The sequence below is a fragment of the Bacillus sp. 166amftsu genome (genome assembly GCF_900107445.1).
Classification (GTDB): domain Bacteria; phylum Bacillota; class Bacilli; order Bacillales; family Bacillaceae_G; genus Bacillus_A; species Bacillus_A arachidis.
The window spans coordinates 230687-288357 of the sequence record NZ_FNQA01000003.1; the positions used below are offsets into that span (position 1 = coordinate 230687).

The 57671-nt window shown below is 34.5% G+C and carries 56 protein-coding genes, 5 pseudogenes, 1 riboswitch and 2 other annotated features (1 of these 64 cut by a window edge); of the genes and pseudogenes, 14 read left to right on the forward strand and 47 right to left on the reverse strand.

Features of this window, described 5'->3' with window-relative positions; genetic code table 11:
- From BLV40_RS12590 to rraA, 3 genes are all read right to left on the reverse strand, one after another.
- Positions 1-419 carry the 5' portion of a DUF4430 domain-containing protein gene (locus BLV40_RS12590; protein ID WP_090690531.1) on the reverse strand. 379 nt of this gene lie to the left of the window's left edge, so only the first 419 of its 798 coding nucleotides appear in the window; its start codon is at positions 417-419; its stop codon lies beyond the left edge, outside the window.
- Between the two features lie 56 nt (positions 420-475).
- Positions 476-2254, reverse strand: coding sequence for a DUF4430 domain-containing protein (locus tag BLV40_RS12595; protein WP_090690534.1), 1779 nt, complete (start codon positions 2252-2254; stop codon positions 476-478).
- Between the two features lie 377 nt (positions 2255-2631).
- Positions 2632-3117, reverse strand: a complete 486-nt coding sequence (gene rraA, locus BLV40_RS12600; protein ID WP_026592333.1) for a ribonuclease E activity regulator RraA — start codon at positions 3115-3117, stop codon at positions 2632-2634.
- A gap of 364 nt (positions 3118-3481) precedes the next feature.
- Between rraA and BLV40_RS29330 the strand changes: the two genes are divergently transcribed.
- Positions 3482-3691 carry a hypothetical protein gene (locus BLV40_RS29330; RefSeq protein ID WP_090690535.1) on the forward strand — a complete coding sequence of 70 codons (210 nt, stop codon included), beginning with the start codon at positions 3482-3484 and terminating at the stop codon, positions 3689-3691.
- 152 nt (positions 3692-3843) lie between these two features.
- Here BLV40_RS29330 and ybaK read toward each other — a convergent pair whose 3' ends face one another.
- Entirely contained in the window at positions 3844-4317 is a 474-nt protein-coding gene (gene ybaK, locus BLV40_RS12610) for a Cys-tRNA(Pro) deacylase (RefSeq protein ID WP_090690538.1), read from the reverse strand.
- A 431-nt stretch (positions 4318-4748) separates the two neighbouring features.
- Here ybaK and BLV40_RS12615 point away from each other — a divergent pair, with 431 nt between their 5' ends.
- Positions 4749-6041: a histidine--tRNA ligase gene (locus BLV40_RS12615; protein WP_090690540.1), complete on the forward strand. Its 1293-nt coding sequence runs from the start codon at positions 4749-4751 to the stop codon at positions 6039-6041.
- Positions 6042-6164: 123 nt separating this feature from the next.
- Here BLV40_RS12615 and BLV40_RS12620 read toward each other — a convergent pair whose 3' ends face one another.
- The 7 genes and pseudogenes from BLV40_RS12620 to BLV40_RS12650 form a co-directional block, all read right to left on the reverse strand.
- A complete protein-coding gene (locus BLV40_RS12620) occupies positions 6165-6902 on the reverse strand; it encodes an anti-sigma factor (protein ID WP_090690543.1) in 738 nt (245 codons plus the stop codon).
- A gap of 10 nt (positions 6903-6912) precedes the next feature.
- The gene (locus BLV40_RS12625; RefSeq protein WP_026592328.1) at positions 6913-7464 is read right to left on the reverse strand and encodes an RNA polymerase sigma factor; all 552 of its coding nucleotides are present in this window, start codon (positions 7462-7464) and stop codon (positions 6913-6915) included.
- A 166-nt stretch (positions 7465-7630) separates the two neighbouring features.
- On the reverse strand, positions 7631-8122 hold the full coding sequence (locus tag BLV40_RS12630; RefSeq protein WP_090690545.1) for a COG4315 family predicted lipoprotein: 492 nt from the start codon (positions 8120-8122) through the stop codon (positions 7631-7633).
- A gap of 183 nt (positions 8123-8305) precedes the next feature.
- On the reverse strand, positions 8306-9292 hold the full coding sequence (locus tag BLV40_RS12635) for an NAD(P)-dependent alcohol dehydrogenase (RefSeq protein WP_090690548.1): 987 nt from the start codon (positions 9290-9292) through the stop codon (positions 8306-8308).
- Between the two features lie 452 nt (positions 9293-9744).
- Positions 9745-9996, reverse strand: a pseudogene (locus BLV40_RS12640) (CPBP family intramembrane glutamate endopeptidase); the annotation flags it as partial.
- Between the two features lie 381 nt (positions 9997-10377).
- On the reverse strand, positions 10378-10485 hold the full coding sequence (locus tag BLV40_RS12645; RefSeq protein ID WP_000505670.1) for a YjcZ family sporulation protein: 108 nt from the start codon (positions 10483-10485) through the stop codon (positions 10378-10380).
- Positions 10486-10946: 461 nt separating this feature from the next.
- Positions 10947-11612 carry a hypothetical protein gene (locus BLV40_RS12650; RefSeq protein WP_026592324.1) on the reverse strand — a complete coding sequence of 222 codons (666 nt, stop codon included), beginning with the start codon at positions 11610-11612 and terminating at the stop codon, positions 10947-10949.
- 652 nt (positions 11613-12264) lie between these two features.
- Here BLV40_RS12650 and BLV40_RS12655 point away from each other — a divergent pair.
- Complete coding sequence (locus BLV40_RS12655; RefSeq protein WP_026592323.1) at positions 12265-12450, forward strand: hypothetical protein; 186 nt, start codon at positions 12265-12267, stop codon at positions 12448-12450.
- A 269-nt stretch (positions 12451-12719) separates the two neighbouring features.
- Here the strand turns inward: BLV40_RS12655 and BLV40_RS12665 are convergent, their stop codons facing one another.
- From BLV40_RS12665 to proB, 9 genes and pseudogenes are all read right to left on the reverse strand, one after another.
- Entirely contained in the window at positions 12720-13661 is a 942-nt protein-coding gene (locus BLV40_RS12665; protein WP_090690554.1) for a response regulator, read from the reverse strand.
- A gap of 4 nt (positions 13662-13665) precedes the next feature.
- Complete coding sequence (locus BLV40_RS12670) at positions 13666-14982, reverse strand: sensor histidine kinase (protein WP_090690556.1); 1317 nt, start codon at positions 14980-14982, stop codon at positions 13666-13668.
- A 238-nt stretch (positions 14983-15220) separates the two neighbouring features.
- A complete protein-coding gene (locus BLV40_RS12675) occupies positions 15221-16201 on the reverse strand; it encodes a glutaminase (protein WP_090690558.1) in 981 nt (326 codons plus the stop codon).
- The gene (locus tag BLV40_RS12680) at positions 16202-16426 is read right to left on the reverse strand and encodes a hypothetical protein (protein WP_244525399.1); all 225 of its coding nucleotides are present in this window, start codon (positions 16424-16426) and stop codon (positions 16202-16204) included.
- Positions 16326-17756 carry an alanine/glycine:cation symporter family protein gene (locus BLV40_RS12685; protein WP_090690563.1) on the reverse strand — a complete coding sequence of 477 codons (1431 nt, stop codon included), beginning with the start codon at positions 17754-17756 and terminating at the stop codon, positions 16326-16328. Before BLV40_RS12685 ends, BLV40_RS12680 begins: the two co-directional genes overlap by 101 nt.
- A gap of 627 nt (positions 17757-18383) precedes the next feature.
- Positions 18384-18566: a YolD-like family protein gene (locus BLV40_RS12690; RefSeq protein ID WP_090690565.1), complete on the reverse strand. Its 183-nt coding sequence runs from the start codon at positions 18564-18566 to the stop codon at positions 18384-18386.
- 670 nt (positions 18567-19236) lie between these two features.
- Positions 19237-19329, reverse strand: a pseudogene (locus BLV40_RS12695) (DUF4180 domain-containing protein); the annotation flags it as partial.
- 1 nt (position 19330) lies between these two features.
- On the reverse strand, positions 19331-20578 hold the full coding sequence (locus BLV40_RS12700) for a glutamate-5-semialdehyde dehydrogenase (RefSeq protein ID WP_090690568.1): 1248 nt from the start codon (positions 20576-20578) through the stop codon (positions 19331-19333).
- 197 nt (positions 20579-20775) lie between these two features.
- The gene (gene proB, locus BLV40_RS12705; RefSeq protein ID WP_026592316.1) at positions 20776-21879 is read right to left on the reverse strand and encodes a glutamate 5-kinase; all 1104 of its coding nucleotides are present in this window, start codon (positions 21877-21879) and stop codon (positions 20776-20778) included.
- 169 nt (positions 21880-22048) lie between these two features.
- Positions 22049-22260, reverse strand: a binding site (T-box leader).
- Positions 22261-22778: 518 nt separating this feature from the next.
- Between proB and proC the strand changes: the two genes are divergently transcribed.
- Positions 22779-23597 (forward strand): pyrroline-5-carboxylate reductase, encoded by an 819-nt coding sequence (proC, locus tag BLV40_RS12710; RefSeq protein ID WP_026592315.1) that lies wholly within the window; start codon positions 22779-22781, stop codon positions 23595-23597.
- Positions 23598-24111: 514 nt separating this feature from the next.
- Here proC and BLV40_RS12715 read toward each other — a convergent pair.
- The 12 genes and pseudogenes from BLV40_RS12715 to BLV40_RS28905 all read right to left on the reverse strand — a co-directional run.
- On the reverse strand, positions 24112-24870 hold the full coding sequence (locus tag BLV40_RS12715) for an SDR family oxidoreductase (protein ID WP_090690571.1): 759 nt from the start codon (positions 24868-24870) through the stop codon (positions 24112-24114).
- A gap of 99 nt (positions 24871-24969) precedes the next feature.
- Positions 24970-26625 carry a putative ABC transporter permease subunit gene (locus BLV40_RS12720; RefSeq protein WP_090690574.1) on the reverse strand — a complete coding sequence of 552 codons (1656 nt, stop codon included), beginning with the start codon at positions 26623-26625 and terminating at the stop codon, positions 24970-24972.
- Positions 26618-27343, reverse strand: coding sequence for an ABC transporter ATP-binding protein (locus tag BLV40_RS12725; RefSeq protein WP_090690577.1), 726 nt, complete (start codon positions 27341-27343; stop codon positions 26618-26620). The genes BLV40_RS12720 and BLV40_RS12725 overlap by 8 nt, the downstream gene beginning before the upstream one ends.
- 344 nt (positions 27344-27687) lie before the next feature.
- Positions 27688-27882, reverse strand: coding sequence for a hypothetical protein (locus tag BLV40_RS12730; RefSeq protein WP_026592311.1), 195 nt, complete (start codon positions 27880-27882; stop codon positions 27688-27690).
- Between the two features lie 384 nt (positions 27883-28266).
- Positions 28267-28926 (reverse strand): YkyA family protein, encoded by a 660-nt coding sequence (locus BLV40_RS12735; protein ID WP_090690579.1) that lies wholly within the window; start codon positions 28924-28926, stop codon positions 28267-28269.
- A 14-nt stretch (positions 28927-28940) separates the two neighbouring features.
- Positions 28941-29762 (reverse strand): peptidoglycan-N-acetylglucosamine deacetylase, encoded by an 822-nt coding sequence (locus BLV40_RS12740; RefSeq protein WP_090690581.1) that lies wholly within the window; start codon positions 29760-29762, stop codon positions 28941-28943.
- A 107-nt stretch (positions 29763-29869) separates the two neighbouring features.
- Complete coding sequence (locus BLV40_RS12745; RefSeq protein WP_090690583.1) at positions 29870-31231, reverse strand: sensor histidine kinase; 1362 nt, start codon at positions 31229-31231, stop codon at positions 29870-29872.
- Positions 31228-31917: a response regulator transcription factor gene (locus tag BLV40_RS12750; protein WP_090690586.1), complete on the reverse strand. Its 690-nt coding sequence runs from the start codon at positions 31915-31917 to the stop codon at positions 31228-31230. Before BLV40_RS12750 ends, BLV40_RS12745 begins: the two co-directional genes overlap by 4 nt.
- A 16-nt stretch (positions 31918-31933) precedes the next feature.
- Positions 31934-33184, reverse strand: coding sequence for a lipoprotein (locus tag BLV40_RS12755; protein WP_090690749.1), 1251 nt, complete (start codon positions 33182-33184; stop codon positions 31934-31936).
- A gap of 707 nt (positions 33185-33891) precedes the next feature.
- Positions 33892-35271: an aldehyde dehydrogenase gene (locus tag BLV40_RS12760; RefSeq protein WP_090690589.1), complete on the reverse strand. Its 1380-nt coding sequence runs from the start codon at positions 35269-35271 to the stop codon at positions 33892-33894.
- Positions 35272-35473: 202 nt separating this feature from the next.
- Positions 35474-35977: a DM13 domain-containing protein gene (locus tag BLV40_RS12765; RefSeq protein WP_090690592.1), complete on the reverse strand. Its 504-nt coding sequence runs from the start codon at positions 35975-35977 to the stop codon at positions 35474-35476.
- A gap of 93 nt (positions 35978-36070) precedes the next feature.
- A pseudogene (locus BLV40_RS28905) lies at positions 36071-36323 on the reverse strand (ATP-binding protein); the annotation flags it as partial.
- 268 nt (positions 36324-36591) lie between these two features.
- Between BLV40_RS28905 and BLV40_RS12775 the strand changes: the two are divergent.
- Positions 36592-37131 (forward strand): P-loop NTPase family protein, encoded by a 540-nt coding sequence (locus BLV40_RS12775; RefSeq protein ID WP_090690595.1) that lies wholly within the window; start codon positions 36592-36594, stop codon positions 37129-37131.
- A 125-nt stretch (positions 37132-37256) separates the two neighbouring features.
- Here the strand turns inward: BLV40_RS12775 and BLV40_RS12780 are convergent, their stop codons facing one another.
- Complete coding sequence (locus BLV40_RS12780; RefSeq protein ID WP_090690598.1) at positions 37257-38279, reverse strand: tyrosine-protein phosphatase; 1023 nt, start codon at positions 38277-38279, stop codon at positions 37257-37259.
- A 132-nt stretch (positions 38280-38411) separates the two neighbouring features.
- A complete protein-coding gene (locus BLV40_RS12785; RefSeq protein WP_090690600.1) occupies positions 38412-39245 on the reverse strand; it encodes a hypothetical protein in 834 nt (277 codons plus the stop codon).
- Between the two features lie 127 nt (positions 39246-39372).
- Here BLV40_RS12785 and BLV40_RS12790 point away from each other — a divergent pair, with 127 nt between their 5' ends.
- The 6 genes from BLV40_RS12790 to BLV40_RS28595 all read left to right on the forward strand — a co-directional run bounded on the left by BLV40_RS12790 (position 39373) and on the right by BLV40_RS28595 (position 43529).
- Positions 39373-40212 carry a DUF2785 domain-containing protein gene (locus BLV40_RS12790; protein ID WP_090690603.1) on the forward strand — a complete coding sequence of 280 codons (840 nt, stop codon included), beginning with the start codon at positions 39373-39375 and terminating at the stop codon, positions 40210-40212.
- Between the two features lie 19 nt (positions 40213-40231).
- A complete protein-coding gene (locus tag BLV40_RS28590) occupies positions 40232-40405 on the forward strand; it encodes a hypothetical protein (RefSeq protein ID WP_170833655.1) in 174 nt (57 codons plus the stop codon).
- 13 nt (positions 40406-40418) lie between these two features.
- Positions 40419-40886 (forward strand): NUDIX hydrolase, encoded by a 468-nt coding sequence (locus BLV40_RS12795; RefSeq protein ID WP_090690606.1) that lies wholly within the window; start codon positions 40419-40421, stop codon positions 40884-40886.
- 111 nt (positions 40887-40997) lie between these two features.
- Positions 40998-41208, reverse strand: a binding site (T-box leader).
- A 136-nt stretch (positions 41209-41344) separates the two neighbouring features.
- Positions 41345-42499 (forward strand): 1-deoxy-D-xylulose-5-phosphate reductoisomerase, encoded by a 1155-nt coding sequence (locus tag BLV40_RS12800; RefSeq protein ID WP_090690608.1) that lies wholly within the window; start codon positions 41345-41347, stop codon positions 42497-42499.
- A gap of 142 nt (positions 42500-42641) precedes the next feature.
- Positions 42642-43103, forward strand: a complete 462-nt coding sequence (locus BLV40_RS12805; RefSeq protein WP_090690612.1) for a GNAT family N-acetyltransferase — start codon at positions 42642-42644, stop codon at positions 43101-43103.
- Positions 43104-43141: 38 nt separating this feature from the next.
- Positions 43142-43283: riboswitch (cyclic di-AMP (ydaO/yuaA leader) on the forward strand.
- A 102-nt stretch (positions 43284-43385) separates the two neighbouring features.
- Entirely contained in the window at positions 43386-43529 is a 144-nt protein-coding gene (locus BLV40_RS28595) for a hypothetical protein (RefSeq protein ID WP_090690615.1), read from the forward strand.
- A gap of 110 nt (positions 43530-43639) precedes the next feature.
- Here BLV40_RS28595 and BLV40_RS29785 read toward each other — a convergent pair.
- The 3 genes and pseudogenes from BLV40_RS29785 to BLV40_RS12825 form a co-directional block, all read right to left on the reverse strand.
- Positions 43640-43896 (reverse strand): annotated as a pseudogene (locus BLV40_RS29785) (tRNA (N6-threonylcarbamoyladenosine(37)-N6)-methyltransferase TrmO); the annotation flags it as partial.
- Between the two features lie 52 nt (positions 43897-43948).
- Positions 43949-44704 (reverse strand): class I SAM-dependent methyltransferase, encoded by a 756-nt coding sequence (locus BLV40_RS12820; RefSeq protein WP_090690618.1) that lies wholly within the window; start codon positions 44702-44704, stop codon positions 43949-43951.
- Between the two features lie 108 nt (positions 44705-44812).
- Positions 44813-45367 carry a CGNR zinc finger domain-containing protein gene (locus BLV40_RS12825; RefSeq protein ID WP_090690622.1) on the reverse strand — a complete coding sequence of 185 codons (555 nt, stop codon included), beginning with the start codon at positions 45365-45367 and terminating at the stop codon, positions 44813-44815.
- Positions 45368-45474: 107 nt separating this feature from the next.
- Here BLV40_RS12825 and BLV40_RS12830 point away from each other — a divergent pair, with 107 nt between their 5' ends.
- Positions 45475-46659, forward strand: a complete 1185-nt coding sequence (locus BLV40_RS12830) for an MDR family MFS transporter (RefSeq protein WP_026592296.1) — start codon at positions 45475-45477, stop codon at positions 46657-46659.
- Between the two features lie 124 nt (positions 46660-46783).
- Here the strand turns inward: BLV40_RS12830 and BLV40_RS12835 are convergent, their stop codons facing one another.
- The 6 genes from BLV40_RS12835 to BLV40_RS12860 all read right to left on the reverse strand — a co-directional run bounded on the left by BLV40_RS12835 (position 46784) and on the right by BLV40_RS12860 (position 52988).
- The gene (locus tag BLV40_RS12835; protein ID WP_026592295.1) at positions 46784-47656 is read right to left on the reverse strand and encodes a YitT family protein; all 873 of its coding nucleotides are present in this window, start codon (positions 47654-47656) and stop codon (positions 46784-46786) included.
- A 309-nt stretch (positions 47657-47965) separates the two neighbouring features.
- Positions 47966-49468: a malate:quinone oxidoreductase gene (locus BLV40_RS12840; protein ID WP_090690625.1), complete on the reverse strand. Its 1503-nt coding sequence runs from the start codon at positions 49466-49468 to the stop codon at positions 47966-47968.
- Positions 49469-49914: 446 nt separating this feature from the next.
- Positions 49915-50460 carry a DUF2179 domain-containing protein gene (locus tag BLV40_RS12845; protein ID WP_090690628.1) on the reverse strand — a complete coding sequence of 182 codons (546 nt, stop codon included), beginning with the start codon at positions 50458-50460 and terminating at the stop codon, positions 49915-49917.
- 211 nt (positions 50461-50671) lie between these two features.
- Positions 50672-51082 (reverse strand): ATP synthase subunit I, encoded by a 411-nt coding sequence (locus BLV40_RS12850; protein WP_090690631.1) that lies wholly within the window; start codon positions 51080-51082, stop codon positions 50672-50674.
- Between the two features lie 51 nt (positions 51083-51133).
- A complete protein-coding gene (locus BLV40_RS12855; protein WP_090690633.1) occupies positions 51134-52456 on the reverse strand; it encodes a hemolysin family protein in 1323 nt (440 codons plus the stop codon).
- A 124-nt stretch (positions 52457-52580) separates the two neighbouring features.
- Positions 52581-52988: a MerR family transcriptional regulator gene (locus BLV40_RS12860; protein WP_026593214.1), complete on the reverse strand. Its 408-nt coding sequence runs from the start codon at positions 52986-52988 to the stop codon at positions 52581-52583.
- Positions 52989-53406: 418 nt separating this feature from the next.
- Between BLV40_RS12860 and BLV40_RS12870 the strand changes: the two genes are divergently transcribed.
- A complete protein-coding gene (locus BLV40_RS12870) occupies positions 53407-54294 on the forward strand; it encodes a DMT family transporter (protein ID WP_090690636.1) in 888 nt (295 codons plus the stop codon).
- Between the two features lie 145 nt (positions 54295-54439).
- On the opposite strand, the gene BLV40_RS12875 is transcribed toward BLV40_RS12870, so the two are convergent.
- Positions 54440-54880 (reverse strand): hypothetical protein, encoded by a 441-nt coding sequence (locus BLV40_RS12875; protein ID WP_090690639.1) that lies wholly within the window; start codon positions 54878-54880, stop codon positions 54440-54442.
- A gap of 98 nt (positions 54881-54978) precedes the next feature.
- Positions 54979-55848: a pentapeptide repeat-containing protein gene (locus BLV40_RS12880; protein ID WP_090690642.1), complete on the reverse strand. Its 870-nt coding sequence runs from the start codon at positions 55846-55848 to the stop codon at positions 54979-54981.
- 187 nt (positions 55849-56035) lie between these two features.
- On the opposite strand from BLV40_RS12880, the gene BLV40_RS12885 reads away from it, so the two are divergent.
- On the forward strand, positions 56036-56212 hold the full coding sequence (locus tag BLV40_RS12885; protein ID WP_026593218.1) for a DUF1272 domain-containing protein: 177 nt from the start codon (positions 56036-56038) through the stop codon (positions 56210-56212).
- 39 nt (positions 56213-56251) lie between these two features.
- On the opposite strand, the gene BLV40_RS12890 is transcribed toward BLV40_RS12885, so the two are convergent.
- Together BLV40_RS12890 and BLV40_RS12895 are read right to left on the reverse strand one after the other, a co-directional pair.
- Complete coding sequence (locus tag BLV40_RS12890; protein ID WP_090690644.1) at positions 56252-56821, reverse strand: SGNH/GDSL hydrolase family protein; 570 nt, start codon at positions 56819-56821, stop codon at positions 56252-56254.
- A 14-nt stretch (positions 56822-56835) separates the two neighbouring features.
- Positions 56836-57660 (reverse strand): annotated as a pseudogene (locus BLV40_RS12895) (MBL fold metallo-hydrolase).
- Positions 57661-57671 lie beyond the last annotated feature (11 nt).

Consider the following 57671-nt stretch of genomic DNA (forward strand, 5'->3'; position numbering starts at 1 on the left):
GACTGTTCCTGCTTTGGTGTTTCTTTCGGCTGATTAACTACTTTTGCCTCTTCTTTTACTTCTGATTTTGCTTCTGGCACTTTCTTAGGCTCAGTGTTTGCTTGCTGCGCTTTTGGTTGTTCTTGTTGCGCAACTGGTTCTTGCTCTTTTTTCTCTTGTTTCTCTTCTTTCTTAATTTCAGGTTGTTTTTGTTGCTCTTGTTCCTGATTCCCCTTTTGCTGCTCTTCTTGTTGCTTTTTCTCTACTGATTCTTGCTGCTTTTCCGGTTTACTTTCTTCCTTTTTCTCTTCTTGTTTCAGTTCCTCTTTTTGTTCTGTTTTTGAAATTGCTTTTTGTTCAGATTTTGACTCATTTTGACTACATCCAACAAGCAACCCAAATGAAAGGACAACTGAGAGTAACCATTTCATCATACTCATGTTTTTCTCACCTTTCCTAATAAAATTAGGAGCAAATCATTGCTCCTAATTTTTTGTTAAGCTGCTTTTCGTCTCCATAAAACATATGCTGAAGCAATACACAATACACCCATTCCTACTGGCATTGCAGTGTCCCAAGCAGATGCTCCTGTTTTCGGTAATTGATGGTTTTTCGCAGTTTTTTCATTATTTAATGTTTTCTCTTCTGTAACAACACGAGAGTTCTTATCGTTTGTTTGTTCTTGTGGTTTTTGAATTACTTCTTGCTTTTCAATCTCCTTGCTCTCTTCCACTACCGGTTCCTTCGGCTCTTCAACTGCGTTCTCGTCGCCCTCAGTTGATAAATTTGTCCAATCATATATAGAACCTTGACCAGTTACAAACGATTTATATTGAACAAGCGCTAGAAGTGCTTGTTCAGTCGCCATACCATTGCCCTCTTGGTCATTTGGCAACCATTTAAATTCACCATTTGCAAGTTGGTATGATATTAAATTTTGAACTGCACTTACATTATTTTTAGTAAATGCTTCACTAGTTGGATCAACCCCTGCAATAGCAAGTCCAATAATTGCTTGTGCAACACTATTTGAATTTTCTTGACCGTCAGCTTCAAATCCACCAGTGTTCAATTGTTTATTTGTTAAATATTGCACAGCTTTATCTACAGCATGCTTTACCTCTGGTTGTTTCTGATACGGTGCTAGTGCCGATAAAACCATACCTGTTACATCAATACTACTAGCCTCGTCCTTACTACTTTCCACATGGTATGTCCAGCCACCGTCTGTATGCTGTGCATTTAAAATCTCTTTTACTAAAGCAGCACGATTCCACTTTGCTTCAGCCGGTACTTCATATTTTTTTGAATCCAGTGCAAGTAAAGCGAATGTATAACCAGTAATAGAATTTAGTTTCTCAGATTGATATAGTTTTTGAACTAAATTCTTCCCTGCAACATTCGTTGGATTCCCATTTACCGCTGTTACTGCTAAAACAGTTCTTGCTATATCTGTAGCGGTAAATCGTTCCACTCGTTTTTCTACTTTTTGTGTTAAAGATTGTAAATAACTAATCTTTGTTTCTACTGGAATATTATTTCCTGAACGAGCAAGTGCAATTGCTACCCAATCACTATCAATTCCGTCTTCGATCATTTTTTTTGATGTTTTAGCAATCGCTTGATCTAATTGCTTCATTAATAATTCATTTGTGATTGGTTCTTTCGACTCATTAGGCTTTTGTTCTTCTGGCTTCTTCTGTTCTTCTGGTTTTTGTTCCTCAGGCTTTTGACCATCTGGATTTTGCTCTTCCGGTTTTTGTTCCTCAGGCTTTTGACCATCTGGATTTTGTTCTTCCGGTTTTTCCGCATCTGGATTCTTTTTGCAAGTTCCCATCTTATCAAGAACTTGTTGCAATGTTTCTGTGTTCATATTGTTCCAATCTACAACAAAACGAAATGTAACAACATCTTCAGATTCTAATTTATAACTATCCGCCCCTACCATGGCAGCTTTATCATTTACATCATATGCCCATCCACTTGTCTCACCAGCCATTAAACCGTCAATACCTTTAACATACATACCATATTGCGTATTCTCAGCTGTTACTTTAGTCCCCATTACTTTTTGTAACAAACTATAGGCTGTTTCTCCATCTTCAATAGCTACTTCTTTCGGACAAAGAATAACTCCTCTTTGCGATTCCCCAATAATCGCAAGTGTTGCTGTTTTCCCTTCAGCAAACGTAATATGTACAGTATTTGTGAATGAAACAAACACTAATGCAACTGCCATAATCGATGTAAGCAGCCATTTTTTCATCATTGCCATCCTTGCTTATTCCTCCCTTTGCTTACATATGCATAAAAAAAGACCCTTCAAGGGCGTGCAATAACACTCTACTGTGAGTGCTATACAAAATGCACAACACCTCCTATCCGCATAGATAGCGGTTGTATTTGTATAGGAAAGACAGTGTAGCTTATGAATGTATTATTGTGATAACATTCACTTTTAGCGGCGAACCCATTTCATTTCCACCTATTTCCTTTAAAAGTTATCGTATAAACGACATACCTATACATTCATTAAATTATAAATATCTGTATTATTTTACTATTGACACGAAATTTTGTCTATGCTTTCTCTGATTTATTTCCTATGAATATTAGTCTGTTACGTGAAACTATAAAGCCTATATATAGTCACTATAGCTTACTATGAAGTGGTTGTTTACATACAATAACACCATCTTCATCGATATACACATAATGATTTGGAATCCACTCAATTGCTCCAAACTGTAAAGGAATTTCTTTTTCTCCTTTTCCTTCTTTTCTACTTCTCTTCGGTATTGTACCTAACGCTAAAATACCAATGTTAATATTTCGTAATTCTTTAGAATCACGAACATATCCATATACAATAATCCCTGCTAAATTTCGTTGACTTGCTATATTTGCCAAATTATCTCCAAGTAACGCACAATTTGTAGAAGCCTCTCCATCAACTACTAACACTGTTCCCTCCGGTAAAGTTTGTAGAGCTTCCTTTACTATTACATTATCATCCTCCACTTTAACCGTTGCAATTTTTCCATGAAATTGTTCTTTCTTTCCATATGATTGAAATATAGGCTTACATACTTGTACGTCTCCTTCAAAAGCATCACACAGATCTGTTGTTCTCCACATTTTTCTCCCTCCCTTCTTTTTAGTATATGTTACATATTCTTGTCGTTTTATTTTTCACCTGTCTAATATTGCAAAATTTTGTATACTATAACTTTTTTCCAAACTGCATAATATTTCAAATCCCGTACATACTATATAAAGGCTGGTGAACAGCTTGAGTCCAATTTTGTAGTACCTACAATCTTTTCTCCCTTTCCCTGGGGCTGAGCAGTTAGTTTTTACTAGCTGCTCTTTTGTTTTTATATTTTGTTTAAAGCCCCTTTTTAATTATCATCACTAAAATCAGACAACTAGTATGTACTCATGAGTGAATAGGACAACCTTTTCTTGTAATATTCTTTTATAAAAGGATAAGGGTGTGACAATGTTGAATAGGAAAAACGATCAAATTGTTATTCACATAATAAAAGGCTCAACTATAAAAAGGTTTTTAATCTTAGATTTAGTTACTGGAACAGGAATTTTTTATATAGTTAAATTTATTTCTTCAAGTGCATTAATTGCATTTATTAGCAGTCTTATGGGAACCGAAAGTATTAAAAAGATACCGAAATTCAAAAATAATACGAATTAAATCCTAGTACCTAGCCCCACTACCTTTACTTCGTTAAGAAGAACAGACCTTCTCAATAAAATAATAAAAAAGAGCCAAATGGCTCTTTTTTATTACATTTCAATACACGGATCTATTATATCTCCAACTCGATCACCGGAATTAGTAATATACTACTTAACTACAATGTCGTGTAGTTCAAAACGAATCATTTTTTTCAATTCATCTAGTTCTATTTCAACTTGATATCCTATCTTCCCAGCACTAAAGATTATTGTATCTAGCTCCATAGCACTATTATCAATAACGGTAGGAAAATATTTTTTCATCCCAATCGGTGAACAACCCCCATGAATATAACCAGTAAGCGAGAGTAAATCTTTTGATTTCAACATGCTTATTGATTTTTCACGAATGCTTGCAGCAGCTTTTTTCAAATCCAACTCTTCACTGACAGGTACAACAAAAACATAGTGTTTTCCTGATTTCCCTATAGTAACTAGCGTTTTAAAGACTTGATTGGGAGATTGTCCTAATACCAAGGCAACATCTATTCCACTAATAGCATCAGTATCCGCATAGCTATAATGTTTATAATTAACTTTCTTCTTATCTAACAACCGCATTACATTCGTTTTGTATTCCATTGTGCTAAAACCCTCCTGTAATAAATCTATATGTACTATGTAATATATAAATTGAGATGTAGACGGTGGAAATATAATTTCCAATACATAAATATTGTAACTTACTTTACTATTCTCTAACAAGGAATGACAAACATATCACTCACACTGTTTATATAAGATTAATTCATCCGTTAATCTCATTTTTGTTTTCAAAAAGCATTGCTATCTCAAAAATCATTTGTTATAATTTTGAAAAAACTTAAGGAGAGACCCAATATGTTTAATTGTACTTCTTTCCAACTTCATCATCATATATAACGCCGTGTATCCGAAGAATTTTTTCTTCGTGGGTACAGGGCTTTTCCTGTTACCCACGAAGCGTTCATAAAGCTATGTGGGTATTTTTATACCTGCATAGCTTTTTTTATTTTATAAAAGGAGTGATTTAAATGGATGTAAGGAATGTAAAAGGAACAAAAGATTATTTACCCGCGGAACAGTTGCTTAGAAACAAAATTAAATGCGCTTGTGAAGAGACTTTTGAACGATATGGCTGTAAACCACTTGAAACACCTACATTAAATATGTATGAACTGATGGCTTATAAATATGGAGGCGGTGCTGAAATTTTAAAAGAGATGTACACACTACGTGATCAAGGAAATCGTGAACTCGCACTTCGGTATGATTTAACGATTCCATTTGCAAAAGTAGTAGCAATGAACCCAGATATCAGGCTTCCTTTTAAACGCTATGAAATTGGAAAGGTCTTTCGTGATGGACCGATAAAACAAGGAAGGTTTCGTGAATTTATTCAATGTGACGTTGATATAGTCGGCGTAGAATCTGTTATTGCTGAAGCTGAATTAATGGCCATGGCATTTGATCTTTTCAAAACTTTAAACTTAGATGTTACCATTCAATATAATAATCGTAAGTTATTAACAGGTATCCTTCAATCGATTGAAATTCCAAACGAACAAACAAACGATGTTATTTTATCATTAGATAAACTTGAGAAAATTGGGGTTGATGGCGTACGAAAGGATTTACAAAGCCGTGGGATAACAAATGACACTGTAGAGGTAGTTTGTCATACTGTTGAATCTTGTATGACATTAGAAATTGATGAATTTAACCAAACTTTCTTAAACTCACTAGTTATAGAGGGAATCAATGAACTAAAGCAATTACAGCAATATTTACTCGCACTTGGTATCCAAGACAATGCTGTGTTTAATCCATTCTTAGCAAGAGGACTTACTATGTATACAGGCACAGTTTATGAAATCTTTTTAGCAGATGGAAGCATTACTTCAAGCATTGGTAGTGGCGGACGTTATGATAATATAATTGGGGCTTTTCGTAACGATAATACATCCTATCCAACAGTAGGGATTTCCTTTGGCTTGGATGTTATTTATACAGCTCTTACGCAAAAAGAAACGGAATCTGCTTCTGTCGATATTTTCATTATTCCTATTAACACCGAAGTGGAATGTTTACGAATCACACAACTTTTGCGTTCTAAAAGTACCTTCAAAGTTGAACTGGAACTTGCCGGCCGTAAATTAAAGCGAGCTCTTAATTACGCAAATAAAGAGAATATTCCTTACGTGCTTATTATTGGTGAAACTGAAATTTCTACAGAAACCATTGTTTTACGTAATATGAAGGAAGGTACCGAAATAAACCTCCCCCTATCTTGTATTGAAGATGGAACATTAAAGGATTATTTATAAAAAAGCAGCCTATTAGAAGGTTAAGCCGTTCTCTTTCGAAATACCCGCAACTATACAAACACATATAAAAGCAGAACAATTCGCACATGAATTCGCTCTGCTTTTTATTGTCACATCAATATTTTAAGTTCCTAGTACTTTTTTACCAAGTGGTTTCGTACTATTCGAATCTGGTTCAAGTGTAATACCAATGTTATCAAAGGACTGTTTTTGTGCAATTTCATATGTCAGAAGTCCTGATCCAGTTTCATCCGGTTTAAATATTCCAGCGTTTTTTCTTTCTCCATCTTTTAATAACCAAACTTGATACACTTCTGATTTGTTTACTTGTGGCAAATGATCAGCTTGTACAACTAATTTTTTCTTATCTCCTTGTTGCATAACAAATACATACCCTTTTGTATTTTCATCGTTTTGATCGATTGATACTAATGGACGAGTAGAGATTACTTTCATTGGATCACTGCTTAATTCATCCTTAGCTAAAGATTGTATTTTTAATTGCGAATTTTCGATTGTTACTGCTACTGTAATCACTAACATTGTTCCTAGTAATACTGTTGCTAACGGTGTAAATTGTTTTTTTAGTAAAACCGTCCATTCTTTCAATTTCGCTGTTACTTTGTTATCTCTATTCGTTTGTTCGCGAACAAATATAAAATCAAACACTTCAGCTTTTAATGTTTCTGGTACTTCTTTCTCTTCAAAATCGAAATACATTGCTTCCCAAGCTGCCTGCATTGCTGGATACTCAGTTTGACATTTGGGGCATGTCTTTAAATGTTCTTGAAACGCTCTTTGTTCTCTATCATCAAATGTATTCGTAACATAGGATAATAAATGCTCACATTCTCTCTCCATACTATCCCCTCTATTCTAGATATTTTTTTAATTGCTTTAAAGATTGATGAAGACGACTTTTAGTGGTTCCCAATGGTTCATCTTCCATTTTAGCAATCTCACTAAGGGAATAACCTTTCCAATATAGCAAGTCGATTAATCTTTTTTGAGACGTAGACAAATTCTGCTTTGCCTTTTGAATTTCAACACTGTGCATCCTTTTCTCGATTTGATTTTCTGAATCTGCTATATGCATATGTTTTTCAGAATCATAAAGATTATTAAAGTTTCTATACATAAGTTCTTTATTTTCTTTTCGGACATAATCAATACATATATTCCTTGTAATAGTAAGTATCCAATTTACGAAATCACCTTTTGAAGGATTATACATACTTTTAGTTGTCCAAAGTTTCAAGAAAATTAATTGAACAACTTCTTTTGTTTTGTCCTCATTTCCTTGGAAAAATTTAAAAGTGAAGCTATATATCAACTTAATATATCGTTCATATAGTTCTTCTAATGCAGGACGATAGTTTCTTTGTACTAATTGCATTAACTCATAATCATTTTTTTCTTTCATTCTCACCTGCACTCCCTATTGTTTTTCTTTTTCTGATAATTCTAAATTAATTTAATTATATAATTCAAATAGAAAAATAGGAACCACCAACAACATTGGTCGCTCCTTTTAACAGAATATTTATCTCACTATTCGCTGGCATACGCCCTATTCGGCGTGCTTTCTATCACTGTTTAAATGTAGTTTCACCATTCAGTACAAACCATATATCTTTAACCCCTTGTCCATTTATATCTCCTTTTGATTTATCATTAGCAAAATAATAGAGGGGATAGCCTTTATACGTTACTTGTTGTTCCTTCGTATCCTCTCTTATTATCGTAGCAAAGTCTTTTCTATCAAATCCTTTTGGCACTTCAAAATCTTTCGCAACAAATGGCGGCCAAAGTTTTACGCAGTCACCACTACAATTACTTACCTTAGATGTGTCTTTTGCAAAATAATAGAGTGTTTTTCCGTTTGAATCTGCTAAGTATTTTCCAACCTTATCGTTCTCTAATAATTGTAAACTAGGAGATTCGTTTTTATTACTATTAACTTCACTCACGTTTTCTCCACTCGTTTTCTTACTTTGAACATCTTCTTTCTTATCGCTATTACACGCTGTTAATAAAAAAAAGCTCACTAATATGGACACAATACATTGCCATGCTTTCATACTGACTCCTCCTTCAATTTTTTATTTATATTTAAGGTAACGATAGAAAGGTTTGATTGGTTTGATACAAAATAAAAAAAGATGCAAGCCTCTCCCTCTGCTTACATCTTTGTTAATTCTATCAATTTATGCCTTTTTTCTTATACAAAAAATTGTTATTCAGCTCGGAGCGTTCTTCATTAATTAGGATTTGTTGTTTTGTTCCATATTTATAACTACATTTCCCTTCTTATGTCCTTTCTCAACATATCTATGAGCTTCCACAATCTCTTCAAACGCATAGTACTTGTCAATGACCGCTTTTATCCTACCTATCTCAACAAGTTCTTTCAGGAAGTCTAACGCTTCGAAAGTTTCAGGTGAATTTTGACCTAATATTAGCTTCTTGTTGCTTGTCAATTTAGTCCATAGCATTCGAACGCTTGGCAACGGTTCAACGACATTTATATAGATACCGTCCTGCTTTAACAACTTGATACAATCTGAAAACAAGCTCTTGTTTACCGCTTCAAAAATCACATCATAAGTCTCGTCTGTAGTAGAAAAATCTTTTGCAGTGTAATCAATTACCTTGTCGGCTCCAAGAGATTTTACCAATTCTAAATTTGCGTTACTGCACACTCCTGTAATTTTTGCTCCGAAATATTTGGAAAGCTGTACAGCATAACTTCCTACACTTCCCGAAGCTCCATACACAAGAACATTTTGACCACTCTGAACGTTAGCTTTTCTAAGAAAAAACAAGGCTGTACGTGCCCCAATTGGAATAGCAGCAGCTTCCTCATATGTTATATTGGAGGGCTTAATAGATACCGGTCCATCTTCAGGTAGACAAATATACTCGGCATAAGAACCAAAACCCACTTGGGTGGCCGCAAAAACCTGGTCTCCTTCCTTAAACCGCTTGACCTCTTTCCCTACTAACTCAACTTCTCCAGCTAACTCCATTCCTAATATTGGTTTTTTAGGTTGACTAAAACCGAGCGTGATTCGAGCAGGTAACCAAACAGAACGAGGAATCGTAAAACTCCGTGATCGAATATCTCCTGCTGTTACAGTTGTCGCTTTTATTTTGATCAGTATTTCATTTTTCTCAGGAACAGGTTTCTCTACCTCTTTCAGTTGAAGAACATTGGGGGGACCGTACTTTGTGTACACAATTGCTTTCATTAAACTTCCTCCAATTCGTTCTATTTATTAATATCATACGAATAATATGAATAGATAGAACAATGGTTCACTCTTCAACGAGTATAAGCTTTTTTCAATGCGGGTACCTCAAAAGAGAACAGCTTACCAAAAGGTGGGCCACTATTTATAAATAGTCTTTTACCTATAAGCGCGATTCGGTTTACATAATATATTTATGGTATGCCTTTTTGTCTACATAAAATTTCGTTCTTCACTTGTTAAAAATTAAAACCAGCTCTGCCTAAACTTAGTTTTTGCTACATCTGCATATACATGTACTCCATCTTCAAGGCATCCAAAACTAGTCTTAGATGCTGACTTTCTACTAACAATTGATCTTCTTGAAGACCTTTCAAACTATACTCGTGATAGAAATAAATAAAGAGTGCGTATCAAGTCAGTATTTTCTTGACGTTACTCTTGTTTTAAAAAAATATTAATGTCTTAAAATTAAAATGTTTAAATTGCTCTAACGATATTTTACCTAAAAAATAGTATCCTATAATTCCACATAATATGAGATTCCATAAAGCCTCAAGAATCATTCCTAATAGTTTAGGTATATTATCCCCTAAAACAACCCCTATAAATTGATACATAATCCCGGAAATAATCAATAATCCCAAAGCCAAAAGAGATTTTGAATCAATTTTTTTCTTTGACTTCATAATCTTTGTTTCCATAACAACCCCTTATTTCTTATTATTTTATTAATTATGAATATACAACAACACATCATTATCCGAAAAATGGTAATTAGGACAACCACAATAATTTTATTTTATCAGTTTTGATTTTCTCCTTGTTTTAGGATTTACTTTTTTTACATTTTTTGAATAGTATAATCACTAGATCTCTATTTACCGCTCTAAGGTGCCCCGCCTCATCGCCATCAAGCTAAGATTTTGAAATAGCTCCAAAACAAAAATTCTATATCTCTACAGTTATTTATCAGAATTCAGCTCACTTTTTTCGTTTTGGGAAACAACCAATTTCTTAAATTGATGGGTAGCGGTACTCAATAAAGAAAAGACACTCTCATGAGTGCCTTTTCTAATTGTTTTTTAGCAGAAGCAAGCAGCTCCAACAATGATTAATAATATGAAGAGTACAACGAGTAATGCAAATCCTCCAGCAAAGCCGCAACCTCCACAACTACCACCAAAGCCCATAATAGTTCCTCCTTTAAGTAAGAGGGGAAAAACATAGGGGTTCACATGTAACGGATTCGGTTTATTTTATGTTGTTACGAACTAATTGAGCAGGTCCTTTAATAAATAAAGAAAAGACACCATTAAGGTGCCCTATTAACATAGGATTTGAGGGTGAGATTTTTCTGTAAAATATTAAATTTATCTACCGTATATTTGAATGGGCCTAACCATATTCCAGTTTCTTATATAAACTCTAGTCCCTTTGCTAGTCATTTTATAATTTACCTCATTAGCTGCCCAAATAAAACCAGCTTTAATAGCATAGTTAAGAGCTTCCACTCCATTTTCAGTTGTAGTATGTAAGGAGATTATCTCATGGGTTATTTACAAATTGTGGGTGGGGAATATTTGACACTTACTAAATAAAAGAAGAAACCGATATTGTTTCTCCTTTTGCACAGAAATCACTATTTCATAATTTATGAAAGTTTATTTAAAAGCTGATTTAAATCTTGCTTTGTTTTCGTCGTTAATGATTTGATTCGTTTCACATCTATTTTCTCTTTTTCAGTCGCAACAATTAAAGGATACATACTTTGTCCAATCGTTTTATAATCAGTTGGATGTGTTGCTTCTAACTCTTTTTCAATTACATCCCATTTTTCATTTATTTGCTTCCCTAGTTGATTCACTGTATCTAACTTAGGGTTTGCAGCTAATTGTTTATCCAAGCTGTCGATAAGCTGCGCAACTGCTTTTACATTTGCTTTCACAGCTACACTTTTATTTGTATCTTTCGTTGCAGTTTTTCCACTTGTCGTTTGCTCGTTTGTTTTAGTATTTGTTTCTTTTTCTGTCGTTTTCCCATTTGAAGTTTGGTTCGTAGATTTAGCGTTATTCTCCGTTCCAGACGATTCTTTGGAATTCTTTTGATCTTTCTCTGTTTTTTCATTAGTAGATGTGTTTGTTTCTTTCTCATCGTTTTTCGTAGCAGAAGTTTCATCAGCATTCGTTGTTTTTGCTTCTTCTTGTGCGTTCGTTTGTTCCTTTTTCACTTGATCTTTTTCTGCAGAGGGACTACAAGCTGTAATGGAGAGCATTGTACCAATTGCTAGTGATGCAATGGTTATTTTTTTTATTTTCATAATAAAGCCTCCTATATTTACATTTTTATCCTCCTCTTTACGATTCTATTTATCTATAAAAATCCCTTTTTGTTCTAACTATCATCTTTCCGACAGAAATCCTTATATTTATACGACAAGCGATTATGCATTAAACTTTAAAATTCGAGCTTTTTTACTCTGTATAACGCATTTTGTATACAGTTATCCCCAGGAAAAACAGAGGAATATATTGCCCTATACGGAGTAATGGGCAAATTACTTATAGCTTTACAATAATAATTCCACTACCAAAAGTCCCCTTTTTCTGACAATCCATTTATTTTGCACAAAAAATAAATTCATAAAATATTTCACGCTTCCTATTATTTCTCAACATTTTTGTTAACATAATAAAATTATGAATTATTAATGAGATATTAGAAGAAAATAATTCTATTATCGGGTGCGTTTTTACTTCTACATTTCAATGGTGAGTTTGTATTTAAGTGGAATTTTAAAGGGGATCAAGACATTTTTCATCATTTCGCAGTAGAAACAATAAATTCAAAAAATCAAATAGCTACTACATGTATATTATTCAATGTTACAAATGAATAATAAGTACTATACTGAAAAACACTTTTGTAATTATGTTGCTTGTATATCTACATGTAATAAGGAGGAATGTAAAATGGAAAAAGCGAATGAAAATACATCTAAATCAAGCCATCGAGTAAAAGAGGACGAAATTGCTACAGAGGCAGGTGTAATTCTAAAATTACAATCACTTCAAACAGCAAGTGAAGGATCTGGATTAGCTCCAACTAATCAGCTTCCATCGAACGTTCTGGAACCTCTTGAAGATAACCATAAATAAAGATTTTTAATAAAAAAGGGGCAGTCGCAAATTTCGGCTGCCCTTTTTATATTAAGCACTCTTTAACAACTTAACACCTTTTACAATATTCCAAATGAAGTAGTAAATAATGCCTAGTATACGAACATGCGTAGGCTCACGCTTACCGCGATATTTATCTCCCACCTAAAATTGATGCACATTTTTGAGGAGAGAGATGAATGTCAGAAAACGATAAAAAACAATGATAAATCCAGCATTCGAGTTTAAGAATTAGCAAGAGTTCGTCATTACAGTTCCAAATGTATCCGTTTTGCTTCAAAATACAGAACCTGAATAAACTTTTTCGTATCGATACGAGTAGGTAATGTTTGCTCATTATTCAACTCTGTCATCTTTCTCCTTACAGTTGTAAAATCAAAAAACCTAGAAGCGTAATTTTCGAACTTCGGGTTTAAAAAATCAGCAAGTCCAAGGGATGCTAAGTGGTTTAGTGATTGGTAAATTGCCCTCCGGATCCGTTGTTTGGAGGCTTCAATCGACCTTTTTAATTCGGCCTCTTCAGCTAATTCTCCAAGTCTTTTTTGAGCTAAATTCAAAAAAACCTCTTTTAGAGAGGGAAACCCTTGTTCCAACGTTTTATCTTGTTCATATTTATATAAATAATCCAGTATATCCATTAAATCTTTACTTCCGCTTTCACTAGCTATCCCTAATTCGGATAGAAGAAAATGTATGGAGTTTCGAAAATGATTTGAAGTACTTATATGCTTTTCATTACGGTATTTTTCCTGTGTACTTTGATCACTATCCAATTTAAGTACCATATTGAGCGATTCTTGAATATTTTTTATCGATTTTTCCAATCGGATTCGTTCAATGACTTTCTGAACGACTGTTAATACTTCAATCCGGTTAATCGGTTTAATAATATAGTACTCAACACCAAGCGAATATGCTTCAGCAATCAATTCTTTTGACTCTACTTGAGAAACCATGATAATTTTCCCTTTAAACAACGGTTTTATTTGACGAATTGTTTTTATTCCATCTTGAATCGGCATTAACAAATCGATAAATAAAATGTCTATATTTTTCAAGATTAGCGTTTGTTGATCTAACAATGAGCCATCCTCAGCTTCTCCTACAACCTCCCCAAGATCCGCATCCTCGATAATTTGAGCCAACATTGAGCGAACCGCTTTCTCATCATCTACTATATAAAAATACATAGAATCACCCTTTCGCAACTATATGATCAATCCCTAATCTAATTTTAAAAATCGATCCTTTTTCTTCGGTTCTGTCCTCAAATGTAACAACACCTTCAAGTTGTTCGACCATTTCTTTGACATACGATAATCCAATACCTGTTGATGGGTTACCTGCATCATCATATTTAGAAGTAAACCCAGGTTCAAAAATTGAATCTTTATACTTTGAAGAAATACCGGGACCATTATCCCCTATTCGAAATTCAACGAAATGGTGGTCTTTATTAATGTCAATTGTGATGGTTCCCATATCTTGAATAGCTTCTACAGCGTTTGCAACGACATTGTTTATAATTGATAAAATTACGTAAACATGATAGTGAGGATGCACACCGTCAATCTTATACACAAATCGGATGTCTTTCTTTAGTAACCGGGCGTATTTCTCGTTTGCTCGTACAATGATGTTTACCAGTTCATATACGGACATATAATCTGTAAAACTTTCATCAGAAATCAGCTTTGAAAGTCCTGCAAAAATGCGTTGGTTATCCTTTTTAACGTCATGGACTTCACCAGCAATTTTCAATGCCTGCTGCCGTAAATCCTCAATCTGAAAGCCTACTCTCTCGTTATCTAAAGAATCTAAATTTTTGTACAAATCATAGGATTTCTTCGTTATATTTTCAGCATCTTGCAACGTTTTTTTTAAATGAACAGCATCTTCATATAAATTGGAGATTAGCATAAGCATGTGTTCATTTTGTTTTTTTATGTGTCTCTCCCTTGACTGCGCTTCATACAGTTTCATCATATTGAAAAAGCTTAAAACTATAAAACTGTGGGAAAATGCGATAACGATTATCTCATTTATTGCCTCTGGCGTGATAGTTGTTTTTAATACGAAATATTGAATCATTAATTCCACACAGTCTGATAATATTTCAATAATGCAGCCAATAAATCCAATCATCAATGGTTGATGATGAAAGCGTTCTACTTTCGCTAAGTAAAAGAGACAAGAATAAATAAAGTAAAAGAAAAAACTAGGATACTGGATATGAAAAGAATCTATCCACTCCATATTCCCCTTTGTGATGACGTCCATCAAGATCCGAAATGCTACAACCACTATTGCTGTTAAAAAACCCGGAAAAAATGCTGGCATTCGCCGAAATAATAACAAAAAAAAGAAAAATGTTGGTGCACCAAAGCTCATTCGAAATGTCTCATTTAGGGGAAAAGACTTTATTTCACCTACTAAGGGTACTGTAAATACCATCAAAACCAGAATATAGATGTCTTTTTTTACTAAATTACTAAGATTCAAAATAATCACTTCTCACTTTCGCCTAACAGTCAGTATACAAATCTATTACCATTAATACAACACTTACTCTATTTTTCAAAAAAAACTATTAATAAGATATAAACGAAAGTATTGCACATTGCGAGTGCTCTTGATATTCTTCTACTTTAAAACAGGAAGATGCTATGTAACACAAAAATGTTCAGACACATTATACGGTCTGAACATTTTTGTATTCGCTCTGACATCAAAACATCCATGATACTTTTTAGAATATACCTAAATCCCATTCTTGTGCAATATGTTCCAATAACATAACCCCTGGTAAACTATTCCCATAGTCATCAATAGCTGGTCCATAAATACCAATGCCACATCCATCTTGAAACGGTAGTTCCCTCCTGGCCCTTGAGGGGACGAGTGCCATAATCCCTCCGGACACCCCACTTTTAGCTGGTAGCCCGATGAAAGCAGCAAATTTGCCAGAAGCATTGTACATTCCACAAGTAAGCATTAAAGCTTTTGTTAATCTAGCAACCTCTTTAGGGATGACTTGTTCTTTACGTATAGGATGATATCCATCATGTGCAAGTATAAGCCCTATTAAAGCAATATCCTCTGTATTTATTTCTATCGAACATTGTTTCAAGTAAACCTCTAGTGCCTCCTCCACATCTGATTCTAAAAAACCATTCTCCTTTAAATAGTATGCTAAAGCTCTATTTCGATGGGCTGTTTGCCATTCTGATTGAAACACTTTTTCATTAATGGCGGGACGCTTCCCTATCATTTTTTCGATTAATGCGTATAGAGATTCTAATTTTTCTTGCGCAGATGTTCCTGACAGAAGCGAGGCTACCGTAATCGCTCCAGCATTAATCATAGGATTAAAAGGCTTTCCTGGTTTATGCATTTCTAAACGAATAATCGAATTGAAGGCATCTCCAGTTGGCTCTACATCAACCCGCTCTAATACATAAGAAATACCGCGACTTAAACAAGCAGCTATAAAGGCGATTACTTTTGATATACTTTGCAGGGTGAAAGGTACCTCCCAATCCCCTGACTTTATCATTGTTCCATCTGGCTCTACTATACAAATACCTAATTGCGATAAATTTACCTTTCCCAAAGCTGGAATATAACTGGCGCTTTGTCCTTTAGTAGCATAGGATCGATAATGAGTTACCCATTGATCTAAGTAAGCTTTTTCTTGACTCTCAACCTGAACGCTATACTCCTTTATCATTTAACCATATTCCTCCGTCTCATTAACTTTATATAGAATAATTTTTTCCTTATTATAATCAATACTATTTGCATAAGAACCAAGAAAGATATTCAGACATATTACAGTCCGAATATCTTTTTTGTTACATACTTTTCTTTTTTGAAGTTGAAGTGTCCTGATAATGCTCCCAACATTCAATGTTTTCAAGCCCTTTAATGCTATCTTTATAAAAAATAGGATCATTACCAGCTTTTTTCTGTTTCATGTAATCCTGTAACGCAGCAAAGGCCACTTTTGAAAGTAAAATAATAGCAATTAAATTTATAATAACCATAAAGCCCATAAATAAATCCGCTAAATCCCATACAAGTTGGATCTTTGCAACAGAACCGAATACAATCATCGCTAACACGCCGATTCGGTATACCATCAACCATACTTTACTATTTTTTAAGAATCGAATATTTGTTTCTCCGTAATAATAGTTACCAATTAACGCACCGAATCCAAATAGGAAAATAAAGATAGCAAGACACCCTGATGCCCAAGAGCCGACATGTTCACTTAATGCTGCTTGTGTAAGTGCAATACCATTTAACTCTGGTTGTTTGTATGCATCAGAAAGTAAAATAATAAATGCTGTGCTTGTACAAACAATCAGTGTATCCGTTAATACGCCAAGTGCTTGAATAAGTCCTTGTTTCACCGGATGACTTGTTGTTGCAGTTGCGGCAACGTTTGGCGCACTTCCCATACCAGCTTCATTCGAGAATAAACCACGTTTAACCCCATGCATGAGCGCTGCTCCGATTGAACCGCCTGCTATTTGTTTAAAGCCAAATGCGTTTTGAACAATAAGAGAAAGAACTTCCGGCATTTTTGTGATATTTGTAATGATAACAAATAATGCAATACCAATGTATAACACTGCTAGAAACATTACTTTGTATTCAGCCATTTTTGCAATACGCTGCACACCGCCAAAGATAATCCCAGCGAAAGCAATTGCCATAATAATTCCTAAAGTTAAACGATCTGTACCAAATGCGTTCTCAAAAGCAATTGTAACAGTATTTGATTGGACAGAATTAAATACAAAACCGAAAGTAATCGTAATTAAAATAGAGAATATTATTCCCATCCAACGTTTGTTTAATCCTTTTTCCATATAATAAGATGGACCGCCGCGGAAACCGGCTTTATCTTTTACTTTATATATTTGTGCTAATGTACTTTCAACAAAGCTAGATGCTGAGCTAATAATAGAAATAACCCACATCCAAAATACCGCTCCAGGACCGCCTAGTGCAATCGCAATCGCAATTCCTGTGATATTTCCTGTTCCAACGCGAGCAGCCATACCAATACAGAACGCCTGAAACGGTGAAATTTGGTCTTTAGAACCATTCTTCCCTTCCATTAACACACGGATCATTTCCTTTAGCATCCGAAACTGTACAAATTTCGATTTAAATGTGAAATAAATTCCACAAACAACAAGCATAATAATTAACAATTTAGACCATAAAAAATCATTCGTTGATCCGACTAAATCCACCAACAATTGTTCCATATCATCACCTCATATCAAAATTCCATATCCCCTAATCTATGTAAAATCACCTTTATTTTCTGACATCAATAACCTCGTTTCATATTCACATGCAGCAAAGACAAAAGTTTTCTATAAAAATGGTATTTCCTCGTTTATACGAATATTCATAATATATAACTGCATAGCTGACATCTTGAAAGACCTAATGCTTTTACATGTGGATGCTCTAGCTCCTCCCGCAAAAAATAGTTTTTATCCAGAAATGTGGCTGCACCATCATGCTTGTTTCATATGCCAGGTTTTTAAATTGGATTTATATAGATCCTTTTTGTCTCTTTTTATTATTTGCACAGAAATATAAACAAAATTATCAGAAAACTAAAACGATTATAAACACTTTCGTATTTGTTCCAGTATATAGTCTTTAATTTATAATTAACGCTTCTTTGAAAAGCACTCGACTGCCCTGGTATTCCCCTCTAAATCAGCGCATGATATCAGTAGATCTACTGCCCTTCACTTGTCTTCAAATGTTTGCTACAGAACCTTCATTTAAATACTTTGTTTACATAAAAAATATATTGCCAATTTTACAGTATCTCAGGAATCTTCATTTCTATTTTCCTCTATGGATAAAGAAAATCATTAATAGATTTCCTTAATATCATATAAACATATAGAGAAGACCTTTTGCTGTTCATTTATTAAAATAAGTGTTTGTTGGTGCAAATCAAGGTTACAAACTTGTCCCTTACATGTTTGTAAAAATCCACTCTGATAGTAATCGATAGTGATTAAGTGATTTTTTGCTAATTTTCTTAATAACATGGATTTACCCCCTTTTCCACTAATAGTCTATATAAATGGCCTGTAAGTAAAAGAATCTAGGCTAAGTAAAAATTTCAAAAACCACCATTTGAAGCGCTTTCAAATCTAAACTAACAGAAACGTATCTTTAATTTATAATCAAAAGTACAGAAACTCACTAAAAAGTACAGTTTCTTATAAAATAATTTTTTAAATATTTAAAAATTCATACAGACGCAAAAACTTTAAGATAGTTACATGTAATTTCTAAATCTTGGACATACTGATACTATGACTCTAAAAAAGGAGTGTGATCAAAATAGAAAAACAAAAAGAACTCGTAGGAATCTACAAGTTCTTTTTGAGATAATTTTAATATGGCTACAGCAAACTATCTTAACAGACATAGCAGGAAAACTATTGAGATAATGGTTTGACAAGTTCATTATATAACAAATATTAACATTCTAAGATTACATTTTTGGAAATTATGTTAATTAAGAAATTAGGATAATTTATTGTGTTATTATCCCTTGGAAAATCCACTTAAATCAATATATACATAATAAAGCATTACAAAAAATGTAAATATAAATAAATAGAGAAGACTATTATTTTTATTAAATGATTAGCCTAGAATACTACTTACTTTACTCTGCATCTACGGAGCTTAGTATAACCTTTCCATCTTCTACTTCAACGCACTTAATTTTTCAATTGCCTGTTGCTCGGTTGGTAAGAAAAAGAAATCGTTTCCCTTGTTACATTCATAGATGAAATACTTCTTACCTCCGAATCTGTCCATTCCCACGAATCACATATTTTGTGGAAGTCAATGCAGACAGACCCATCGGTCCCCTAACATGCAGCTTTTGCGTGCTGATGCCGATTTCCGCGCCGAAGCCAAATTCAAAGCCGTCAGTAAAGCGGGTCGAGGCATTATGATAGAGCGCCGCGGCATCGACGGACGTGAAAAACTTGCTGACGTTTTCCTCGTTCTCTGTAATGATCGCTTCGGAATGCATGGATCCATAAGTATTGATATGGGTAATCGCTTCTTCAACAGAGGAAACCATTTTGACTGCCAGCGTGAGAGACAAAAATTCTGTTTCCCAGTCTTCTTCTGAAGCGGGTACAAGAGAAGAATCAATTTCTAACACTTTCTTATCCCCACGTAGCTCCACTCCTCTTTCCTTCAAGAAAGCAAACAGCTCGGTACCAAATCGCTGCGCCCAATTCTCATGAAGTATAATTGTTTCAATAGCATTGCATACAGACGGACGCTGTGTTTTGGCGTTTACGATAATATCGAATGCCATCTGTTTATTCGCTGTTTCATCAATGAAAATGTGACAATTTCCCGCACCTGTTTCCAATACAGGAACAGATGCTTCTCTCACTACAGTATCTATCAACTGCTTGCCACCTCTTGGAATAAGAACATCCAAGTACTCGTTCAATGTAAATAACTGTTTTGCGCTATCTCGTGACGTGTCTTCAATGAGCTGTACACTCTCTGGAGGCAAGCTCGTTTGTTTGAGCGCCCGGTGAATGACAGCAACGATGGCTTTATTGGAATAAGTGGCGGAAGAACTACCTCTCAAGATCACTGCGTTGCCTGTTTTCAAGCAAATTGTAGCCGCATCCACCGTCACGTTCGGCCGCGCCTCGTAAATCATCCCCACAACACCGAGTGGCACGCGCATCTCCCGAATAGACAATCCATTCGGCCGTTCCCATGTAGCTACACATTCTCCGACAGGATCGCGCAAATCAATCAGCTGTCTGATTCCCGCTGTCATATCAATGATGCGCTGTTCGTTCAGCATAAGACGATCGAGGAGAGAGGCAGACATTCCTTTCGCTTTGCCTTGTTCGATATCTCGTTTGTTCTCCTCCAAAATGTAGGATGTCTCTTCTATCAATTGCTCAGCGATAGCCGCCAGTGCTTTATTTTTTTGATCAGTCGATTTGGTCACAAGCTCTCCAGCAATCTCTTTTGCTTTTTGTCCCTTTGTCAACACTTCATTCATTTTCGTTTCCTCCTTTTTAAAATTAAAAAGTATAAAATTTGAGGCGTGTTTAACTACTCCAACTTGTCACTACCATCCAAGACTCTTCTGCATAGATATTAGTTGAATCAATCGGAAGTTTAGAGCGAGTAAAGACAAACAACGCCTTTTAAGACGGAGAACCTTGTGTTCTTCACTTTAAGATCCCTCTCGGGATCTTAAAGTGAAACCCAATTATCTCTATGAATAACTTCATAGCTATGCCTTTCGCCTCGCGCTTGAATGTCATGGCTCTGCATACCTTTTAGATCCCGCAATTCCTCTGAACTATATCTACACTGTCCTTTTCCTATCACGCGTCCCTGCTCTGTGATGACCTCCACGACCTCGCCTGCTTGAAAGAACCCTGACACACTGGTAACACCGGCAGGAAGAAGACTTTTTCCATGCTGAATGATGGCAGCGGCTGCTCCGGCATCCACTTCGATTTGTCCGCTGACAAGCGAATGTAATGCGATCCATTGCTTGTTCACCTTGATTACTTTTGGAGTAGCGTTACCGATATACGTTCCATCTCCTTTCCCCTTCAAAACATCTAAAAACTTCTCCCGTCCACGTCCTGTTCCGATGAATACACTCGCTCCGAGAGATAGTGCCGTCTTTGCTGCATCGATTTTCGATTTCATGCCGCCCGTTCCAAGTTTTGAGCCAGCATCTCCAGCAAGAGTGGCGATTTCTTCCGTAACTTCAGGGAGAAAGTAATATTTTTTTGCGTCCGGATGTTTCTGGGGGTTCTGGTCATACAAACCGTTCACATCCGTAAAAATCATGAGCATATCCGCCGAAACCAGTCCACTTACTAAAGCTGACAACATGTCATTATCACCAAACGTTAGCTCCTCCAAAGAAATAGAATCGTTTTCATTGATTATAGGAAGAGCGGAGCGATTTAGTAACTCCACTAAAGTGGCGTAGGCATTGCTGTATTGTTCTTTTCTGGAAAAATCGCTTCTCGTCAGCAAAAGTTGCGAGGTAACGATCCCATATTTGCAGAATTCCTCCGTATACGCCTGCATTAACAGACTTTGCCCTACAGCCGCGGCAGCCTGTTTCCCTTTAATTGTCACAGGTCGGCCGGGATACCCGAGAGCGGAAAAACCTGCAGCGACGGCACCAGATGTAACCAGCAAGATTTCATGTCCTTCCTGCTTCAGTCGCGCCAAGGCAGCAACGTGATCTGAAAGCTGTTCTTTAGAGATACCTCCATGATTAGCTGCCAAGGAACTGCTTCCGATTTTTACGACAATTCGTTGTTTTTTCACTTTTGTACCCCCTAGTCTAAAATCAAAGTTTTTTTGTAAATTGCGTCTCTTTTTTTCAAATGAAAACAAAATATGCTTCTATAACATGCAATTTTCAGCAAAGAATCCTTCACCAATGATGCCTATCTAGCAATAAAGAGCAAAATAAAAATGACCGTTCCGCCCTTAAAAAAAGGACGAAACGGTCATTGTTCCGCGGTACCACCTTCATTGATATAAAATATATATCCGCTTGGCGCCTGTAACGCAGGCGTACGCCTAAACTTTCGTTTAAGACTCAGGGATAGGTTCGATACTTTCTATACGAGGAATCTTTCAGCCAGTGAATTCCACTCTCTTGCGTAAGAAGACATATGTACTAGTTCCCTTCAACGATTTTCAATTTAATTTTTTATACATTATGCGATATAATGTATTTTTGTGTCAAGAGATATTTTAGAAAATTAAGAAGGCAACAAGTTTTAAGCATTGAATTATGTACATACTGTATTAACATCACAATATCTAGAAAATGTTGATATAACTATACTTTATCTCTTGTTCATAAACATAAAGTTTTCTAAACATACATCTCTTAGCGTACACCAAAAGGAGTAATTCGTGTCTAAACATATAGATAGCGATACGTCCCTATTCTCCAAAATGATTTAAAATGTTTTGGAGTAGTTTATAACAAAAAATTTAAGTTATAGAAAATGTACTTGTTTAGTGCAGAATAAGAGTGATTTCTATATATTTTTGTATTGCAAAAAATAGTGTACTCTCTTAAAATGTGTTTTTATACTAATCTCGATATAGTTTATACGGTTTATTTCTTCTACACAGAATATCATTATTTTTTCGGAATAATATTTTTAAACCAATAAAATTTATAATAAAAGGAGCAAGAGCGAGTTATTATGAACAAACAAATAGGATTCATCGGATGCGGAAACATGGGTATCGCTATGATAGGTGGCATGATTAACAAAAATATAGTTTCTTCAGATAAAATAATTTGTTCAGATTTAAATGTCATTAATTTAAAAAATACTAGTGATAAATATGGCATAACTACAACTACTGACAACAATGAAGTAGCTAACAATGCTGATATTTTAATTTTATCAATCAAACCAGACCTATACTCATCAGTAATTAACCAAATAAAAGAGCAGATAAAAAACGATGTAATAATCGTAACTATTGCTGCAGGAAAAAGTATTAAGAGTACTGAGGATGCTTTCGGCAGAAAGTTAAAGGTTGTTAGAGTAATGCCTAATACACCAGCCCTTGTTGGAGAAGGCATGTCTGCGTTATGTTCTAATGAAATGGTTACAGAAAAAGATTTAGAAGATATACTAGATATATTTAATAGTTTTGGTCAAACAGAGATAGTAAATGAAAAATTAATGGATGTTGTAACATCTGTAAGTGGCTCTTCTCCAGCATATGTGTATATGTTTATAGAAGCCATGGCGGATGCTGCTGTACTAGATGGTATGCCAAGAGCTCAAGCATATAAATTTGCAGCACAAGCTGTATTAGGTTCTGCAAAAATGGTACTGGAGACAGGAATACATCCAGGCACATTGAAAGATATGGTTTGTTCTCCAGGTGGAACGACAATAGAAGCTGTAGCAACATTAGAGGAAAAAGGCTTAAGAACGGCCATCATCTCAGCTATGAAACGTTGCACTCAAAAATCTGTTGAATTATCCAGTCCAACCAAAGAGTAAAAACTAAGTTTAAAGGAAACCGATTAAGATATAGTTAGCCAAGTACACATATCTATAAATAGTTGTAAACCATATTTACATTTGGTTTACATAATGTCTCATTATCAATAGCGATTAAAATGGACAAATTCATACCTACTTGAGTTTGTCCATTTTGCCCTTTAATTATTTCAAGATAATTTTATGTACTCCTATTTTTACGTCCTGTTTGGTGCCTCTAGTCTTACAAAAACCCCCTTATTTTCCGCATAAGATCCCTCATAATTACCTTCATAAAAAAATGAGTTACTATATGTAGCATGTAAGGCGATTATCTCATGGGTATTTACAAATAGATAAGAACACTTGGCACCTACTTATAAACGATATTAAAAAAAAACGACACTAAATCTCTTAGTATCGTTTTTATTTTTAAATTAATCCTCGATATATTGATCAGCCATAACTTTCGAATATATATTTCGGATACATACAATAAAAGTAACTACATTCCAAAACGACCTACCTTCCCTTATTAATAAAACCCACCATTCGAATGAATTACTTGTCCTGTCACCCATTTTGCTTCTTCACTTACTAAAAATGCTATTAAACGTGCTACATCTACTGGCTCCCCTATTCTACCTGCCGGAAATTTGTTTACTAAATATGCTTGCACTTCTTCAGTCATCCACCCTGTATTGGTCGGTCCTGGATCAACAGCATTCACAGTAATCCCCTTTTTCATCGCAACTGGTGCTACTGAGGTAGTAAAAGCTTCAATCGCTCCTTTCGTTGCTATATAAGCAAGCTCATTCGGCATGGGCCCTAGCGATTGTCCAGATGTAAGATTGACAATATTTCCACTCGTTTCAAGCGTATAATTTTTAATAAATAATGAACTTAATAGCATCGTAGCGCGTACATTTACTGTATAATGTCTATCTAATTGTTCTACATCTAACTCTTCAACATTTGTATCCGTAGAATATGCAGCATTGTTAATCAAAATAGACGGCTCTCCTGATCGTTCTGACACCATATATAATAAACGGTTAGGGGCATAAGACTGCGCTAAGTTCACCTCAGCCATTTCACATCGAACGCCATAATTTTCAACTTCTCTTTTCAATAAAAATGGTTCTTCATCATTCATGCTCCATGGCATTGCCTTATCATACCTAGGCCAGTACGTGAAAAATATATCGATACCTTTTTGCGCAAGTGCTGTGCAAATCGCTGCTCCAATTCCATTTAAACGTGTCGCTCCTGTAACAATTGCTATTTTCGTCACTTGTTTCTCCCCCTATTTTGCCTTCTCATAATTTCAAAACATAAATAGCATTTCTGACAAATAAATCCCCTGTATGAATACAGAGGATTTATCATTTTTTTATTTAATATTTGCTAGAATACGTTCTGCTCTTAACTGTAAACTACGTGTTACTATTACATTTATAATAATAAACGCAATCAATAGAATACTAAACATGCCCCATATACCGATTCCAAAGAAGTAGTATAATCCAACAACTCCACCTACGATTACTAGATCCATCGCGATATTTGCAAGGAAATTCCATAGAGTTGTATACCTGCTTTTAAATAACTTCTGCTCTGAATCCCAATGTATATCCGCCGTTTGAGCGTCCCAACGTGTACCGATTAAATTCGTTAACCAAAGACCATTTGCACTTAGTAAAAACCATAACAACATAAAGAGTGGTGAAACACCGGCAACAATTGTCATGATAAGACCAAACACAGCTAAAATTATTACATTTATAAGCCATGCTGTAAAAACTTTTGCAAAAAATATATCTGATGCCTTTACTGGTAAATAACGATTGACAAACCACGAACTCCCATCCCTAGAAAAAGATGTTGTTGCAATAACATTACTTCCCATTAAGAATAAACCTGCACAGAAACCTATGCCAAGAGCTAGCCCAGACCATGTTGGTTCTTCTATAAACTTAGTTAACCATTTTAAGCTCCCCTCCTGTACGAAAATTATAAAGAATAGCATAATTGGCATAACAAAAGTTTGCACAATACAATTTATAAAAAATTGTGGTGTACGGAATAAAATTTTAAACTCTTTTTTAACATAAGCTTTTATGTGTGAGCTTTGTACAGTTGATTTTTTTAAGTTTTCTGCCGAGATGGCCTCTTTTTTTGCGGTACTGGTCGAAAGTCCGATAACTCCTTTTAAATACGTACGCTGTGCAACATAGAAAAACAATCCGAAAAATGCTAAAGAAATCGCTGCAAAAATCACAACGTATATAATCCCTTTCCAAGAAGCATTCTCTATTAACCCCATTGCACCAAAGTATGTAGTTGGAAAATAATTTGTCATCTGAACCAGTAAGGAAGATTGATGATCAGCAAAGTAATTTGCAAGTGCATCTCCTGATACTGCACTTCTGTTTCTCCATTGCATAAACACGTTAATGCCTACAATAAATAATAGAGTTAACAGCCCAATGAACATATTGCTACGATCTTTATTCTTAGCTATATTTGTATAACGCATAATAACCGTCATTAAGAGTGATGCGAGTACTAACGGAATAATAGGGAAAAATATGTAAATTAATAGTGCATATAAGTAATATGTAATAAGCGCACTACTTTGCAAACCATATACAATAAAGATTGGAAATAAAATGAAAGATCCCATTATATATTGTGTAATTAATACAGTAATAAATTTAGCCGTAATGATTTGTGATGGTTGTAGTGGTAAAGGTAGTAAAGTTTCAACATCATTATTATAATAAAATACCGTTAAAATGTTCGTAATACTAATTACAAATACCCATATGCTCGCAACAGCTAATCCCATTCCAATTATCGATGTTTCTTGTCCGATTGATTTCATTCCTACATACATCCCATATGTAAGTGGGCCGATAAATATAAAGCCAGCGAATAATAATGCTAAAAATGAAAATGCATACGCCAACCGTTTCTTTTTATCCGTTATGACATCTGCATAATTTAATTTCAATAATACTTTTGTTAATGTCCAAATTTTATTCATTTCCAGTCATCTCCAAGAACATTTTCTCAAGTGATTCATTGGATTTAAAATGATCTCTCATTTCATTTAAATTACCTTGGAACTGCAAATTCCCCTTATTAATAATCGCTACTCGATCACATAATTTCTCGGCTACTTCTAGCACGTGTGTTGAGAAAAACACTGTTTTCCCTTTATCTGCATGCTCCCTCATCATCTGTTTTAAAATAAACGCTGATTTTGGATCAAGCCCTGTCATTGGCTCATCTAAAATCCATACATCCGGATCATGCAGAAGTACACCAATAATAATAATCTTCTGTCTCATTCCGTGTGAATAACTTTGAATTTGATCTGACAAAGCATTATAAAGATCGAATCTCTCTGCTAAAAATTGTATTTTTTCCTGCCTAATTGCATTTGGCACCTCATACATATCAGCCATAAAGTTTAAATATTCTATCCCTTTTAATCGCAGAAACATATCTGGACTATCCGGAACATAGCCAAATGTTCGCTTTGCCTCCATAGGCTCTTTTGTCACATCTTTTCCGTTGACCAAAATTGTTCCTTTATCTATTGCATGAATACCTGTTACCATCTTAATTGTTGTTGATTTTCCAGCACCATTCGGCCCTAAAAATCCAAAAATTTCTCCACTCGGTACTGTTAAACTTAAATCTTTCACAGCATAGGAAGAACCATTGTAACTTTTTGATACATTTACAATTTCAATCATTTTATCCAACCCTTTCCTCATTTACCAATAAACTATATCTCTATTATAGCATACTTACATTTTAAGATTTTGTATTTTTCAGAATCACATAAACCTCCATGAAATACCTTTATAATTTATCGGTGTATTCAGAAAAAACAGTTCACTATTATTTCTATAGTAAATATACATATTCACTTTGATTTTTCAATATGTAAACTACGGCTATGAAAATAAAAAAAGAATCCCCACTCGTTTCTTCCATTTGGGCGCACATAGCATAAGGGGATAAGAGTATAAGAAACACTGACCACAGATGTTCTCTCCACCTAAAAGGAAAGTTTTATATCAGTGTTTCATATTCTTTATCCATTAAAATATATATATAAACCTAGACCAACAATTAAAACAACTGCTAACAAAAGGTAAATCATTGTAAGTCTCGTAATATTTCCTTTCGTTGATTTACCATAATTTTCATCCCCATTTTTTCCAACCACTATCGTTCCAACAACTATTACTGCAACTATCATTAACATAATTAGCATCCACTTAATCATACGTTTCTCCCTCCCTTCCTCTTGCAACCATTTTACGATATTTTTACTGTCTATAACTTGTAAATATTATCATTTTTCTGAACTTTAATATATTTCTCACTCTTTTTTTACATTTACCTACTTGTTCTTACGTTAGATTCTTTATTTGTACAATACACTCATGAATACAATGGAAAATACACCATGGTATTCACAGCTAAAATAAAAGAATATCGTCCCCATTTACATATAACTCAAGAGAATTTAGCAAAACTTGTTGGTGTTCGTTGTAAACCATTATTTTACAGAGAAAAACAAAAGTCATGTACATAACAATAAGTCGTTATGTACATGACTTTTTATCTGACTATGAGACGATTTCTTCAGTAATTCGATATTAGCTACTTATTTTACTTTCATCTTTGCTTCTTTATAAAATGCAACTTTTTCCTCATTATATTTTTTTGTATAACGATTAAACACTTCTTTTTGTTTTTGTATTTCTTCATTTAGCTTGTTTACTGTTTTAACTTTTTCACCAATTTCTTTTAACTTCGTTTCTTTTACTTTTAACCTTTCATAAAGCTCTTTTTCAATCGTTAATAATTCCACATATTTCTCATTCATGTTCTGAAAAGTTTCGTAACGATTTTTATATGCTTCTTCTACTTCTTCCACTTTTTTTTGTAATTTCTTATCTTCAATTTTATCTACATAACTTGGAACAGACTTCATTTCTTTAGAGGCTTTTGCAAGCACCTCTTGTTCATTCTTCAGCACTTTTTCACGCTCATCCACATTTGCAACAGCCTGATCTATTTTTTTTGCCGCTACTTTGTCATGCTCTTTTCCTTCTCTTATAATCTGAGCATACAACTCTTCCTCTTCTATTTCCAAACCCTCTAATTTTTTCGCATCATCAAATAATGATTTTTCTTGTTTTGCTGCGTTTTCAAATGCAGTATATACATTTTCTTCTGGCTTTTCACCAAAATCACCATATAATACACATGCTGATAGTCCTCCTGATAGTACTGCAACTACTACTATTTTTTTATAGATCACCGTTAATACCTCCATTACAGACGGTTATCATGCCAGAAATTCAATGGGAAGTGATTTTCTTCACGATAGGCTTCAAGTTCATAGCCTTTTTCTCTTAGTCCTTTTATAATAGCTGGCACAGCAGCAACAGATTGTGGATGAATATCATGCATTAAAATCACTTCTTGTGGCTCCGTTGCACCCGCAAGTACATTTTGAACAATCTTTTCTGCAGCAGCATCAACTGGCATTTTATTATATCTCCAGTCTAAAGAGTCAATTGTCCAATCCCATACTTTAAGATTTGCTTCTACTGCTTTATTCCGAAGTGATTCATTTAATCCTGGCATTGAACCATAGGGCGGACGTGTTAATTTTGGTGATTCTCCAAGAATATTTGCTATTAATCTTTGATCCTCTTTCATTTCATTTACATACTGGCCACCTGTATATAACTTTTTAAAGTTATGTGTCAAGCTATGCATTCCTACATAATGACCTTCTTCTTTTTCTCTTTTCACTAAATCTGGAAACTGTTGTACATTCGCACCAATTAAGAAAAATGTTGCTTTCGCATCATATTGCTTCAATATATTTAACAGCTCAGCCGTGTATTTCCCTGGCCCATCATCAAACGTTAAATAAGCAACTTTTCTCTCCTTACCATCAAAACGACTTGGTGCTACTTTCTTCATTTCAACTTTTGGTTGTTCACTTGCTAACTGAATTGTGTTTTCTTGCTTCGCTACTGTTTTTGCAGGTGAAGTCATGGATTGAAACATAAAATATCCTGCTGCAATGACGACAATCGCTAACATTACAATTACAATACGCTTTATCTTAATGACATTTCTCATTCTATTAAACCCCCTCGTTATTTAAAATCTTTATATATAAAAATTAAAATTTATTATTGATATAGTTGCTTTTATAATGTAACTATCAAAAACAACTATTGTACAAATTATAATGGCAGTTTTATCGAAACAATTGTACCTTTCTCTACTTTACTAACAATATGCATTGTACCACTGTGAAGCTCAACGATTTTCTTCACAATTGCCAATCCAATTCCCGCACCTGATGAGTAACTATTTATTTGGTAAAAAGACTGATTTACAAATGGTAAATGTTCTTCTGCAATTCCGATTCCGTGATCCGTTACACTAATCACTACTTGTTTTTCCTCTTGTGTTAAAGCAATAGTAACTTTTCCTTCTTCATTCGAATACTTAATCGCGTTATCAATGATATTTAAAAAGATTTGTTTTAATCTAGCCTTATCACCAAGTATTTCTACTTCAATTAAATTAGCAACTATCTCAATCTTTTTTTCCTCCGCCTTTGGCGTTAACTGCCAAATTGCCTCATTGAGTATAGGTTGTAAATGAACCTTTTCTTTATACAAATGAAGATGATTTGATTCTAATCTTGAAAAATCTAATAGCTCTTCTACAAGATCAACGAGACGATCTGTTTCACTTGAAATGATACCCATTCCTAGCTTTATCTCTTCTTCCGTTAAGGAATCTACAGACTTAAGTGTCTCGCCCCAACCTTTAATCCCTGTTAATGGTGTACGCAGCTCATGTGAGATCGATGCAATAAATTCATTTTTCGTTTGTTCTGCCTTCTCAATTTTACCTAACATGTGATTTAAGCTACGAGCTAAGTCACCTAATTCATAAGGATAGTCTTCTTTAATTGTGTAGTTTACTGTCCCTTCCGCAATTTGCGAAGAGGTATTGATAATGGATTCAATTGGTTTTACAAAAAGATTCGCTAATCGCCGACTTATTAGTAGAACGATTCCCGAAATAATGATTCCAACAAAAATTGTAAATGCAATAATTTCAATAATCTTGTCGTTCACCTTAGTTAGAACAGTTGTATATTTCAAAATACCAATCGTTTGTCCTTGATGAACAAATGGACTCAATACTTCCAACTGTTTTTGGTTATCTTTTGTAGTAATGACCTGATGATACGTCTCTCCTTCCAGTAACGACGAAGGGATATTAATTTTCCCATCTACTTTTTGGCCGCTTGAAGACTGTATGATTATCCCATTGCGATCAATTAACTGTAATTCTGTCCCTTCCAATTGAAAAGACTTTATAATCTCGTCACTATATTCTCGTAATCGAATAAAGTAGACTGAGTTGTAATCAGAAAAAAAGCGTGCACTCGTTTTCGCATGGGACTCTATATGATAGAGGATTCCATTATAGTAATAACGATAAATTGAGATTGAGAAGACTACCTCAAACAATACAAGCATGAGAATAATAACAGTCATAAAATACAAGCTAATTTTCCGTCTCATCTTACGCTATCCTTCCACATATATCCCCTTCCCCATACCGTTAAGAGATACTCAGGTTCAGAAGGATTTAACTCTATCTTTTGACGTAGACGCCTCATATTTACATCTACTACTTTCATTTCACCTACATAATTTTCGCCCCATATTTGATTTAAAATCTCATCACGTGAAACAGGTTTTGTAGCATTGTTCATTACATACTGTAAAATGATATACTCTGTTGGCGTTAAATCAATTACTTGTCCTTCTCGATATAACTTTTCTTGTAGAAGATTCAATACAAATGGACCTGAATGAATCGATTCCATATTTTCTTCATTGACTTTCAATCTTCTTAGTAACGATTGCACACGTGCAACTAATTCACTTGGGCTAAACGGTTTTGCTATGTAATCATCCGCTCCAATCGTCAGTCCTTGTATCTTATCCGTATCTTGAACACGTGCTGTTAACATGATAATCCCAATTTTTTTATTGATTTCTCGAACTCTCTTACATACTTCAAAACCATCTATTCCAGGTAACATAACATCTAATACTGCAATATCAACAGTATGTTTACCTAAAAGTTCTAGTGCTTCTTCTCCAGTACCGGCCTCCAATACATTGAAACCGGCGCGTTTCATATTTAGCACAATAAAACTACGAATCGGTATTTCATCTTCCAATACTAAAATTGTCGACACTCTTCTCTTCCCTCCTTTATTCCTGCTGATACTCGGCTAATGGTTTAATATACGATTTTAGCTTTTTGTACTTTGATTCATTTGGAACTGCATATATCCGTGAACTTGTTTTAACCGCAACTTCATAATTTTTTATATTTGGCCATTCTTTACGTTTAAAAGTATGTACCTCAAGCCACGTTTCACCTGTATCAGCCCAAAGGAAGCGCTGAATATTCTTTGAACTTGTTTTCGTTGCAAGTGTAATCTTTCCTACTAACTCTTTTGGAATTTCAATGATATATCCTTGTTCTATATTTATATACACTTCTTCTACTGGTTTAAATTCATTTTCCCCATCCCATTGTACGTAACGTTCAAACATTGGACTTTCAGCATATGAACTCTCTTCCCATCCTTTTGGCACAATTGTATTACCGAGCTCAATAATTCCATCACCATTTATATCTTTACTTTCTACTACATATGCACTCATTGGCATATTTTCTTCATCTTGAAACAGTTTTTCAAAATGATTATCTTCAAATTTAGCTACATAAGTAAGTCCTGAATGAGCACCAAGTCCTGCATCAATAAAGATTGCTTTCATTTGTTTAGAGATACGCCCAATCTGTACTTTTTGTATGTTATTTACAGATGGATCAAATGAAACTTCAGATAATGTCTTGAATTTCTCCATAAACTCAACTTTTAATTGTTGATCTTGTTCATAAGTGACAAAGCTTAAATCATCAATACCATTCTCATTCAAATCATCTACAAATAGTTTCGTGTAATTTCGATTATAAATTTCTGTCATACTGTTATTTTCTATTGAAAGAGCATGCATGTCATTAACAGATGCTTCACGCCCTTGAGAAATTCCAATTAGAATTTCTTTTTTATGATTCCCTGTAAAGTCTCCTATTTTAACAATGTCAACTCCTTCTCCGGTAAAAGTATGTGTTAACTGCGATTGCCATCCCTCACTGGTTTGTTTGTAGATGGATAAATATACTTGGTAGTCGTCATGAGGTTGCTTATATAGAAAAACAGCTTCCTTCTTTCCATCTTGATCCATATCCAATGTCCAAATCATTTGTTTATCTTTGTTAGATATTGGTGTAAGTAATCTGTAATTTATAGGAAGATCCTTATTCATTTGGACTTTTAATTCTTTCAACCAGCTTTCATTTGTAGGAACCTCCATTAACTTTGTCGGTATTTCATCTACCGTACAACCGGTCAATATAAAAATGATACTTATAATGCTTAATACTTTCCGCATATACTCTCTATCCTTAGCATAAATTTTCTGGCTTTGCATTTATATTTCGCTTCTCTTAAATTTTCACACATGAAAAGTATAATTTTTATGCCTAAAAAAATCGTTACAGAAAAGTTACAAATCAAATATATTTAATTTATTCCCGAAAAAATACTGCAAAATTTTTTATCCACAACGCTCATCAAATCATCTTGTAATTTATCGATCTTTATATAAAATTACCACTGACAATACATACAATAACTAGAAAGCTGAGGGGCTACTACCAACAATTAAATAGTGGGATCGAGACCTATCGCCATTAAGTTAAAATTTTATAATGCCCAAAAACAAAAATTTTGTATCTCTTTAGTCAATTAAATCCTAGTGATTTAGATATTCCGTACGGTTATTTATCATTTTGATTTTTAAATTCGGCATCAAAAATCAAAATGAATATACTCGTATAATTTTAACGGTAAAATGTTCTGTAACACAAGGGAGGGGCATCTGAATATCGAATTTTACAGTTAGGATTCGATATAAGGGGGAAATACATTTTTGGCGTATTTAGTTATCATATTTTTAGTAGTTATAACATTGCTAATTCTTCTCCTTGTCCTGTTTAAAACAGGGAGAACTATCGTAGGTTAAAAAGGGAATCCATTCTCCTGGATTCCCTTTATGATTTCTTCTTTACTATCAACAGTAATGTTTAACGGAGCGTATTACTTAAAAATCTTTCGCAAAATTTCAATTTTGTTCCTATAGGGTGGAAATACCAATCCTAACTCTACCCTTGAACTTTTCTTTAAAATGCTTTTATGATGAGTAAAAGCATCAAAACTATGTTTCCCATGATAGGCACCGAACCCTGCATTTCCTACTCCACCAAAAGGTAAGTGGAGATTGGCCATATGTGACATTGTATCGTTGACGCACCCTCCTCCAAAAGAGATTCGCCCTAATACCTGTTTTTCAACATTTTTATTTTCAGTAAACACATACAAAGCTAACGGTTTTGGTTGGTTGTTAACCATATGAATGACTTCATCTAAATCATTGTAATCCATAATTGGTAAAATCGGTCCGAAAATTTCTTCTTTCATAGCTGCAGTATCCCATGAATTCACTTCAAGAATTGTTGGTTCAATATATAAATGACTTCTAGATGAATTTCCACCAAATACTATATAATTTCGGTCTTGTTCTAATATAGAAATAAGTCTATCGAATTGTCTCTCATTAATAATTCGACCGTAATCATTGCTTTTTAATACATCTGATCCATAAAAGCTTGTGATGATTTCTTTCATTTTCGAAATCAGTTTTCCCTTGACAGATTTGTGTACAATAACATAATCAGGTGCAATACAAGATTGCCCAGCATTTATGAATTTCCCCCAGATAATACGTTTGGCTGCTATATCCAGGTTAGCTGTTTCATCGACAATAGCTGGTGCTTTTCCACCAAGTTCTAATGTTACTGGTACAAGATTTTTCGCCGCAGCTTCCATAACAATTTTTCCGACTTGAACGCTACCAGTAAAAAAAATATAGTCAAATGGTGCATGAATTAATAAAGAAGTTGTTTCTCTATCTCCTTCAATTACACGAATATATCGCTTATCAAACGTTTCACCCATTATTTTGTTAATTACAGCTGCAACGTTTGGAGCATTTTCTGAAGGTTTGAGAACTACACAATTCCCTCCCGCAATTGCCCCGATAAGAGGTTCAATTAATGATTGAAATGGATAATTAAAAGGTCCAATAATTAGCACTGTACCATATGGCTCTTTTATTATGTAGCTTTTGGAAGGTAAAAAATGCATAGGTGTTTTTACTTTTTGAGGCTTCATCCACCGTTTTAGATATTTCATTATAAAATTGATACTGTTATAGGCGAAACCAATTTCTGCAGCATACGCTTCAAATTCGCTTTTGTGTAAATCTTGATATAATGCACTCAGCACTTCATTTTCATATTTTTGAATAGATTTTTTTAATTTTTCTAATTGTTCAAGACGAAATTGAAGACTTCTTGTATAATCATTATGAAAAAATTGTTTATGCTCTTGAATTAGTTGTGGAATATTATCAACCATTAGGAAATCCCTCCAATAGCAAGAAATTATTTGATTTCACTGAATTTCAAGCTACATATTTTAGAATAAAGTTTGATTACAAATGTTTTATAAACCTTGATTCTAAATAAGGTACTTTAGCAATAACTATTCGTACAGTTTACAACATCATTAACATACTCTTATACATTTCCTTGTAGGCTATATTTATATTAATATCATCCTATATCTCTTTTTGCTTCTCAAAATGAGCCATACCAAAATTTTCATTAAATCTCTTACACCATATAGAAACTAAACCATATGCATCGATATCTAAACCTTCAGGAATTTCATAGTTTTGAGATCCTTTATTACCCTTTAAATTACCTAATTCAATATACTGATAGTTTTTAACATCTTCATTATTCTTTAAACTTTTCGTAGGAACCAATACCACTCGAACATCTGGACCATTAGAAGTTTCAAAATCAGTCAGTCTTAGAACACGCTTTCCATCTGGTAGTTGATAAATTGTTGCTACTCCATTCGTTTTATGAACACCATTCTGAAACTGCCCTTTTCTTATTACACGTTGTTGTTGATCTTCTTTTGATTTTATTTCTGCTTGTGGAAATACTTCGTTAATTTGCTTATCAATAAATAATTTTTCAGGACGGAATAAAAACCATAAAAATCCCCCAACTATTATTATTCCTCCAATAAACAATACATGTTTTGTTTTCATAAAATAAAAACCCTCCTGTAACATAGTACTTGTATGTATGTTAACAAGAAGGTCTATCATTTCTATAACATAACTATTACAAAAGTCTTTCAATCAACTCTTTTTTTCTGACATAACGGGAAGCGTAAACCGAAATTCACATCCGGAAGATCCCGAACACCAATTTCTCCCTTATGTATTTCAGTTAACGATTTTGCAATCACTATTTCGAGTCCAGACCCTTCTGATTGTGAACTTCTTGATGGATCCGTTCTGAAAAAACGTTCAAATATACGCATTTGATCATGTGAGCAATCCCTTGCCATTCATCATGGAAAGTGAATTGGCTTACTGTTTTTTTTTATTTTGGTCTGTGTAGAAGGCAGTTCTCTCTTCTCTAGTTTCATTCGAATCTTAAAAATAGTTATACAAAAAGAGAAACAACGACAGAGGTTAATAAGATGTCTGCCCCTCTATTTTTTCAATTTTAAGCAAATATTTTTTTGATAATACGTTATTAAAGCTTCTGTATGTTATTTTTACAATTTTTTAAGTTATCTAACAGACTAAAAGTAGATACCCTGTGACTAGGCCTGTTAAAATTTACTTAAACTATTCGTTTTAAGGAGGTTCGTATGAAAACAACGTTAGTAATTATTCGTGGAAACTCAGGTTCAGGAAAAAGCACAGTAGCCCGGCAACTACAATTACTCCTAGAAGGCACTTTATTAGTTCCACAAGATGTAGTTCGCAGAGATATGCTTCGTGTGAAAGATACTGTCGGGAACTTGTCTGTTGAACTCATCAAACAAACCGCACTGTACGGTATCGGTAAAGTGAACTATGTAATTGTAGAAGGTATTCTAAGCACTCATAAGTACAAAACTATGCTTACAGAACTAATTGATACATTTGAAGAAAGTTATATCTATTACTATGACATTTCTCTCAAAGAAACAATAACTCGGCATAAAACCAAACCCAACGCTGATGATTTTGGCGAAGCTGAACTAACAGCTTGGTACACTGATAAGGACTTTCTAGACTCACCAAACGAGAAAATCATTTCCGAAACCATGTCAGTAGAAGAAACCGTTAAAATGATCATCTCTGATATTCGGGTTGTTTCTAAAGCATCTGAAGGCATTTTCACTAATACACTGAAAAGGCGGTGACAAAAGTATGGTTGCTGGAATAATCCACTACTTTACACTCTATGACAGCAACCCTGTCACTAGGCCTATTTTGATGACCTTTTAAAGCTGATGTAACAGGATTTCCTACCAAAACTAATTACAGTTTACTTCTCTTCTAGTAACAATGTTTTCATATTTTCTAATTGTTCTTTTGAAAAACCAAGTCCTTTTTCAGCATACATTTCAACACTGCCAAACTTACGAGCAATCTCATCAATTGCTGCCTGTAAATAATCAGCACGAGCTTCAAACATAGCTCCTAATATTTCTTTACTTTCCTCATTTTGTAGCTTCGCGCCTAAAAATCCCATCATTTTTTGATTTAACTTTTCACGGAATCCATTACTTAATAAATAGTCTTGCATTACCGTTTCTTCTGAGACACCAAGAAGAAGTAATAATAGTGCCGAACCAAATCCAGTTCGATCTTTCCCAGCAGTACAATGGTTAACTAGTGGTAAATTTTCTTGATCTTGAGCAAGCTGTAGAAAACCAATAAATGCTTCATTACCTTCTACAAAGCCCTTATTCATTTTCACTAAATATTCACCTGGTTTTCCAAGCATTGATAAATCTCCCACTTGGAAAAATTCATTAATATTTAAATCTTTTGCTATATCTTGCATGACCGGTAAACAAACTTGACGAACACCAGCAATGCTCGGATTTGGTTTATGCGTCACTTCAAAATCTGTTCGATAATCACAGATTAGTTTTAAACTAGACTGTTGTAAATAAGCAATATCCGATTCTGTTAACCCTGCTAATTCTTCGGAACGATATAATTTCCCCCACTTTACTTTGCGACCGTCACTTGTATCATAGCCACCTAAATCACGGAAATTAAACGCTCCTTGTAATGGTAAACGGCGCTCAGCTACGGTAACTGTTTGTCCATTACTTGCTACTAACCGGAAATACGGACGCATGTTTGGACTCGGATCTGCTATTGTACATGAAGCTGCTCCAGTGACATGCAATAACAATTGTCCATTTTCCTCAATATGTTCTGATGAAGTACTCCAATAAATAGTCACTTCTCCTACTCCATCTTCCCATTCAATATGTAAGGTATTCTCTAGATTCCGTTCTACACTTGCTTGTAACCAATCTTTTTGTTGTTCCATATTGTCACCAATACTTTCTTTATATAATCCGTTATATGAAGTAATAATCTATTATATTATATTGTATTGTATTGCAAATATAATAGCTCTGTTCTGACTATATTTATGACATTCCCTTGCCTTTCTTTAAGATTAAGAAAAGATTTCTTTTACTTTTATGAGTGTTGTAGATGGAATACCACGAAATACGTATGCAATCTGCTCGTCACCTAAATTTTGATATACAACTGTACCACGCTGAGGATGGGAGTAGAATTCTAATCCATTGATCATTTTCATTCGGCTATAATTTTGAATCCACGACAATACTGGATAATAATTGTACTGTGAATGACGACACGCCCAAAGAGCATATAGTTGTTCCTTTACATCCCAGTATACATATTGTATTTCATCATCCCCAAAACCAACTGATTCGAGTTTCCATTCATCTGGGGTTGTAATTGGTAAAGAGTCAAATTGCACTTCATTTGGTAAATGCCACTTACTACATCTACTTATTTCACCACAAATTTGTGCTCTTGCCTGAAAACTTAATTGGTGAAATGGTTTATTTACTTGTTTTTTTGCTTTCTCTAATTCTAATGGTTGTAAACCTTCCAAGAACTTTTCCATTTCTTGTTGCTCTATAAAGCCTTCATCAATTGAAATTTCAATCTGCGTTTTCCATTTAGAAATGACATAACTAACTTTACCTTTATAATTCACACCTCTCCAATATACGAGAGCATTATATTGAAAACATTCACCCTGTGCTTGATACATACAACTATCCGGAAATGTCGGTTCCATTATATCAAGAAAAAATTCTTTTACGCGAAACACTCCTGTTGGTGTAAAAACTTGAAACCAAAGTGTTTCCCATTTCTCTCCTTCACTCCGCTCCGATACATTTTTAATATGCCACCCATCAAATAATACGACTGGGTATAGCGCAACCATATGTTCCAGTTTTTGTTTCAGCATAATAAACTCCCTCCTTATTAACTACTTCGGGAGAAGTTATTCTTTATCCTTGCACGAGCAGGATTGTCTTCGAATATATAGAATACTAGGAAACGATGCATTACGAAAGCATAGAGGAGGAACAGCTTTGGATATCATTACACTGCAACAACAGTTGGAACTCATTCAGCTAAATGACTATATACAGATGCAGAGTATCGACCTTGATGAGTTAAGTTCCCATATGATTCAAAACATCGGAACCACTGATAGCTATGTGCGTGATCAATTAATATATAAATGTTTTGCACATTTTATTCAAAATGAATTCCTATCCCATGATCAATTGGAGACTTTATTAACAACCTGTCTAAGTAACGATTACTTATACAAAGACATTACCTCTCCAAATACAGATGGAGTTTTCACACGTTCTTATACCACTTTATTAATTGGTTTAATTATACAGTTCGATAATTCTCATTCATTTTTATTACAAGAAACAGTGCAAGAAGTAAAAGAAAAGCTCATTACGTATATGAATCTCGAAATAGATTACCGTGGATGTGTACAAGATAAAGGCTGGGCTCATAGCATTGCCCATGCATCTGATGCCTTTAACGAACTCGTACACAGTTCACATATTACCTGTTCTTGCTATGAAGAGATTGCTCATTGTATATTAAATAAAATTTTCATTTACTCTACTGTATATCATAATAATGAAGATGAAAGAATTGTTACTCCCCTCCTATCTATGCTTTATTATGACTTTCCAAGAGATCAACTTTTTTCGATTATCTATAAAAAAATAAAACGGTTACCACAATTCAAAATCAGACTTTCTTGTCATGAATACTTCATATTATGTGCAAATATAAAAACTTTTTTACGCACCTTGTTTTTCAGAACAAAAATAGATTCGAACCTTACTTCTGTAGCCAATCAAGCCGAAAAAATGTTGAGGGAATTACCGAAATATTGTTAATGATACAGGAGCATACATAATGTACATGCAATCTATACAAAAGCCATTAAATCTCATCATTAGGATTGTCAAATCAAAACGATTACTTGCTACATACCAAGCAAGAAGAGAACATTCTGCACCTATTTTGAAAAAACTTGGCTTTACAGAATATGAAACGTATTTACAATTCGCAAAAAATCTAAATTTATAAGGAGTTTAAAAAAATGGGATACATTGAAGACATGCGAAAACTCGTAGGGAATCATCCGCTTATCATAACTGGTTCACACGTTATGATTTTAAATGAACAACATGAAATCTTGCTTCAACTTCGCACCGATTTTAAGATGTGGGGCATTGTTGGTGGAACTCTTGAATATGGAGAAACATTAGAAGAAGCTGCCAAAAGAGAAGTATATGAGGAAACCGGACTTATTATAAAAGATTTAGAACTCTTTCATACTTTTTCGGGACCTGAATTATTTCAAACATATCCAAACGGCGATCAAGTATATGGTGTCATGGTTGTTTATGTTTGCCGAAATTATGAAGGTGATTTACAATGTGCTCCTAACGAGTCAAAAGAAGTGCGTTTCTTTCCATTGCATACACTACCACATAATATAGGCACTGTACCAAAAATGATTATTGAGCAATTTCAACAATCATTTGCAATAAAAACAAGTAAATAGTTGCCAAAAGACGTTCCTAAATGCAGGTAACCAGTTGGCTTAATTCCTGTTAACATTATTTCTTCACATTCTGACTCCTCCTTTCCAAAATGAAAAGAGCCCCTCGTCCTAGAAAAGGACGAGGGGCTCCCGCGGTACCACCTTTATTAGCTACAATTATAGCTCACTTGATGCTTCTTTAACGTGAAGCGAATCGCCCTAGCTTACTTATTTCAGCCAGAAGCTCCAGAGTCCATTACATATTCATCCCTTACTGATTTCCACCAAATATCGGCTCTCTGTGAAGTTCTAAATATGTACTCTTCTCTATCATTGTTTTTGTTTATTTTTTACATTTTACTACATTTATTTTTCTGAGAAACATAAATATTCTGTTTTACGCAGCAGGACTTTCACTTTTTTTATCTAATTATATATAGGTTTGCGGAAAATGATTCTACAACTTTGGAGGAATTATCATGGTAAAATATATTTCGATTCTTGGTTCAACTGGTTCAATTGGTACGTCTGCATTAGATGTAGTCGCTGCACATCCTGAACACTTTAAAATTATTGGTTTAACAGCAAATCACAATATTGATATTCTTGAGAAACAAATACATACATTCCATCCTCGTATTGTTAGCGTGGGTACAAAAGAATTAGCAGATACACTTCGCAAACGAATTTCTGCTGATACGAAAATTACTTATGGAGAAGACGGATTAATTGAAGTTGCAACTCATCCTGATTCTAATCTTGTATTAACTTCCGTTGTCGGTGTCTCTGGACTGCTTCCAACTATTGAAGCATTAAAAGCAAAAAAAGATATTGCCATTGCTAACAAAGAAACATTAGTTGCAGGTGGGCATATCGTGACAGAGTTAGCTAAACAAAATAACTGCCGTTTAATCCCCGTAGATAGTGAACACTCTGCTATTTTTCAATGTTTAAATGGTGAGAATAACAAAGAAATCGAAAAACTAATTGTTACAGCTTCCGGCGGTGCATTTCGAGATAAAACACGTAATGAGATGGAAACTTTACAAGCTAAAGATGCTTTAAAGCACCCAAATTGGTTGATGGGAGCAAAACTAACAATTGATTCCGCTACATTAATGAACAAAGGCTTCGAAGTCATGGAAGCACGTTGGTTATTTGATATTCCTTATGAAAAAATTGATGTTTTAATTCATAAAGAAAGTATTATTCATTCTTTAGTTGAATTTATAGATGGATCTATGATGGCACAGCTCGGTGCTCCTGACATGAGGATGCCTATTCAATATGCGTTCCATTATCCAACTAGATTACCGTCCTCTTATAAAAAGTTAAATTTATTAGAAGTCGGTAGCTTACATTTTGAAAAACCAGATTTAAAGAAATTTCCTTGTCTACATTATGCCTACGAATCTGGAAAGATTGGCGGAACCGCACCTGCAGTCTTAAATGCCGCGAATGAAATTGCAAATGCGCTATATTTACAAAATGAAATTTCATTCTTTGATATAGAAAAAACAATTTATTCTACACTTGAAGCTCATCATAATATCATAAACCCATCTTTAGAGGCTGTACTAGAAGCCGATCGTTGGGCTCGTGAATATGCAAACGAATTATTAATTAGAAAATGAAAAAAAGAGCTAAAACAGACACATTCTGCTTTAGCTCTCCTCTTTACGTGTTCAATTTAATACATCTATAGCAATGCGTAACAAATACTTTTAAGATCACTAAGGTAATAGATTACTAACTGTTAAAATGGGAGGTTTATTCATGATTAATAAATTACTTATCACTTCTTTTGATGTAGCTTCAGCTATTTTAGCAATTCAAATTCCTGCATATGAAATTGAAGCAACGTCCATAAACAGCACGGCAATCCCGCGTTTATACGATACTGTAGAAGATATCCAAAATTGTAACGAAACATTTTATGGATACATCTTAGAAAATAAACTAATAGGATTTATTTCTTTCGTAAATGAAGGGACAATTATTGATATCCATCGTCTAGTTATATCACCTGACTATTTTCATAGAGGAATCGCAACAAAGTTACTCCTTCATTTATTTAGCATATGCTCTGAAACAAGTAAATATATTGTACAAACAGGGAAAGCAAACATCCCTGCGCTTTCTTTATATAAAAAACACGGATTCATTGAAATAACAGATATTGTTTTACCTGACGGACTCGTTCTTACGCAATTAGAAAAATCAGAAAAACCTAAATAATTTGACTTTATTTGTGAGTTATGTTATTTTATTTTTTATAAAACCTTTTGCTGAATCCAATTTTTGGATCGGGGGAACCATCTATGTAGCCGATGCTACTTGGGGCGAATCTTTTTTAAGTAGGGATACTCTCACTTCCCGAGTCCGACAGCTAACCTCGTAAGCGTAATGGGAGAGAGAGGGTGCTTTTTACTTATGTTACACAGTATCCCTCCTTAGCTATAAAGTTTGTGGTATCGATATCATTAGAAACCTATATTTATAGCAAAGGAGACTTGTACAATGTTACGTTTATCAGATCATGAGATGAAAATGATGGAACAGCGTATGCGATTAGAGCAGCAACGTACGTATCAAGCAAACAAAGTTGTGGATAGTTTACATCACAAATATTTTTTTCAACATATTTTCCAGCCGAAAAGATGAAGTAAAATTCTTGCGCATATAAGATGATTTATACGTACAGTATAACTAAACATGAAAAAAGCTTTGCTACTACAGCAAAGCTTTTTTCTGTTACTTTTTCCTTCCTATCATTAAAAGTAATTCTTCATTAATTTACTTATCCAATGTGGAGCATGAGTATTCTCTCTCACATCGAATTGCGCAAAACAGCCTTTTTTTCATCAAAATCATTTAACTCACTAGGTTTTCTAATCCATGATTTGTTGTTCTCTTCCTTAAAATCATTCATTAAAAAAATAATAGTGGCATGAGAGTATTCTTCAAGGCCTATCAATCCTTCAACATACCCTGAATATATCAGAATATTGGAGATAATCCCCTACCAATTATCACCCTATGAATATTACACATTATTTACACTTTCATTTTTATACGATAGCTTATTTTCTTGCTTTCACAATTAAAGTTGTTGGTAACGCTCTCGCTTTATATAACGAATAATATTTCACAGACGGTTCAACTGCTTGTTCCTCAAAATCACTTGATGGTTCACCTTCAACTATTTTTTCAATTGTAAATCCTACCTTAATAAGCTCATTTATGTATGTACTCAATTTTCTTTTATATAATACAGCTTGTACATCTTCCCCTTTAAATGTTTCAAATGTAATAGGTACCTCTTCATGATATGAAGATTCCAAAGCAATTTCAGGCGTTCCATACTTCAAGTTTGAATAAATCGGATGCTCCCAACTAAAAACAAAGCTTCCTCCTTTTTTTAAATAAGAATAAATAAGCTGCAATGTTTTTGGTAAATCAGATGCCCATCCTAGCGCATAAATGGAATATACAATATCAAAATGTTCTTTCGGAATATCTGTTTCATCCTCCATCGCAGCACATATCAAGTGTGGATTCCACTCTATTAATGTCTGCTTCGCTGTATCAATTTGTATTGTAGAAAGATCAACGCCCCATAATTCTTCTGCTCCATGCTTCGCCATATACTCCAAAGAATGTCCGCTGCCGCAACCTATATCAAGAACCTTTTTATGCTTAATCGTATCAAACAAATGAATTTCATCTTCAGAAGCAGTATACGGCCCGTACCTTGGCAAAGAATCTACCTGAAAAAAGTAAGGTGCTACTATATCCCAGCACTTTTTATTGAGCTCTAACATTTTTGCTTGTTCCATTTGTCAAATCCCCTCTCTATTGTAGTCACCGTACATTCATACAAATTCTTCTTTCTTAGTACTCGTTACTTTGCACGAAATCCCATTAGCTAACTTCTGTCTATATATTTAAGCATTATAGCTAGATCTTCCTTTTCTCTTCGCCCGATAATTTTTCACTTTCGCGATTGTACCACAAGCTCTCCCCTCTTTACTCCCCGCATACATTCCGCACCAATGCTTACTTCCATTACGAGAATGATCATAAAAGACCCAGCGGCAATCTGGACATGCCTTTAATCGTTTCCACTTCCCCTGCTCAATATCAATCAGAATAATTTGCAATATGGTTGTATAAATATTTCGTTCTCCTATTGGTTCATATGTGACAGAATCCATGTTTTCTGTCACACACACGCGAAATAGATATTTTTCAAACCACTGTTGTAGTGCTCCTTTCCCCTCAACTGCGAAACGAATTTCATCTCGAAATCGTTTCAGTTCATCAACTGTACCAAAAGATAATTCTTCATTAAAATGGATCCTCATAAATTGAAGTACATCATCTATAGTATGAAGCTCGTCTACGCACATTCTTGAATCATTCGGAATTCTCCATGTATTTAAAAAGTCCCTTACGGTTTCTAATTGTCCTGGCGCCTCTTGACCATGTTTCAAATTCATTCACCATCTTTCTAAATTTTACTTTTTTCTGACTTTATGTATAATTATAGTATAAAATAGTTAACCATTAAAACTTTTTAATGGTTACATTATTGAAAGGAGTCTCTATGAAAAACTTTTCTATACCAATACGCGTTATACTTATTTCATCATTTTTCATGGCGTTTGGATACTTTGCTGTATATGCATTTCTCGCCATCTATTTATCGAGTTTTTTAAACTTTTCTGGCATACAAGTAGGAACCATTTTAACCATTATGACGATTACTTCACGAGTTATTCCTTTATTTTCTGGTATCATCGCCGATAAAGTAGGCTACATGATTATGATGATATCTGGTTTACTATTAAGAGGCATTGGCTTTATTTGTTTAGGAATATTTTCAGAGTTTCATACTATTTCAATTTCCGCTTCCCTGATTGGATTTGGAACTGCATTTTACGAACCAGCTGCTCGTGCTGTATTCGGCTCACAGCCAGCTAACATCCGAAAAGATTTATTTACATACTTAAACCTTGCTTTTAACAGCGGCGCAATTATCGGTCCAATTGCTGGTAGCCTATTACTCGTATGGAACCCTTTGTATCCATTTATCCTTACTGGATTTCTCATGTTATTATTTGCTATCATTTTTTATCTTCTTAGATCCCACTTCCAAGTTTCTACTGAAAATGTACAGCTCTTATCTGGATTAAAAGCCGTTTTTGAAAATAAGCATTTTCTGTTATTCTCATTTATCATGATTTTCTTTTACATTATGTTTACTCAGCTTACTGTCGCGCTCCCGCTTTATATGACCAATATCAGTCATAGCGTAAAGTTAGGTGGACTTGTCATTACAGTAAATGCAATTACAGGCGTTTTGTTTATGATTGTATTTCGAAAAATATTTCACAAATATAATACACTTTCAATTGTAAAATGCGGTGTGCTATTTATGGGGCTTTCCTTTTTACTTATTCCTTTGTTTCCACATCCTTATTGGCTGTTTGGCTGTGTCATTTTATTTACAATTGGCGAAACACTTGTATTACCTAATGCTGACATTACAATTGCAAATTATAGTAATGAATCCTATACAGCCACATATTTCGGGGCTTATCAGCTCTCACTCGCTATTGGATTTATTATTGGAAACTACACAGGAACATGGTTTACATCACAGTTACAAGGAATGTATACACCTTGGTTGATTTTTGGCACAATGGGGGTTACAGGTTTTATTTCGCTTCATATTTTGAAAAATATGGAACAAAAACAAGAAAAAGAAATGATTCATACAGGATTGTAATCATATATAACGTCAAAAAAGCACCGTCCAATCTATTATTGAACGGTGCTTTTCATAAAATAATTATAATTTTTTCATCCCGCATTAACAGGCAGAAAACGAAAATGTGTTTTTTGCGAAATCATTAATGAATATCATGTTTTTTGAAATTGCCGCCCTTCACTTCTGCTACGTCATATACCGTAACAAAGGCACTTTCATCAATTTCATGAATGATTTCTTTTATTTTACTTTCTTCTAAACGGTTAATAACACAAGTGATTTCTTTAAATTGTTCCTTTGAATAACCGCCGTACACTTCATTATACGTTGCACTTCGACCTAAGCGGTCTCGAATTGTTTCTACCATTAAATCAGGTTCCTTTGTGATAATTTTAAATGTTTTAGAACCACTTAAACCTACTTCAACGATATGAATTACTTTAGAAGCAATAAAGTAAGCAATTGCTGAAAGGATAGCCCCTTGCAGACCAAATACCGTTGAAACAACAATAAAGACAAACATGTTTAAAAATAAGATGAGGTCACTTGTCCCAAAAGGTAATTTTCGAGAAAGTAATACAGCTAACATATCGATTCCATCTAATGCACCACCATTACGCAATGCTAATCCCATACCAAAACCGATGATAATCCCCCCAACAACGGTAATTAACAATGTATCACCGTGAATAATAGTTGGTATGTCGTGCATAAGAACCGTACCGATTGCTAGTGAAGCAATACCGATAACCGAATAAATAGCGAAATTTTTACCAATTTGCTTATACCCTAACCAAACAAAAGGAATATTAATGACTGCAATTAGAATTCCTAATGGTAATCCAAATAGTTCTGAGCTTACGATACTTAAACCCGTCACACCACCATCTGATACATTGTTTGGAATTAATACCGATTCTAGTCCATATGCTGTTATAAACGCCCCTATAATAATCGCTAATACTCGTAAAACGATCTTTAGTTTATTGGGCTTGTGCTTTTTGATTTTACTCATATCATTTCCTCGTTTCAAACTTTTTTCTCTTTTCATTACTACACATGTTTAATTTGCCAGACTCACTCCTAATAACTATTTTAACACATTACCACCATAATATTAATGGTTAAACAGCTTTATTATTAATTAACAAAATTGTTATAAAATTAGTATATTATTTCCCCCTAAAAATGAAAGCCCCATGTAATTCATACATGGGGCTTTCATTTTTTATAATATACAATCTTTAAGACTAACTCTTATCAAATATTTGTTTACAAATTACTTATAGTCTCTTTAAACATCTTTGTTTTTACATCCAAAGAATTAACTATAAACTAGTTCTTTTTTGCTTAAACCAAGCACCTCTGCTGTTGAAGTATGAATTTCTTGGAAAAGCTCTGGGTTTTCTACTAGTGACACACCATAAGAAGGAATCATTTCTTTTATTTTCGATTCCCATCCGTTCATATGTTGTGGGAAGCACTTTTCTAATACTTCGAGCATAACGTTAACGGCAGTAGAAGCACCCGGAGAAGCACCGAGCAATGCAGCTACCGAGCCATCAGAAGCACTAACCACTTCCGTACCAAATTGAAGTGTTCCTTTACCACCGGCATCAGTATCTTTAATAACTTGCACACGTTGGCCTGCCACCACTATGTCCCAATCCCCGCTTTTGGCATTTGGAATAAACTCACGTAATTCTTCCATACGCTTTTCACTCGATAACATAACTTGCTGAATCAGATATTTCGTTAATGCCATCTCTTTTACACCTGCCGCCAACATAGTGAGGACATTATTTGGTTTTACGGAACCTATCAAATCAAAATTCGAACCAGTTTTTAAAAACTTTGGTGAAAAGCCAGCAAACGGCCCAAACAGCAATGTTTTCTTGTTATCTATATATCTTGTATCAAGATGTGGAACAGACATTGGCGGAGCACCAACCTTAGCTTTACCATATACTTTTGCATGATGCTGTTCTACAACTTCTGGATTGTTACATACCATAAATAATCCGCTTACCGGGAAACCTCCAATATGTTTTGACTCAGGAATGCCGGTTTTTTGTAGTAAAGGTAGACTTCCTCCTCCACCGCCGATAAAGACGAATTTTGCAGTATGATATTCAATTTTACCGTTATCAATATCATGCACTTTCACTTCCCAGGATCCGTCGCTAGTACGTTTAATATCCTGAACACTATGCTTATAGTTTATCTCGACATTTTTACTCTGTAAGTGGTCAAACAACATACGTGTTAAAGCCCCAAAGTTGACATCCGTTCCAGAGTCGATTTTTGTTGCCGCTATTGATTCATTCGATGTACGACCTTCCATGATAAGCGGCATCCACTCCTTCAGTTTTTCAGGGTCATCAGAAAATTCCATCCCTTGAAACATCGGATTGTTTGAAAGCGCTTCAAAACGTTTTTTCAAAAACGTTACATTTGTTTCCCCTTGTACCATACTCATATGAGGTATTGGCATAATAAAGTCCTGTGGATTACGAATCAGATTACTGTTTACAAGATAAGACCAAAACTGTCTTGAAAGCTGAAACTGTTCATTAATTTTGATAGCTTTGCCAATATCTATAGATCCGTCAGGTTTTTCGGATGTATAGTTCAGTTCACACAGTGCAGCGTGGCCCGTCCCAGCATTATTCCATTCGTTAGAACTTTCTTCTCCTGCGTTTGTAAGTTTCTCGAACACTTTGATTTCCCATTCAGGTGCTAACTCTTTCAATAATGATCCCAAAGTCGCGCTCATGATTCCGGCACCAATTAAGATAACGTCTGTTTTCTGCTGCATGTTGCTCATGATAATCTCTCCATCCCCTATATTAGCAAAAAAGTGTAGGCACATCTTCTCAGATGTCGCACGCCTAGGCCCCAACCTAGAAACATATCTTTTCTGCCTCAATTATAGCCATATCATATTCTATTATAACTATTAATCGACTAAAATATCTAGTATTATCTGATAATTATAAACCATTTAATCCGGTAAACAAGTAAGAAGTTCGTATACATGGGCCTAAAAACACCAAATAACCAATGTCTAAACCTTAAAATAAAGGCTTTGGTTTGCCTTTACCTGTGAACCGAAACCCTCCAATTTTTTACCGTTACTTATAATATGTTTCCCCGCACTTAATAGAGATTAAAAAGGAAAAATTAATTAATTTACAATGTATACTACGTCACTTTCTCTCAAAAATATCCATATCATCAATAAAAAGGAGAAGCTTTTCGCTTCTCCCTTCTTTACGATGCGTGCTCATTCTTCTTCATTAATGCTCTTTTTTTCATAGCTTTTGTTAAGTAGCCACCTTTGAAGGAACGAATCTCATATGAAGACATAAATGCCTTCGGTGCGATTCGATTAATAATTTCTAAAAGCTCTTTCTCACGTGAACGCTTTGCAACAATATCTAAACGGTAACGAATCGAATTTATCCCTTCCCCTTCAAATACAGTTACACCAAATCCTGAATGTCTTAACTCATCAACTAACTCATTGCAACGGTCTAGTAAACTAACTTGGTATGTAATATACCCAATTGCCAATTTATTTTCTATATAACCACCTAATAAAAGCCCGGCACTAAAGCCAATGACATAGGCTACAATATTCATCCAATTTGATAAATCTTGGAATACAATCCCTAAGCTTACAATATAGATTGCACCTTCTAATAGTCCAACACCAGCAGCGGATCTTGTTTGATTCTTTACAAGCAAAATCGTCCGGATTGTTAAAACAGGAACATAAATAATTTGAAGTACAAAAATAAGTAGCGCTTGTAACATTTGCATCCACCTCTTTCAAAAAGTCTTTTGTCATAATAACATATATAACCTTTAGAAAGCGATGGGTTTTCATAAAATTCTTTAAGATTTCACATGAAAAATAATGTAAAACTTTATTCTCCGTGTTTTTTCTTCACCTTCATATGTTTAGAGGTGGGAGTCCTCTCGAAAGATATGATAGAAAAAGAACTTTATGCCGGTCTCTTTACATTTATTTCAAATTCTTTTCATTTTTTCCTCTTCGTTTCTCTTCTTCTTTAGCTAATTGCATATTCGCATAGGCTAAATTCGCAATCATTAAAAAGTTCCCGCCTAAAATGCCAGTACCAAATGCCCACATTTCCATTTCATGTTCAATTTCATACATAATGATTGCACCCAATATAGCAGCTGCAAAACGATTTAAAATCCCTAATCCTGGCGCTCGTTGTTTTAATACAATGCTTTTCCCAATCTTTTCAACTCGTCTTGCTAGCAACCAAAGACAGTATGCGCTGACTGCTAATCCGATCCCAAAGCCAGTAACTTGCTTTGAAAAAGGCGTTATCGTCCATAAAAGTAGTAAACCACTAAAAATCATATATAACTGTAGTTTGTATACTCGTAACGCAACTTCAATCAAAATATCCGCTCCTTGTTTCAAGTTTTGCAATAGGTAAAAAAAAGCAGCAACCTACACAGTTGCTGCTTTCTCTTGTTGATGATCAACTTTTCGAATTTCAATGCGTTTAATTTGATATGCATCTTTTTCAAGAACTTTAAACTCATATCCTTCTGCTTCGACACATTGTCCTTCTTCAATTTCATGGTTCTGCATCATAATCCATCCACCAATTGTATCCACATCTTCTTCTTCGATGTGTAAACCAAATAAATCTTTAACTTCTGTAATCAACACTTTTCCATCCACAATTTTGTGATGATCATTTATGTGTTGAATTGGTGGGTGTTCATCTTCATCGTATTCATCACGAATTTCGCCGACGATTTCCTCCAATATATCTTCAAGCGTTACAATTCCGGCCGTGCCTCCGTATTCATCATATAAAACAGCCATTGGAATTCGCTTTTTCTGCATTTGCAGAAGTAAATCGTGAATTGGAGTTGTTTCCATAACTTCAATAATCGGACGCATATACGTACGAATAGATGATAAATCTTTTGTATCGCCTTTCATATATCGAATAAAGAAGTCTTTTACGTTAACCATACCAATAATATCATCTTTATCTTCTCCAAAGATTGGATAACGCGTGTATCGTTCACTTTGGATGATGTTCATGTGCTCTTCTACTGAATCTTCGAGATAGAAACCGACAATTTCCGTCCGTGGTACCATAATCTCTTTCGCAATGCGGTTATCAAATTCAAAGATATTATTTACATACTTATATTCTGCTTGATTAATTTCTCCACTTTCATAGCTCTCTGAAAGAATTAATCGTAATTCCTCTTCAGAATGGGCTACTTCATGTTCAGAAGCCGGTTTCAAGCCGAACAAACCAGTTATAACACGTGCTGAACTATTTAGCATCCAAATAAAAGGATACATTACTTTATAGAACATCATGAGCGGTCCAGCAAATAATAAAGTTACTCTTTCCGCCTTTTGAATTGCCATTGTTTTTGGTGCTAATTCACCTACCACAACATGTAAATATGTCATAATCATAAAAGCAAGACCAAAAGTTAATACATGAGATATAGAAGGAGTTATATTCCATTTCTCAAATAGCGGACGCAAAAGCTTCTCTATTGTCGGTTCACCTAACCAACCCAATCCCATTGCCGTAACTGTAATTCCTAACTGGCAAGCAGATAAATATTCATCTAAATTTGTTGTTACCTTTTTTGCTGCTAACGCACCGCGTTTTCCTTCCGCAACAAGCTGATCTATACGACTTGAACGTACCTTAACAATCGCAAATTCTGCTGCTACGAAAAATCCAGTAAATGCGATTAAAATCGCAACCATGACTAAATTAAATATTCCCAATGAATCCCCTTAGTAAAAAAACTAAGGTGTTCACCTCCTGTATACTTATAATGTTTTCTGATTCTCTATTTCTTTAGAAAACATAGCGCTATACAGAAATTAAAAGAGTCGGATCCAACTTCAACTATAAAAATAGTATCAATGTTTGTATTAAAGTCGTCGTTTGACCAGATAAAGACTTCGATATTTTTTCACGTTGTGAATCTGTTAACCCATCTAATAGAGGTTTCAACTGTGTTAGTTCTGCTTCTAATTGATGGATATGGTTTGTCACTTCATTCACTTGTTTCGAAACGTGTTCATTGATACCGAGCAGCTTCTTTCTCTCCTCGATCCTCTCTTTAATCTCACAAAGCGGCATATGCATTTCCTTGCATTTCTCAATAAATTGTAATGTCTCAAATGCTGTTTCATCGTAATAGCGATAATTAGATTGAGATCGCTCCGCTTTTAAGATACCTAGATTCGTATAATAATCAATCGTTCGTTTCGATACGTGAGCCAAGTGAGCCAACTGTCCGATTCGATACACCTTCCCAACGATTTTTCCCTCCCCATTTATGTTAAGAACATCATACAATACATAAACTGTACAGTCAAACGTGACAGTTTTCTAGCTCTGAATATGAATGACCAATTCGCACTTGATCTCCCTTCTCTAAACTAATTGACTTTGGATAATTACTAATGTGAGACTGAATCACAACATATTTCATTTTACCTCTCCTATATTCTGAAAATTAAGTTATAATTTTATTATAAAACTTATTTACGATAAACAAATTCAAAATATTGAGAGGAGAAATTCTTATGTACTACAGCAACCTTTTCGAAAATGATCAACCTGTAATCCGTCTATAATCTAAGGCGGGCATGCTTATATTTTTATAAAAAATATGCCTCGTCTTAGGACTTGTAAGAATCCTACAAATAGACGGAGGTATTTCACAATGAAACAAACAATTTTAGGTGCCATATGTTTATCACTTGCAGCAAGTATTTGGGGTGGTATGTACGTTATCAGTAAATATGTACTAGACTTTGTTCCCCCTCTTACACTTGTTTGGCTTCGCTTTATCATCGCTTTTTTCGTTCTATATATTATTTTGAAAATAACTGAACGAAAAAATAAAAAGAAACTCCTCATTCATAAACGAGACTGGTTACTTTTTGCTTGGATCGGTTTCATTGGCTATTTTATTTCAATTACATGCCAATTTGTTGGAACAAAATTATCAGATGCTCACACAGGTTCTTTAGTTACATCAGCCACTCCAGCATTTATGGTTGTATTTGCTGCTTTGATTTTGAAAGAAAAACTAACTGCACGTAGAATACTCTCTACCATTTTAGCTACAATAGGCGTCACAATTGTCATCGGATGGGATATAGAGATGGGTTCTTATTTTATTGGCACAATCATTTTAGTTGGAGCTGCCATTACATGGGCTTTACTATCTATTTATGTAAAAATTGCTTCTAGCCGTTTTTCATCCTTGGTCATTACAACGTATGCAATATTCTTTTCGTTATTTTTCATTACACCGTGCATGATTTGGGAGTTACAATCAAGTCCAATTGAAAACTTAAATCCCACAATCATTTTAGGTATTCTATATTTAGGAATCATCTCCACTGCAGGTGCCTTTTTTCTTTGGAATAAAGGACTTGAGTTAATGGATGCCAGCATTGGTTCATTATTTTTCTTTTTTCAGCCCATCGTTGGTTCATTACTAGGGTGGCTATTATTGAATGAAACATTAAACAGCAACTTCTTTATTGGTGGTGCCCTGATTATATTTAGTGTAGTGATTACTACACTTGAAAAGAAGGGCTAACAATAGCAAAAAACACAGGCTGTATAATACTCCAGCCTGTGTTTTTAATTTCTGTTATACACTGTTAAATATTGATGTTGACAATAATCAGAAGTATATTGGGCCTGTTTTTATATCCACTTCTTTAAATCCTTATTTACAAATGTCAAACATACCAAGCATCCTCAGTAAATCTATTCCATTCTAATGTAAAGTTGTTTGGTTTAAGTTTGATACTGCAAAATTGTTTTGTTTTCCAATCAGTGCCGAACATTTCAAAAATAAAATTATTTCTAATTGAACTTTGGCTAAAAGTCAAAAACTCCATTTCTTCCAATTCAACTATTGGGACTTCCTTATCAATTCCATCATCAAAATGGATAATGGGTTTAATCATTGTTACACCTTTAAAAGTAAGTTTGCATCTATCCGTTGCCTTTGCAACTTTATAAGGATTGAGAGGATGAATTTTGGAAATATAAACAAATTCAAATTCAAAAATAGCCATATCTTTTTCAACCTTTATTTCTTCAACACAGCAATCGTGAAAATCTAAGTAGTCAAAATAATGATTTGTGGTTTTATATTTCCAAGAATTCAAATTCACTCTATTTAACACCCCTCAATTAGAAATTACGATAAATGAATAATCTAGGTTTATCCTAAGTGGTAATTGTTATGAAACATTTACATATTATCTTTTCCTCAAGCAGACCAGTGCGCCGGACGAGAAAGCAACCTTGGTAATTTCGTGTTGACATCCCCTTTCGCTGCGTTAACCTGAACTTGAGTCAGAAAAACACTCTCAGTAAGATCTGCTCCTCGAAGATCAGCGTCTCGTAAATCGGCACCAATAAAGTCAGCCATTCTTAAATCTGCTCCTCGAAGATCAGCTGCAATTAAGTATGCTCCTCGTAAATTTGCTCCCTTAAGATCTGCCTTTCTAAGCTTTGCCCCCATAAGGTTTGCTCCTCGATGATTAATCCTTTTATTTTTTTTCGAACTCTTATACTTGTAACGTGACTCCGTCCATACTAATTCGCTTGTCTTTAATAGAAGTTCATTTACATACGCTCGGTGTGATGGAATGTTTAAATCCATCAGCAATTCTGGACTAAGCTGAGAAAGTCGTTCCGTCTCTGCAATTGCGTCAAAAATTCCCTTATGAATCGTACGTGTCGCTTTTAACGCTAAAGCCTCATTCAAATACCACAGCATCTCATGAAGTTGGTGCATAATTGGGAAAACGTCATACATTTTCTTGGCATGTTTTGAATCTCCCCTCCAGTCAACTCCCTCAAAAGTAACCTGTGAAACTTTTTGTCCCGCACCAAAACACTCAAATACAGTACATCCTTTAAAACCTTTCTGCCTTAGATTTTTATGAATGCTACAACGAAAATTTGATTGCAGATTAGAGCAAGGCTTACCAGCATCCTTATTAACTGCAAAATCTGCCGAAGCTGCGAAAGGTAATGCAACGCAGCACAAACTGAAGCAATTCTCACAGTCAGCTCGTAAACTATTAAAACTCACATCAGTTTTTGCATCCAAAAAATTATTATTCTCTAACAAAACATGTACCCCCTGTTGTTCTACCTCTTATTTCATTTTAAATACATAATCAATTCGTAAATCAAATATCATATTTCATTTCAAACGCTACGCTAACTTCCAAATATAATTTCATATGAAAAGGACATATTCTCCAACCTATATTATCATTAAATTATAAAGATTCATACAATCAGGAGGGAATCATATGACATTAGAAATGAAAACAAACTGCCAAACTTGCAATGCTTCACTTCAAACGGATTCGGAAGCTTATATTTGCACTTACGAATGTACATTTTGTGCACCGTGCACGGAAAAAACAAATCATGTTTGTCCAAACTGTGGTGGTGAATTAGTGCGTAGACCCAAAAGAAAATCATAAAAGCAAAGCTACTCATAGCTTTGCTTTTCATTTGAACACTTATTTAAAAATCTCTTTCAATTCACTTCCAATTAACTCAGATAAATATTCATAACCAACAGCATTAAAATGTAAGCCGTCACGCTCTTCATTTTCTACGAATTTCTTATAATCTAATTCTTCAATCATGTGAGAATGTAGATTAAGAAAATGAACTCCTGTTTGTTCTGCCACTTCTCTTACTACTTCCGCATACTGTAATAATACTTCATTTGTTCTTGCGTACTGCCTTTCCTCATCCACTGGTGCTGGACTTATGAGAAGCACTTTTTCTGGTGAAATTCTTTTCACAATCGCAATTAAATTTTCTTCATATTCTTGTAGTGATACTTGTTTATGAAATGCTGCATCATTCGCACCAAAAAAGACTGTTACAAACGTTGGCTCGTAACATAAGACATCCTCTTCTATTCGTTTTAATGCGTCAAACGTATTGTCACCAGGAACCCCTGCATTTACCACTTTCCATTCAGGAAACAGACTTTGTAAACGCGGTGTTAATCTAGGTTCGCCATTCCAGAATGTTTCACCGTCTGTAATACTATCACCAAAACATACTAATGTTTTCATTTCCGTTTCCCCTCTTATGTATGAAATAATTTCCCTTCTAATGCTGAAATATAGCGCTGAGCCGAACGTTCTACAGCTTCATTTGCATTCTCTTTTACTACCCGGTGAAAAGCGTTGTATAAACGATTAAAAGGAAGTGACTTTACCCTTTTGGCCATTTCTTCAACTTTATTTACTGGTAACGGAATTAAATTGGGATAGCTATACATAAAGCTCACTCACTCTTGATCCGCTACAACTTGAATAATGTCCCCTGTTAATAAAATTCCTTTCCCTTCATTCCCCTGTGACCAGTGTAAAACAGAACCACCTTTAAAATGTCCGCCTAGACGATGCACAGTGAGTTCATCAGATAATTGCAATGATTCTCCTGACCAAAAAACAATATGTTTACTTGGACGCATGACCCACTGTTTATCATCTTCATGAATATAGATTGGTACATCGAATCTTTCCGCCCATTCTACTTGAGTAGAATAATAGTGCGGATGAGATAACGCAATTGCATCTAATCCCCCTAATTCTTTCACCTTCTCAATCGTAGTTTCATCGAAGTATGTAATACAGTCCCATAACAAATTATACGATTCTGTTTTTACCAAATAAGTTGTTTGACCAATCGCAAATTCTGGTTTCGTTGTCATGCTATATAACCCTGTTTCTTCTTCAATGATTTCATTTTGATATGTATGGCTCGCTTGTAAATCATCAAGTGTTGTCCAAGATTGCCCTTGCGGATTCACATACTGCCTCTCTTCATTACAAATCATACAATTCACTGGTTCTTCTGTACTCGCTGCATATTGCACGCCGCACGTTGTACACACAAAATTCTTCATAAAAATTCTCC

Bases quoted from the DNA above. Each gene is read 5' to 3' on its own strand.
- BLV40_RS12650 (WP_026592324.1), bottom strand. From the start codon at position 11,612: ATGAAAATAAAAAAAATAACCATTGCATCACTAGCAATTGGTACAATG.
- BLV40_RS12680 (WP_244525399.1), bottom strand. From the start codon at position 16,426: ATGATCCTATTTTTTATAAAGATAGCATTAAAGGGCTTGAAAACATTG.
- BLV40_RS12740 (WP_090690581.1), bottom strand. From the start codon at position 29,762: ATGAGAAATGTCATTAAGATAAAGCGTATTGTAATTGTAATGTTAGCG.
- BLV40_RS12780 (WP_090690598.1), bottom strand. From the start codon at position 38,279: ATGGAACAACAAAAAGATTGGTTACAAGCAAGTGTAGAACGGAATCTA.
- BLV40_RS12820 (WP_090690618.1), bottom strand. From the start codon at position 44,704: ATGGAACAAGCAAAAATGTTAGAGCTCAATAAAAAGTGCTGGGATATA.
- BLV40_RS12620 (WP_090690543.1), bottom strand. From the start codon at position 6,902: ATGGAGAGAGAATGTGAGCATTTATTATCCTATGTTACGAATACATTT.
- BLV40_RS12765 (WP_090690592.1), bottom strand. From the start codon at position 35,977: ATGAAAACAAAACATGTATTGTTTATTGGAGGAATAATAATAGTTGGG.
- BLV40_RS12840 (WP_090690625.1), bottom strand. From the start codon at position 49,468: ATGAGCAACATGCAGCAGAAAACAGACGTTATCTTAATTGGTGCCGGA.
- BLV40_RS12760 (WP_090690589.1), bottom strand. From the start codon at position 35,271: ATGGTTGATAATATTCCACAACTAATTCAAGAGCATAAACAATTTTTT.
- BLV40_RS12800 (WP_090690608.1), top strand. From the start codon at position 41,345: ATGGTAAAATATATTTCGATTCTTGGTTCAACTGGTTCAATTGGTACG.
- BLV40_RS12655 (WP_026592323.1), top strand. From the start codon at position 12,265: ATGGAAAAAGCGAATGAAAATACATCTAAATCAAGCCATCGAGTAAAA.
- BLV40_RS12825 (WP_090690622.1), bottom strand. From the start codon at position 45,367: ATGAATTTGAAACATGGTCAAGAGGCGCCAGGACAATTAGAAACCGTA.
- BLV40_RS12630 (WP_090690545.1), bottom strand. From the start codon at position 8,122: ATGAAAGCATGGCAATGTATTGTGTCCATATTAGTGAGCTTTTTTTTA.
- BLV40_RS12845 (WP_090690628.1), bottom strand. From the start codon at position 50,460: ATGTTACAAGCGCTACTTATTTTTGTACTTCAAATTATTTATGTTCCT.
- BLV40_RS12675 (WP_090690558.1), bottom strand. From the start codon at position 16,201: ATGATAAAGGAGTATAGCGTTCAGGTTGAGAGTCAAGAAAAAGCTTAC.
- BLV40_RS12690 (WP_090690565.1), bottom strand. From the start codon at position 18,566: ATGTTATTAAGAAAATTAGCAAAAAATCACTTAATCACTATCGATTAC.
- BLV40_RS29330 (WP_090690535.1), top strand. From the start codon at position 3,482: ATGTTGAATAGGAAAAACGATCAAATTGTTATTCACATAATAAAAGGC.
- proC (WP_026592315.1), top strand. From the start codon at position 22,779: ATGAACAAACAAATAGGATTCATCGGATGCGGAAACATGGGTATCGCT.
- BLV40_RS12665 (WP_090690554.1), bottom strand. From the start codon at position 13,661: ATGTATTTTTATATAGTAGATGATGAGAAAGCGGTTCGCTCAATGTTG.
- rraA (WP_026592333.1), bottom strand. From the start codon at position 3,117: ATGTGGAGAACAACAGATCTGTGTGATGCTTTTGAAGGAGACGTACAA.
- BLV40_RS12835 (WP_026592295.1), bottom strand. From the start codon at position 47,656: ATGAGTAAAATCAAAAAGCACAAGCCCAATAAACTAAAGATCGTTTTA.
- BLV40_RS12730 (WP_026592311.1), bottom strand. From the start codon at position 27,882: ATGATTAAGTGGATGCTAATTATGTTAATGATAGTTGCAGTAATAGTT.
- BLV40_RS12720 (WP_090690574.1), bottom strand. From the start codon at position 26,625: ATGAATAAAATTTGGACATTAACAAAAGTATTATTGAAATTAAATTAT.
- BLV40_RS12830 (WP_026592296.1), top strand. From the start codon at position 45,475: ATGAAAAACTTTTCTATACCAATACGCGTTATACTTATTTCATCATTT.
- BLV40_RS12795 (WP_090690606.1), top strand. From the start codon at position 40,419: ATGGGATACATTGAAGACATGCGAAAACTCGTAGGGAATCATCCGCTT.
- BLV40_RS12885 (WP_026593218.1), top strand. From the start codon at position 56,036: ATGACATTAGAAATGAAAACAAACTGCCAAACTTGCAATGCTTCACTT.
- BLV40_RS28590 (WP_170833655.1), top strand. From the start codon at position 40,232: ATGTACATGCAATCTATACAAAAGCCATTAAATCTCATCATTAGGATT.
- BLV40_RS12745 (WP_090690583.1), bottom strand. From the start codon at position 31,231: ATGAGACGGAAAATTAGCTTGTATTTTATGACTGTTATTATTCTCATG.
- BLV40_RS12685 (WP_090690563.1), bottom strand. From the start codon at position 17,756: ATGGAACAATTGTTGGTGGATTTAGTCGGATCAACGAATGATTTTTTA.
- BLV40_RS12870 (WP_090690636.1), top strand. From the start codon at position 53,407: ATGAAACAAACAATTTTAGGTGCCATATGTTTATCACTTGCAGCAAGT.
- BLV40_RS12645 (WP_000505670.1), bottom strand. From the start codon at position 10,485: ATGGGCTTTGGTGGTAGTTGTGGAGGTTGCGGCTTTGCTGGAGGATTT.
- BLV40_RS12725 (WP_090690577.1), bottom strand. From the start codon at position 27,343: ATGATTGAAATTGTAAATGTATCAAAAAGTTACAATGGTTCTTCCTAT.
- BLV40_RS12785 (WP_090690600.1), bottom strand. From the start codon at position 39,245: ATGCTGAAACAAAAACTGGAACATATGGTTGCGCTATACCCAGTCGTA.
- BLV40_RS12700 (WP_090690568.1), bottom strand. From the start codon at position 20,578: ATGAATGAAGTGTTGACAAAGGGACAAAAAGCAAAAGAGATTGCTGGA.
- BLV40_RS12755 (WP_090690749.1), bottom strand. From the start codon at position 33,184: ATGCGGAAAGTATTAAGCATTATAAGTATCATTTTTATATTGACCGGT.
- BLV40_RS12615 (WP_090690540.1), top strand. From the start codon at position 4,749: ATGGATGTAAGGAATGTAAAAGGAACAAAAGATTATTTACCCGCGGAA.
- BLV40_RS28595 (WP_090690615.1), top strand. From the start codon at position 43,386: ATGTTACGTTTATCAGATCATGAGATGAAAATGATGGAACAGCGTATG.
- BLV40_RS12775 (WP_090690595.1), top strand. From the start codon at position 36,592: ATGAAAACAACGTTAGTAATTATTCGTGGAAACTCAGGTTCAGGAAAA.
- BLV40_RS12890 (WP_090690644.1), bottom strand. From the start codon at position 56,821: ATGAAAACATTAGTATGTTTTGGTGATAGTATTACAGACGGTGAAACA.
- BLV40_RS12805 (WP_090690612.1), top strand. From the start codon at position 42,642: ATGATTAATAAATTACTTATCACTTCTTTTGATGTAGCTTCAGCTATT.
- BLV40_RS12635 (WP_090690548.1), bottom strand. From the start codon at position 9,292: ATGAAAGCAATTGTGTACACAAAGTACGGTCCCCCCAATGTTCTTCAA.
- BLV40_RS12595 (WP_090690534.1), bottom strand. From the start codon at position 2,254: ATGGCAATGATGAAAAAATGGCTGCTTACATCGATTATGGCAGTTGCA.
- ybaK (WP_090690538.1), bottom strand. From the start codon at position 4,317: ATGGAATACAAAACGAATGTAATGCGGTTGTTAGATAAGAAGAAAGTT.
- BLV40_RS12625 (WP_026592328.1), bottom strand. From the start codon at position 7,464: ATGAAAGAAAAAAATGATTATGAGTTAATGCAATTAGTACAAAGAAAC.